The 57,671-nt window shown below is 71.3% G+C and carries 52 protein-coding genes and 1 riboswitch (1 of these 53 running past the window's edge); of the genes, 36 read left to right on the forward strand and 16 right to left on the reverse strand.

The window, feature by feature from the left end; translation table 11 throughout:
• The coding region (locus tag ADL15_RS11895; protein ID WP_232344040.1) for a DUF5305 family protein at positions 1-1,302 on the reverse strand (1,302 nt) is incomplete at its 3' end.
• Positions 1,303-1,488: 186 nt separating this feature from the next.
• On the opposite strand from ADL15_RS11895, the gene ADL15_RS55285 reads away from it, so the two are divergent.
• Positions 1,489-1,809 (forward strand): hypothetical protein, encoded by a 321-nt coding sequence (locus tag ADL15_RS55285; protein WP_067688418.1) that lies wholly within the window; start codon positions 1,489-1,491, stop codon positions 1,807-1,809.
• Positions 1,810-1,908: 99 nt separating this feature from the next.
• Here the strand turns inward: ADL15_RS55285 and ADL15_RS11905 are convergent, their stop codons facing one another.
• The 3 genes from ADL15_RS11905 to ADL15_RS11915 form a co-directional block, all read right to left on the reverse strand.
• Positions 1,909-2,349 (reverse strand): hypothetical protein, encoded by a 441-nt coding sequence (locus ADL15_RS11905; RefSeq protein ID WP_157441329.1) that lies wholly within the window; start codon positions 2,347-2,349, stop codon positions 1,909-1,911.
• Positions 2,350-2,374: 25 nt separating this feature from the next.
• Positions 2,375-2,449: riboswitch (cyclic di-GMP riboswitch) on the reverse strand.
• 230 nt (positions 2,450-2,679) lie between these two features.
• On the reverse strand, positions 2,680-3,060 hold the full coding sequence (locus ADL15_RS11910; RefSeq protein ID WP_067689055.1) for a ribonuclease domain-containing protein: 381 nt from the start codon (positions 3,058-3,060) through the stop codon (positions 2,680-2,682).
• Between the two features lie 180 nt (positions 3,061-3,240).
• The gene (locus tag ADL15_RS11915; protein ID WP_157441330.1) at positions 3,241-4,815 is read right to left on the reverse strand and encodes a hypothetical protein; all 1,575 of its coding nucleotides are present in this window, start codon (positions 4,813-4,815) and stop codon (positions 3,241-3,243) included.
• Between the two features lie 660 nt (positions 4,816-5,475).
• Between ADL15_RS11915 and ADL15_RS11920 the strand changes: the two genes are divergently transcribed.
• The 4 genes from ADL15_RS11920 to ADL15_RS11935 are packed head-to-tail and all read left to right on the forward strand — an operon-like array spanning position 5,476 to position 9,896.
• Positions 5,476-8,490, forward strand: a complete 3,015-nt coding sequence (locus ADL15_RS11920) for a sensor histidine kinase (protein ID WP_232344041.1) — start codon at positions 5,476-5,478, stop codon at positions 8,488-8,490.
• Positions 8,487-8,894 (forward strand): roadblock/LC7 domain-containing protein, encoded by a 408-nt coding sequence (locus tag ADL15_RS11925; RefSeq protein ID WP_083971164.1) that lies wholly within the window; start codon positions 8,487-8,489, stop codon positions 8,892-8,894. Before ADL15_RS11920 ends, ADL15_RS11925 begins: the two co-directional genes overlap by 4 nt.
• A 44-nt stretch (positions 8,895-8,938) precedes the next feature.
• A complete protein-coding gene (locus ADL15_RS11930; protein ID WP_067688431.1) occupies positions 8,939-9,301 on the forward strand; it encodes a DUF742 domain-containing protein in 363 nt (120 codons plus the stop codon).
• A complete protein-coding gene (locus ADL15_RS11935) occupies positions 9,282-9,896 on the forward strand; it encodes a GTP-binding protein (protein ID WP_067688433.1) in 615 nt (204 codons plus the stop codon). The genes ADL15_RS11930 and ADL15_RS11935 overlap by 20 nt, the downstream gene beginning before the upstream one ends.
• 369 nt (positions 9,897-10,265) lie before the next feature.
• Here ADL15_RS11935 and ADL15_RS11940 read toward each other — a convergent pair whose 3' ends face one another.
• Both ADL15_RS11940 and ADL15_RS11945 read right to left on the reverse strand, forming a co-directional pair.
• Positions 10,266-10,721 carry a nitroreductase family deazaflavin-dependent oxidoreductase gene (locus ADL15_RS11940; RefSeq protein WP_067688436.1) on the reverse strand — a complete coding sequence of 152 codons (456 nt, stop codon included), beginning with the start codon at positions 10,719-10,721 and terminating at the stop codon, positions 10,266-10,268.
• A gap of 702 nt (positions 10,722-11,423) precedes the next feature.
• A complete protein-coding gene (locus ADL15_RS11945) occupies positions 11,424-12,569 on the reverse strand; it encodes a uroporphyrinogen-III synthase (RefSeq protein ID WP_083971167.1) in 1,146 nt (381 codons plus the stop codon).
• 689 nt (positions 12,570-13,258) lie between these two features.
• Between ADL15_RS11945 and rplM the strand changes: the two genes are divergently transcribed.
• The 3 genes from rplM to glmM all read left to right on the forward strand — a co-directional run bounded on the left by rplM (position 13,259) and on the right by glmM (position 15,764).
• Positions 13,259-13,702 carry a 50S ribosomal protein L13 gene (gene rplM, locus ADL15_RS11950; protein WP_067688439.1) on the forward strand — a complete coding sequence of 148 codons (444 nt, stop codon included), beginning with the start codon at positions 13,259-13,261 and terminating at the stop codon, positions 13,700-13,702.
• A gap of 20 nt (positions 13,703-13,722) precedes the next feature.
• The gene (gene rpsI / locus ADL15_RS11955) at positions 13,723-14,247 is read left to right on the forward strand and encodes a 30S ribosomal protein S9 (protein WP_067688442.1); all 525 of its coding nucleotides are present in this window, start codon (positions 13,723-13,725) and stop codon (positions 14,245-14,247) included.
• Positions 14,248-14,411: 164 nt separating this feature from the next.
• Positions 14,412-15,764, forward strand: a complete 1,353-nt coding sequence (gene glmM / locus ADL15_RS11960) for a phosphoglucosamine mutase (RefSeq protein ID WP_067688445.1) — start codon at positions 14,412-14,414, stop codon at positions 15,762-15,764.
• Between the two features lie 46 nt (positions 15,765-15,810).
• Here the strand turns inward: glmM and ADL15_RS11965 are convergent, their stop codons facing one another.
• Together ADL15_RS11965 and ADL15_RS11970 are read right to left on the reverse strand one after the other, a co-directional pair.
• Positions 15,811-16,977 (reverse strand): pyridoxal phosphate-dependent aminotransferase, encoded by a 1,167-nt coding sequence (locus tag ADL15_RS11965; protein WP_083971168.1) that lies wholly within the window; start codon positions 16,975-16,977, stop codon positions 15,811-15,813.
• Between the two features lie 29 nt (positions 16,978-17,006).
• Entirely contained in the window at positions 17,007-17,762 is a 756-nt protein-coding gene (locus ADL15_RS11970; RefSeq protein WP_157441331.1) for an MmpS family transport accessory protein, read from the reverse strand.
• 166 nt (positions 17,763-17,928) lie between these two features.
• Between ADL15_RS11970 and glmS the strand changes: the two genes are divergently transcribed.
• On the forward strand, positions 17,929-19,812 hold the full coding sequence (glmS, locus tag ADL15_RS11975) for a glutamine--fructose-6-phosphate transaminase (isomerizing) (RefSeq protein WP_067688451.1): 1,884 nt from the start codon (positions 17,929-17,931) through the stop codon (positions 19,810-19,812).
• Positions 19,813-19,843: 31 nt separating this feature from the next.
• Here glmS and ADL15_RS11980 read toward each other — a convergent pair whose 3' ends face one another.
• The gene (locus ADL15_RS11980) at positions 19,844-21,343 is read right to left on the reverse strand and encodes an alpha/beta hydrolase (RefSeq protein WP_067688454.1); all 1,500 of its coding nucleotides are present in this window, start codon (positions 21,341-21,343) and stop codon (positions 19,844-19,846) included.
• Positions 21,340-21,627, reverse strand: coding sequence for a hypothetical protein (locus tag ADL15_RS11985; RefSeq protein WP_067688456.1), 288 nt, complete (start codon positions 21,625-21,627; stop codon positions 21,340-21,342). Before ADL15_RS11985 ends, ADL15_RS11980 begins: the two co-directional genes overlap by 4 nt.
• A gap of 131 nt (positions 21,628-21,758) precedes the next feature.
• Here ADL15_RS11985 and ADL15_RS11990 point away from each other — a divergent pair, with 131 nt between their 5' ends.
• The 12 genes from ADL15_RS11990 (at position 21,759) to ADL15_RS12045 (ending at position 33,051) form a co-directional block, all read left to right on the forward strand.
• A complete protein-coding gene (locus ADL15_RS11990; RefSeq protein WP_067688458.1) occupies positions 21,759-22,127 on the forward strand; it encodes a holo-ACP synthase in 369 nt (122 codons plus the stop codon).
• Positions 22,128-22,139: 12 nt separating this feature from the next.
• Positions 22,140-23,591 carry a bifunctional ADP-dependent NAD(P)H-hydrate dehydratase/NAD(P)H-hydrate epimerase gene (locus ADL15_RS11995; RefSeq protein ID WP_067688462.1) on the forward strand — a complete coding sequence of 484 codons (1,452 nt, stop codon included), beginning with the start codon at positions 22,140-22,142 and terminating at the stop codon, positions 23,589-23,591.
• Positions 23,592-23,746: 155 nt separating this feature from the next.
• Positions 23,747-24,868: an alanine racemase gene (gene alr, locus ADL15_RS12000; RefSeq protein ID WP_067688465.1), complete on the forward strand. Its 1,122-nt coding sequence runs from the start codon at positions 23,747-23,749 to the stop codon at positions 24,866-24,868.
• 46 nt (positions 24,869-24,914) lie between these two features.
• On the forward strand, positions 24,915-25,985 hold the full coding sequence (locus ADL15_RS12005) for an alpha/beta fold hydrolase (RefSeq protein WP_067688468.1): 1,071 nt from the start codon (positions 24,915-24,917) through the stop codon (positions 25,983-25,985).
• Positions 25,982-26,431 carry a tRNA (adenosine(37)-N6)-threonylcarbamoyltransferase complex ATPase subunit type 1 TsaE gene (tsaE, locus tag ADL15_RS12010; protein ID WP_067688470.1) on the forward strand — a complete coding sequence of 150 codons (450 nt, stop codon included), beginning with the start codon at positions 25,982-25,984 and terminating at the stop codon, positions 26,429-26,431. Before ADL15_RS12005 ends, tsaE begins: the two co-directional genes overlap by 4 nt.
• Complete coding sequence (locus ADL15_RS12015) at positions 26,428-27,111, forward strand: uracil-DNA glycosylase (RefSeq protein WP_067688472.1); 684 nt, start codon at positions 26,428-26,430, stop codon at positions 27,109-27,111. Before tsaE ends, ADL15_RS12015 begins: the two co-directional genes overlap by 4 nt.
• A gap of 10 nt (positions 27,112-27,121) precedes the next feature.
• Positions 27,122-27,778, forward strand: coding sequence for a tRNA (adenosine(37)-N6)-threonylcarbamoyltransferase complex dimerization subunit type 1 TsaB (gene tsaB / locus ADL15_RS12020; protein WP_067688474.1), 657 nt, complete (start codon positions 27,122-27,124; stop codon positions 27,776-27,778).
• The gene (gene rimI, locus ADL15_RS12025) at positions 27,778-28,215 is read left to right on the forward strand and encodes a ribosomal protein S18-alanine N-acetyltransferase (protein WP_067688477.1); all 438 of its coding nucleotides are present in this window, start codon (positions 27,778-27,780) and stop codon (positions 28,213-28,215) included. The genes tsaB and rimI overlap by 1 nt, the downstream gene beginning before the upstream one ends.
• Positions 28,208-29,260 carry a tRNA (adenosine(37)-N6)-threonylcarbamoyltransferase complex transferase subunit TsaD gene (gene tsaD, locus ADL15_RS12030; protein WP_067688480.1) on the forward strand — a complete coding sequence of 351 codons (1,053 nt, stop codon included), beginning with the start codon at positions 28,208-28,210 and terminating at the stop codon, positions 29,258-29,260. Before rimI ends, tsaD begins: the two co-directional genes overlap by 8 nt.
• Positions 29,261-29,269: 9 nt before the next feature.
• A complete protein-coding gene (locus ADL15_RS12035; RefSeq protein ID WP_067688483.1) occupies positions 29,270-29,524 on the forward strand; it encodes a hypothetical protein in 255 nt (84 codons plus the stop codon).
• 42 nt (positions 29,525-29,566) lie between these two features.
• The gene (locus tag ADL15_RS12040) at positions 29,567-31,252 is read left to right on the forward strand and encodes an ABC transporter ATP-binding protein (protein ID WP_067688486.1); all 1,686 of its coding nucleotides are present in this window, start codon (positions 29,567-29,569) and stop codon (positions 31,250-31,252) included.
• A complete protein-coding gene (locus tag ADL15_RS12045; protein ID WP_067688489.1) occupies positions 31,249-33,051 on the forward strand; it encodes an ABC transporter ATP-binding protein in 1,803 nt (600 codons plus the stop codon). Before ADL15_RS12040 ends, ADL15_RS12045 begins: the two co-directional genes overlap by 4 nt.
• A 53-nt stretch (positions 33,052-33,104) precedes the next feature.
• Here ADL15_RS12045 and groL read toward each other — a convergent pair whose 3' ends face one another.
• Together groL and groES are read right to left on the reverse strand one after the other, a co-directional pair.
• Positions 33,105-34,751, reverse strand: a complete 1,647-nt coding sequence (groL, locus tag ADL15_RS12050; protein ID WP_067688490.1) for a chaperonin GroEL — start codon at positions 34,749-34,751, stop codon at positions 33,105-33,107.
• Positions 34,752-34,824: 73 nt separating this feature from the next.
• Positions 34,825-35,139, reverse strand: a complete 315-nt coding sequence (gene groES, locus ADL15_RS12055) for a co-chaperone GroES (protein WP_083971171.1) — start codon at positions 35,137-35,139, stop codon at positions 34,825-34,827.
• Positions 35,140-35,353: 214 nt separating this feature from the next.
• Between groES and ADL15_RS12060 the strand changes: the two genes are divergently transcribed.
• The 8 genes from ADL15_RS12060 to ADL15_RS12095 all read left to right on the forward strand — a co-directional run bounded on the left by ADL15_RS12060 (position 35,354) and on the right by ADL15_RS12095 (position 45,071).
• Positions 35,354-36,544 carry a class I SAM-dependent methyltransferase gene (locus tag ADL15_RS12060; RefSeq protein ID WP_067688491.1) on the forward strand — a complete coding sequence of 397 codons (1,191 nt, stop codon included), beginning with the start codon at positions 35,354-35,356 and terminating at the stop codon, positions 36,542-36,544.
• A 21-nt stretch (positions 36,545-36,565) separates the two neighbouring features.
• Positions 36,566-37,048: a Cys-tRNA(Pro) deacylase gene (gene ybaK, locus ADL15_RS12065; RefSeq protein ID WP_067688494.1), complete on the forward strand. Its 483-nt coding sequence runs from the start codon at positions 36,566-36,568 to the stop codon at positions 37,046-37,048.
• Between the two features lie 296 nt (positions 37,049-37,344).
• Positions 37,345-38,445: a sugar ABC transporter substrate-binding protein gene (locus ADL15_RS12070; RefSeq protein WP_067688497.1), complete on the forward strand. Its 1,101-nt coding sequence runs from the start codon at positions 37,345-37,347 to the stop codon at positions 38,443-38,445.
• Positions 38,446-38,596: 151 nt separating this feature from the next.
• Complete coding sequence (locus ADL15_RS12075; protein WP_067688500.1) at positions 38,597-39,400, forward strand: ATP-binding cassette domain-containing protein; 804 nt, start codon at positions 38,597-38,599, stop codon at positions 39,398-39,400.
• Positions 39,397-40,653, forward strand: coding sequence for a sugar ABC transporter permease (locus ADL15_RS12080; RefSeq protein ID WP_067688503.1), 1,257 nt, complete (start codon positions 39,397-39,399; stop codon positions 40,651-40,653). Before ADL15_RS12075 ends, ADL15_RS12080 begins: the two co-directional genes overlap by 4 nt.
• Positions 40,654-40,684: 31 nt before the next feature.
• Complete coding sequence (locus tag ADL15_RS12085) at positions 40,685-41,863, forward strand: ROK family transcriptional regulator (protein WP_067688506.1); 1,179 nt, start codon at positions 40,685-40,687, stop codon at positions 41,861-41,863.
• A gap of 46 nt (positions 41,864-41,909) precedes the next feature.
• A complete protein-coding gene (locus tag ADL15_RS12090; RefSeq protein WP_067689069.1) occupies positions 41,910-43,382 on the forward strand; it encodes a peptidase M16 family protein in 1,473 nt (490 codons plus the stop codon).
• Between the two features lie 63 nt (positions 43,383-43,445).
• Positions 43,446-45,071: a molybdopterin-dependent oxidoreductase gene (locus tag ADL15_RS12095; RefSeq protein ID WP_067688508.1), complete on the forward strand. Its 1,626-nt coding sequence runs from the start codon at positions 43,446-43,448 to the stop codon at positions 45,069-45,071.
• Positions 45,072-45,230: 159 nt separating this feature from the next.
• Here ADL15_RS12095 and ADL15_RS12100 read toward each other — a convergent pair whose 3' ends face one another.
• Positions 45,231-45,617 (reverse strand): WhiB family transcriptional regulator, encoded by a 387-nt coding sequence (locus tag ADL15_RS12100; protein WP_067688511.1) that lies wholly within the window; start codon positions 45,615-45,617, stop codon positions 45,231-45,233.
• 232 nt (positions 45,618-45,849) lie between these two features.
• Here ADL15_RS12100 and ADL15_RS12105 point away from each other — a divergent pair, with 232 nt between their 5' ends.
• Positions 45,850-46,698, forward strand: coding sequence for a response regulator transcription factor (locus ADL15_RS12105; protein ID WP_067688514.1), 849 nt, complete (start codon positions 45,850-45,852; stop codon positions 46,696-46,698).
• A gap of 73 nt (positions 46,699-46,771) precedes the next feature.
• On the opposite strand, the gene ADL15_RS12110 is transcribed toward ADL15_RS12105, so the two are convergent.
• The gene (locus ADL15_RS12110) at positions 46,772-47,173 is read right to left on the reverse strand and encodes a DUF5319 domain-containing protein (RefSeq protein ID WP_067689071.1); all 402 of its coding nucleotides are present in this window, start codon (positions 47,171-47,173) and stop codon (positions 46,772-46,774) included.
• Positions 47,174-47,293: 120 nt separating this feature from the next.
• Here ADL15_RS12110 and guaB point away from each other — a divergent pair, with 120 nt between their 5' ends.
• Positions 47,294-48,781 (forward strand): IMP dehydrogenase, encoded by a 1,488-nt coding sequence (guaB, locus tag ADL15_RS12115; protein WP_067688517.1) that lies wholly within the window; start codon positions 47,294-47,296, stop codon positions 48,779-48,781.
• 18 nt (positions 48,782-48,799) lie between these two features.
• Positions 48,800-49,921, forward strand: a complete 1,122-nt coding sequence (locus ADL15_RS12120) for a GuaB3 family IMP dehydrogenase-related protein (protein ID WP_067688528.1) — start codon at positions 48,800-48,802, stop codon at positions 49,919-49,921.
• Between the two features lie 113 nt (positions 49,922-50,034).
• Here the strand turns inward: ADL15_RS12120 and ADL15_RS12125 are convergent, their stop codons facing one another.
• Complete coding sequence (locus ADL15_RS12125; RefSeq protein ID WP_067688531.1) at positions 50,035-51,462, reverse strand: M1 family metallopeptidase; 1,428 nt, start codon at positions 51,460-51,462, stop codon at positions 50,035-50,037.
• A gap of 27 nt (positions 51,463-51,489) precedes the next feature.
• On the reverse strand, positions 51,490-52,596 hold the full coding sequence (locus ADL15_RS12130) for an LCP family protein (RefSeq protein WP_083971172.1): 1,107 nt from the start codon (positions 52,594-52,596) through the stop codon (positions 51,490-51,492).
• Positions 52,597-52,741: 145 nt separating this feature from the next.
• On the opposite strand from ADL15_RS12130, the gene ADL15_RS12135 reads away from it, so the two are divergent.
• The 4 genes from ADL15_RS12135 to ADL15_RS12150 all read left to right on the forward strand — a co-directional run.
• Positions 52,742-54,577 (forward strand): S8 family serine peptidase, encoded by a 1,836-nt coding sequence (locus ADL15_RS12135; RefSeq protein WP_067688534.1) that lies wholly within the window; start codon positions 52,742-52,744, stop codon positions 54,575-54,577.
• An 83-nt stretch (positions 54,578-54,660) separates the two neighbouring features.
• On the forward strand, positions 54,661-56,208 hold the full coding sequence (gene guaA, locus ADL15_RS12140; RefSeq protein ID WP_067688537.1) for a glutamine-hydrolyzing GMP synthase: 1,548 nt from the start codon (positions 54,661-54,663) through the stop codon (positions 56,206-56,208).
• A gap of 131 nt (positions 56,209-56,339) precedes the next feature.
• Entirely contained in the window at positions 56,340-57,287 is a 948-nt protein-coding gene (locus tag ADL15_RS12145; protein ID WP_067688540.1) for an NUDIX hydrolase, read from the forward strand.
• 54 nt (positions 57,288-57,341) lie between these two features.
• Positions 57,342-57,671: the start of an NUDIX domain-containing protein gene (locus ADL15_RS12150; protein ID WP_067688543.1), read on the forward strand. It continues 558 nt past the right edge of the window; only the first 330 of its 888 coding nucleotides appear in the window; its start codon is at positions 57,342-57,344; the stop codon falls past the right edge of the window.

A 57,671-nucleotide genomic window follows, 5' to 3' on the forward strand; every position in this document is an offset into this window, starting at 1 on the left:
GGCGGGGGGTTCGGGGGTGGGGGCTTTGTTGAGGAGGGCGACGTTTAGTTCTTGGGTTTGTTCTGGGGTGGGCTTCTCGGCGGGGGGGGTGGGGGTGGCCTCGGCCTCGGGGAGCTGAGCGGTTGAGGGCTTCGCGGTGACCGGCTCGGGGAGCTTGGGTGGAACGGTGTCCGCGGCGGGGGCGGGTGCGGCCTGAACAGGCGCGGTCTGGGCCGCGGTTCCGATCACCGAGGCGATGCCCAGGGCGGCCGACTTCTGGGCGCGGCGGGCCGGGTGGGGGAGGCCGGAGAGCGGGGGCTTCGCGGCTGTCGGTCGGAGCGCGGTGATCCGGTAGCGGTAGAGGACACCGTCGTCGCGGACCACGAAGTCGTCGGCGCCGTCCGGGCGGGTCCAGGTGAGGATCATCTGGCCGTATTTCTCGGCGAGCTTGACCAGCGCCGGGAACGTGGCGACCGTGACGACCGGCTCGTCCTGCTTGTTGTTGATCGGTTCGACCGGGACGAGCAGGTGACCGTAGCGGCGCTGGATCTGCGCCCGGGTCTGCAGCGGAACGCCGCGCAGCGCGGCCATCCCGACCCCGATCGCGGCCGCGATCGCGACCAGCAGCAGCCAGACCGCGTATTTGCGGGCCACCGCGGCGGTCAGCAGATCCCGGCCCAGCACGCTGATCTGCCGGGGGTAGATCCCGCCGCCCGAGGTCGACCCAGACTGGTTGACGACCAGGCTGTCAGCGCCACCGGCCAGGGCGAGCTGCATCGGGTTGAGCGCGAGGGAGAGCTGCGGATCGAACGAGGACCCGTCGCCGTGCTCGACATGCGCGGTCACCGCGATGGTGATCTGGCCGAGGTCGGTACCGATCGCCTTGCCCGCGGCCTGGACCCGCTCGTTGATGCCGTCGAGGTCGAGCAGGACCGTGCCGGTGTAGCGCTCGGCAGTGAACTTCCGGTCCTGCGACAACTGCATCGTCGAGTGCCACCCGGCGGGAGAGGAGAGGCGGGCGGTGACGGTGATGCTGCCGGGTTCGCCCTGGTACTGCAGTCGCAGGTCGACGAAGTCGGCAAGCTTGCGATAGATCGGATCGGGGGAGTAGGCGACGGTGCCGTCATAGGCCGCCGACGAGTCGACCTTGGCCGAGTAGGAGAACGTCATCGACTCCCCGGCCAGCGCACTGCTGGGGGCGGATTGGGTGGCCGGCTTCATCCACCCGAGCACGCCGAGCACGAGACCCGCGGCCGCGCAAAGAGCGGTCACCACGGCGAGAAGCCGGAGGATCGGGTTCAGGCGGCTGACAGCCTTGATCACGGCCGCGCCTGCAGCCCAGGATCCGCCTTTCCCAGACATGCCCTTGACTCTCTTTTTGCGGCGGCCACGGGGGATTTCTCGGCGCGTCTTGGCCGCCGCAGCTCCGCCGCTGACGAACATGAAGCCGAGCATCCCAAGTCCGGTCGGGCTGAGGAGAGGCTGTATCCAGGTGCCTATTTTAGGGACGTGGACAACGGCTCGTCCGATTACATCGGCGCCTTTCGGGGTATCGACATCCACGGATTCATTGTTGTCGCCCTTGAAAATAAATCCGTTCTTGGCATCACCGTCGATGATCCGATGCAGGACCTCCACTCGGCCGTCAGCACCATGGTAGGCGGCGATCTGCCCGACTTCGTAGGAATCGGACTTGGCGATGATTACGAAATCGCCAGCGAAGTAAACCGGGTTCATGCTTACGCCATGAGTGACCACGTAAGAGACCTGATGGGTGCCGATGCCCCACAAGCCGATGGCCGCCATCCCAAGGATGGCGGCCGCGGCTAGACGTTTGACCTGCACAGGTAGGCAATCCCAGGGGGAGTGCGAGCATGGCTCGCCTGCGATCCGACGCGGGAAACGGTATCCCGCGCGGACGCCCTCAGGTCAGGAAACCTCGATGCTGAAGGCACCCAAGGTCGAGTACCAGCCGTTGACGTTCGCAACGCCGGCAACCGATGCCGAGCATGTGGAACGGTATGTCGGTGCGGCTCCGACGACGGTGCAGGTGAAGCCGTCCGGGTCGTTTGTGTTGCTTGAGCCGGGGGTGCCGGTGATGCCGCTGATCGCCACGGCCTTTCCGAGCGCATCGGCGTTGAAGTCCAGCGTGAACGCGGTGACCTTGGTCGTAGCGCCGGTGATGTCAGAGTTGGTGAAGGCCATCGCCGTCAGGTTGGCTCCGACGACGGTGTGCGAGACGGTGCCGCCGAGGAAGGTCTTCTGGTTGGTGATGCCGTTCGTCAGACCTGCGCCGGTGAAGGCGGTGCTGCCGGCCGCGACGACACCGGCAACGGCCACGCCACCAAGAAGCTGAAGCATGCTGCGCATATAGATCGTGTCCCTTTGTTCGTTCGGTGGTAGCCCGGCCGACCTCGTGGGTCCCGTGGCTTTGCGTCCCCGGTTCGCACCGGGTTTGCCCTTCTCGCCGAGCGGACTTCGTCATCCCCTGGCAGCAAGTGTTTCGGTCATTCCCTCGCTGCGATTGAGCGTTAGTCGGGACTTTCTTGTTCAGACTTTTCGATTTGCAGTGCCTTAGTGCGTTCCGGGTGCTAATGGTTGCGCGCCGGTTGCGGATGACCCGGCAGCGGGACCGAAGCGGGGCCGAACGCGACGCGGCGGCCGTCACCAGACGGCCGCCGCGAACGTACAAAATCGGGTTCAGAGTTTGTAGAAGGTCACGTAGTGGTCCGGGGTGAAGTAGGCGACCTTGGTGCTGCGGTTGACCACGATCCGGTAGGCGTCACGCGAGGCGCCCCGGGCGCGGGAGTAGACGTCGTATTCGTTGTAGGTCGCCGTCGGCAGGTAGCCCTCGCGGTTCTGGAACGTGCCGCCGGTGTAGTTGTAGTTGCCGTACGGCCACGAGTACCAGCCCGAGCTGGTCGGCCAGCCGAGCGAGGACCAGCCGGTGACCGCGGTACGCGCGGCCGAACAGCGGCTGATCGTGCACGTCGAGTAGACGGCGGCCTGCGCGGCCGAGGTGTGCGTGGGCGCGACCACGGCGGGTGCGACCAGCGCGGTGCCGGCCAGCCCGAAGACCATGGCGAGGCTGAGCAGCAGCTTGCGACCGCGCGGCAGGGAGCGGGGGAGCGTGCGGGGATGAGTCACGTCGAACTCCGATGCGATGAGAGGGGATGGGCCTCGGACATCGACCATCGTCTAGGTCTGTGCCGCGCCGCGGTAGCTCTCAATCGAGTCATTCCATCGGAGTTAACGAATGTTTTACTGCCCTCCGAGCCCGCTTACCCAATCGACATAATCTGTTTCCTGGCGAGGCTTGCGCCCGGGGCCGGAGCCGTGCGGGCCGCTGATCGAGGTGGGTTCCACGACCGGCCCGTGAGATGCCGGCCCGTGAGACGCCGAACCGTGGGACGCCGGCCCGTGAGACGCCGAACCGCGTGGCGCCGGGACCCGGGGCTGCTCGGCCGTGACCGAGCCGGACCGGCCGCTCGGCGGGCCCGCGGTGAAACCGTTGAACGAGTCGGAGCCCGGCGCGGGCGGGGGCGGCGGCGGGGTGGCCTTCCCCCGGGAGCGCCAGCCACGGCCACCGGAGGCCGGGGTCGGCTGCTGGCCGGAGAAGCGCGGCGGGTTCTCCGGGGCCGGCGCCTGCGGCGGCGCCTGGTTCGGGGTGGGCGCCGGGTGGGACGGGTACGGCGTGGGAGCCGGCTGAGCCGGGTACGGCGCGGCGACCGGTGCGGGCGGGAACGGCGCGCCGGAGCGGAACGGGCTGCCGGTGCCGCCGGAGAACGGGTTGTTCGGCGTGCCCGCCGCGGTCGCGATCACCCCGGTGTCGGCCGGGTGCACCGCCGCCGCGGCTGAGGCCTGGGCGATGGCCGACTGCGCGGGCGCGTCCCGGTGCGGGAGAGCGGGCGGCGGATCCTCTTCCTCCCGTACCGAAGGGGGTTGAGAAACCGGAGCGGCCGCGGGCGCGGAAGAAGCAGTGGTGGCCGGAGTGCCGCGGACGATCGCGACGAGCACCGAACCGAGCACCCCGGCGCCGCACGCGGTCATCGCCGACCAGTACGGGTCGGCTCGGAAGCCGGTCGCGGCGCCTTCCGGCCCGGCGATCAGGTACGCCACGGTCAGCAGCGCCGGGCCGGCCAGCCCGGCCAGGCCCACGGCCAGCGTCGGCAGCTGGTTCCCGCGGGCCGCCCAGCCGACCGCCAGCCCGGCCAGCAGGGCGAGCGTCGGCATGGTGAGGAACGCGGTGTGCCCGGCCACGGCCGCCGGGATCAGGCTGCCGCTCAGCACGCCGAGCCGGATCGCGATCGGGGTGTGGCCGGGCAGCAGCGACGGGACGACCGAGACCAGCGCGACGATCCACATCAGCGAGCTCAGTGCGGCCACGTTCCAGCGCGCGGCGGGCTTCGCGGCGGCGGCCCAGCCGGCGAAGATGCCGGCCGCCGCGCCGAGCCCGGCGGCCAGCCCGATCACGAAGACCGGCTGCACCCCGGCGACCTGAGCGGCCCGAGCCGGCTGCATGGTCAGCGGGAGGACGGCGAGCGAGCCGAGGCCGGCCGCGATGCCCACGCCGAGCGCGCCGCCACCGCCGACCGGGCGGGGCAGCCACCGTGGTCGCAAACCGGTGGCGATCGTCGCGCCGATGGCCGCGGCGGTCATCGTGATCCAGGCGACCCAGGCGAGCTGCGCGGTCCATTGGTCACGCGCAGTGACATCCAGGATGCGGTCGAGTCGCACGACGCCGAGTCCGTAGGCGATGCCGAGTTGGCCGGCTCCGATCACCGCGGCCGCGAGGGCGGTGGCGGCCAGCAGCTTCACCCAGCTCCGAAATGCCATGCCGCGCACGTTACGTAATCCGGTGGCCGGTACGCCAGTGGGAGACCGGCTTCTTAAGGCAGCCTAAAGTCTGGATCTTCATCAATCGAAATACATCGATCAATTAAGGTAACCCTCGGTAACTCTGAGGCGACGTACGGAATGGTTGCCAGACCAACCCTCCAGAGTGGACACTGTCTGCCACGGACAACGTGTCCGTCGTGTCGTGCCAATCCTTGCGAACGTGAGAACCCTGCTCAGAAGCCGCGGGTACGTGAAACGCGGGACGGGACTCTCACATAGTGGTTGGAATCGTGAAAGTGTGCGGCAGCTCTGGCCGCGTGGGTGGCCACGAATGAGGTATTTGCGCACGTCAACGCCACGACGGCGGCTGTGGGCGGAGTTCGCGCGCGGTTACCACCCGGACAGCCCGGCGGTTTCCGGGAGGATCCAGGCTTCCCAAACCGCACAGGGTTCTGATGAAATCGCCGCCGTGCCGATAACGGCACGGACCTTGCTGCGCGCGCCGGACGGGGCCGGACCGCAGCCCTCGGACGGCTTCGCGCCGGCGTCACCGAAGACAATATTCCGGGGTGCCCAGTGAGGCTGGACGATCGCGAAGGAGATGTCGTGAGCGCGGGATCCTCGGGCCTGGCTGTGCGACGTGCTTCTTTCCCGCGGTTGCGGGACGCAAGCGTCCGCGCCAAGCTCGCCGGACTTTTGATCATTCCGCTGGTGGCCGTGCTGGTGCTCGCCTCGGTGCGGCTGGCCGACGTACGCGGACGTGCCACCGACGCGGCCCGAGTGGCCGATTTGACCCAGCTGGGCACCGACCTCTCCGGCCTGACCCTGCTGCTGCACCGCGAGCGGATGGCCGCCGCCGTGTTCCTGACCTCGTCGAAGGCGTCGGCCGAACCGCTCAAGTCGGCGAGCGCGGCGGTGGACGGGCAGGTCCGGCTGTTCCGCGAGCACCGCGGCGAGATCACCGATGTGCCGGTCCGGGTGCGCGACCGGCTCCAGCTGATCCAGGACGAGCTCGGCGAGCTGGCCGCGATCCGGACCTCGGTGTCCGCGCGGGACGACATGACGGTCGCCTCGGCGATCCAGCAGTACGGCAAGATCCTTGACGGACTGTCCGATTACGACGACGCGGTGAGCCAGGTTGCCGACCCGGGGCCGGTGGCTGACGGGCTGCGCGCTCTCGCCGCCTTCAGCCGGATCGAGTCGGCCGCCGGTGACCAGGAGGCCGCCGCGTACGTGGTTCGCGCCACCGGCTCGCTCACCGCCGCCTGGCAGCAGGAGCTGATCGGCACGCAGACCTCCCGGCAGGACGCGCTCGACGACTTCCGGCAGATCGCCACCGTCGACCAGGTCGGTCTGATCGAGGCGACCCTGGCGAACGCCGCGGTGGCCCGGGCGGACGGCCTGGTCACCCGGCTCACCGGGCCCTCGCCGGTGACGACCACCGACCTGATCAAGACGTACGCCGAGGTCCTGTCGCTCTTCCGGAGCGCCGAGACCCAGCTCGAGACCGAGGTCGTCCAGGTCGCCGAGGACGAGAGCAAAGCCAGCACCCAGCGCGCCACCCTCGAGTTCGTGGTGGTGCTGCTGGTCCTGCTCGGCGCGATCGGGCTGGCCTTCTACATCGGACGCAACCTGCACCTGTCGCTGCGCCGGCTGCGCGAGGGCGCGCTCCTGGTGGCCCACCGGGACCTGCCCGAGGCGGTCAGCCAGCTGCAGGACGTGGAGAGCCTGGGCGAGGGCGGTGTCGACCGGATCATCGCGCAGACCCGGGACCCGATCCGGCTCGCCGAGCGCGACGAGTTCGGCCAGGTGGCCGAGGCGTTCAACATGGTGCACCGGGAGGCCATCCGGGTCGCGGCCGAGCAGGCCGCGCTGCGGACCAGCGTCTCCGCGATGTTCCTCAGCCTGGCCCGGCGCAGTCAGGCGCTGGTCGACCGGATGATCGGCGAGCTGGACCAGATCGAGCGCACCGAGGAGGACCCGAAGCGGCTGGCCAAGCTCTTCGACCTGGACCACCTCGCCACCCGGATGCGCCGCAACGACGAGAACCTGCTGGTGCTGGCGGGCGCGGACGTGGGCGCGCCGCGCCGCGAGGACGCGCTGCTGATCGACGCGCTGCGGGCTGCCCAGTCCGAGGTGGAGATGTACCACCGGATCGAGTTCGGTGCGATCGACACCGACGTCTCGGTCACCGCCGCCGCGGTCAACGACGTGGTCCGGCTGATCGCCGAACTGCTGGACAACGCGACCCGGTTCTCCCCGCCGACGACCGTGGTGATGGCGCACGGGCGACGGTCCGGCGACCACGCCGTGGTCCAGGTCGAGGACCACGGTCTCGGAGTCTCGTCCGAGCAGCTGGAGCTGATCAACCGGCGACTGGCCGAGCCGACCGAGGTCGACGTCAGTGCGTTCCGGCTGATGGGTTTCGCGGTCATCGCCCGGCTCGCGGCCCGGCACGGCATCGAGGTGCGCCTGCTGCCCAGCCGCGAGGGCGGGACGATCGCCGAGATCACCCTGCCGCCCGACATCGTGGCGCTGCCCGGCGCGCCGGCCGCGCCCGGCCGGGCGGCCAGCTGGACCCGGCCCGGTCCGGCACCGCAGACCACTGCCGGTCCGGACCGTCCGGCCGAGGTACGTCCGCCGATCCGGTCCGCGCCGGCGCCGTCGCAGGCCATGCCGCGGTGGGCGCAGATGGTGGTCGGGCCGCAGGACGACCTGGATCTGAAGCCGACACCGGACCGGCCGCCGCTGCCCACCCGGGTGCCGAAGCCGACCACGCCCGAGCTGCCGTCGGCGCCGCTGTTCGTGCCCGCTTCCTCGGCCGCGCCGGTTTCCGCGGCGCCGGTTTCCGCGGCGCCGGTTTCGGCGCAGCCGCTGACCGCCCGGCCGATCTCCGCACAGCCTCTGGTCGCCCGGCCGATCTCCGCGCAGCCGGTTTCGGCCCGGCCGTTCTCGGCGCCACCGGTCTCCGCGCCGGGTTCTGCGCCGGGTTCTGCGCCGGTTTCCGCACAGCCGGCCTACCGGAGGGACGCGCCGGTTTCCGCGCAGCCGGCCTTCCCGAGGGACGCGCCGCTGACCGCGCCGAGGACCGCGCCGCTGGCCGCACCGAGGACCGCGCCGCAGGTGGGCATGCCCACGGCGGGCGGCCCGGTCAACGGCCACGCGATGGCGGCGCCGTCGGCACCGATCGAGGCGCCGATCCAGGTCGAGATGCAGCACGGCTGGTTCGAGCCGGAAGTCGAAGCCCCGACTCTGCGTGGCATGCCGACCGCCGGTTACGCTCCGGCCCCGGTCTCCGCGGCGCCGGGCAGCGCACCGCCGCAGCGGCCGGCCGCCGCTCCGACCACCGAGGGACACGCCGTGCCCCGACCCCGTACCGCCCCCGAGGACCGGTGGCGCACCGCCGCGGACGAGGGCTGGCACCGCGCCATGGCGGCCGCCGCACCGGTGGACGCCGGCATCACCCGTACCGGCCTGCCGAAACGCATCCCGCAGGCGCAACTCATTCCGGGCGGGGTGCAGGAGGCGCCCCGGGCACAGAACCGTCGCAGCCCCGACGACGTGCGTGGACTGCTCTCCGCGTATACCCGTGGGGTGCAGCGAGGACGGACGGACGGCGTCGCCGATTCCGCCGCCGTGGCACCACAGGCTCCTAAGGAGAACGAACAGTGACCAGGTCTCCCACCATGCAGGACATGGGCTGGCTGCTCAACAACTTCGCTGACAGCATCGCGGGTATCGCGCACGTCGTCGCGGTCTCCGCGGACGGTCTGTTGCTGGCGTGCTCGCGCGATCTGCCGAGTGACCGGGCCGATCAGCTGGCCGCGATCACGTCCGGTGTGGTCAGTCTGACCGACGGTGCGTCCCGGATGTTCACCGCCGGAAAGGTCATGCAGACCATCATCGAAATGGATAGCGGCTATCTTTTCCTGATGTCCATCAGCGACGGGTCATCGATGGCCGTGCTGGCGGCGCGCAGTTGCGACGTCGGTCAGGTCGGTTACGAGATGGCTCTGCTGGTGGAGCGCGTCGGTGCAGCGTTGTCACCGGCGACGCGCGAAGCCGTCAGCCACTAGGCGCCGGGGCCGCTGGGCCCCGGTGGAGATGAGGTGACCGCGACATGACAGAGCCGCACGATCCCCGGGGCAACCTGGTGCGGCCGTACGCGGTGACCCGCGGCCGGACCGAGCCGATCCGGGACATCCCGATCGAAGCGGTCCTGGTCGCCAGCCCGCCGGCCGTACAGGAAGCGCGTTTCGCCGGGCATGACAAGTACCGCATCGCCGTGTTGTGTGAGCCGAAAGCCCAATCGCTCGCCGAACTCGCGGCGCTGACCCGCCTGCCTCTCGGGGTGGCCCGGGTCCTCGTCGCCGACATGGTCGCCGACGGTTTGCTCACGCTGCACAGTGCCGCTCCTCGTAAGGGCTACACACAGCGAATGGATCTGCTGGGAAGGGTTTTGAGTGGACTTCGCAAGCTCTGAGCGGGCGGGTACGCCTTCTTCGGAGATCACCTCCGCGAAAATCGTCGTCGCCGGTGGCTTCGGCGTCGGGAAGACGACCCTGGTCGGCGCGGTCTCCGAGATCGAGCCGCTGACGACCGAGGCCGTGATGACCGCGGCCGGCGCCGGGATCGACGACGCCTCCAAGGTGCCCGAGAAGGGCACCACCACGGTGGCGATGGACTTCGGCCGGATCACCATGGCCGACGACCTGATCCTCTACCTGTTCGGCACGCCCGGACAGACCCGCTTCTGGTTCATGTGGGACGAGTTGATCCGGGGCGCGGTCGGCGCCGCGGTCCTGGTCGACACGCGCCGGCTGACCGACGCGTTCGCGCCGCTCGACTACTTCGAGAACCGGCACCTGCCCTACCTCGTGGCGGTGAACTGCTTCGACGAGTCGCCGCGCTACGAGGCGGAGGAGGTGCGGGAGGCGCTCGCCATCCCGGCCCGGGTTCCGCTGATCATGTGCGACGCCCGGCACCGTGAGTCGGTCAAGGCCGTCCTCATCGGCGTCGTCGAGCACGCCATGGCCACCCTGGTGACCGAACATGAACAGGGGGCCGTCGTCGGCTGACTGACCGTTTCAGGCCAGCCGGGGAAACCCAAAATCAAGATCTTTTTGTCGTGCGTCCGCTGGGGTGCGGATCGTCGCTCCCGCCGGGACCCCTGCGGTCTTCGCTGGCCGCTACGCGTCCAGAACGCGAAGACCTCCGGGGCGACGTCCGCGGGTGGTCACGGTCCCAACCCCACGTCCCGTGGTCCACGAGCCGCCGCGGCCCGCGCTCGTTCGCCCGGGCCCGGCTGCTCAGGCGCGGCCCGGCTCCAGCCCGGCCCGGCTGCTCAGGCGCGGCCCGGCTTGAGCTCGGCCCGGCTTCAGCGCGGCCCGGCTGTTCGAGCGCGGCCCGGCTTCAGCTCGGCCCGGCTGCTCAAGCGCGGCCCGGCTTCAGTTCGGCGTGAGGCGGATCACCGGGTACTGGCGGGCGGACTTGCCCTGATATTTCGCGATACGGGGCTGCGCGGCGGTGATGCGCTGCCAGGCCTGCTCGCGGTCGGCGCCGTCGAGCCGGTGCGGCGTCACCGGCACGACACCCCGGCCGGGCAGTTCGATCGACGCCCGGTCCGGGTGGGCCACCAGGTTGGCGTGCCAGTCAGGGTGCTGCCCGCCCCCACCCGAGGCGACGACCAGCCACCCGTCCCCGCCGTCCGGGAACCAGGCCAGCGGCGTCTCCCGCGGCTGCCCGCTCCGGCGCCCGACGGTGTTCAGCACCAGCACGTCCATCCCCATCATCGAGCCCTTCCCGCCGCGAATCCGGCGACTGGCCCGGCCGTTCATGGTCCGCTGCACCCACCGCGAGAACGCCCCCGGCCCACGCCCACCCACCTGCTGCTCCGAACCCACAACTGCCTCCCCCTCGCTGGTAGCGGTCACCCGCGAAATCCACGCTAGGCCCGCCCCTTCTCACCCCGCTTCTCGTTTCCTGACCGATCCACAGCCCCGTCCCACCCGCAGCCCGGAGCGTCCGCCCGCGACCCCCACCGCAACTCCCCACGCAACGCAGGTTGAGCTGTTGCGTGGGGACTTTGGGTGCGGAGCGCGCCGCAACTCCCCACACAAAGCGGGTTGAGGTGTTGTGTGGGGACTTTGGGTGCGGAGGGCGCCGTAACTCCCCACGCAAGGTGGGTTGAGGTGCTGTGTGGGGACTTTGGGTGCGGAGCGCGCCGTAACTCCCCACGCAAGGTGGGTTGAGGTGCTGTGTGGGGACTTTGGGTGCGGAGCGCGCCGTAACTTCACACGCAACGTGGGTTGAGGTGCTGCGTGGGGAGTTTGGGTGCGGAGCGCGCCGTAACTTCACACGCAGGGTGGGGTGAGGTGTTGCGTGGGGACTTTTGGTGCGGAGGGTGCTGTTACTTCACGCGCGGGGTGGGGCTTGGGGTGGGTGGCCTTGGGGAGCGCGGGTGTCGCCCTGGAAGGGTTTGTGGTTTGGACGCGTAGCGGCCAGCAAAGCCTGGAAGGGTCCCGGCGGGAGCGGCGGTCTGTACCCCGGCGGACGCACGACATCTTGAATTTGATCTTGATTTTGGCGCGGAGCGTTTCGCGGCTTCAGATGGGGATGCGGTAGCCGCGTTTGACGACGGTCTGGACGATGCCGGGGACCGCGAGGCCGGCGCGGAGGCGGGCGACGGCCATCTCGACCGCGTGCTCGTCGGCGTTGCGCGGGAGGGCCTGCAGCAGTGCGGCGCGGGAGAGGACCCGGCCCGGTGACGTGGCCAGCGCGCGGAGGACCGCCATCGGGCCGGGCGCGAGTGGTCGCAGGTCGCCGTCGACCACCGCGGCGTGTCCGCGCAGAGTGATGGCGTGGCCGTTGACCTGCAGGGACACCGCGCGTTTGGGGAGTTCCTCGACCAGGGTGCGGACCAGGGCGGTGAGGCGGGCGCGGTTCGGCGTGGAGACCGGTACGTCGTGACGGCGCAGCGGCGACGCGGTGACCGGCCCCACACAAGCGGCCAGTACGTCGGAGCGCAGCGCGTCCAGCACCGGGTCGACAGCCGGCCCGGCAGCGCGGAGCAGAGCCTGGACCGCGGCGGCGGAGGTGAACGTCACGGCGTCGACCAGGCGGCCGGCGATCAGGTCGACCAGCCGGTGCAGCGGGGCCGGGTCGGTCGGTGGCGCCCAGCGGTAGACCGGCACCTCGATCACCCGGGCGCCGGCGCCCTCCAGCGCGTCGGTGTATTCCGGCTGGCTCTCGCCGTGCAGCTGCATGGCGACGGTGAGGCCGGCGATGCCGCGGGCGGTCAGGTGCTCGACGACCTCCTCATAGCCCTCGCCGTCCGGGGTCCACTGGTCCTGCAGCCCGGCGGCGCGGACCGCGGCGCGTGCCTTCGGGCCGCGGGCCACCAGGTAGGAGCGGCTGAGCACGGCGCGCAACGGTTCGGCGAGGCCCCAGCCCTCGGCGGCCTCCAGCCAGCCGCGCATCCCGATGCCGGTGTTGACCAGCACGATGTCGGGCGGGGTGTCGAGGCAGGCGCGGGTGGCGGCGCGCAGCTCGGCGTCGTCGGCGATCGGGACGATCCGCAGCGCGGGCGCCAGCACGATCCGGGCGCCGCGGCTCTCCAGCAGACCGGCCAGCTCGTCGCGGCGGCGGTCGGAGGTGACGCCGATGGTGTACCCGGAGAGGGCAGCGGTCGGTTCGGCCAGCGCGGCCGCGGTCAGCACCGGCCGGCGGGCCCCCGGGGTCCGGTCCGTCATCCGGCAGCGATCCCGTGGCGGCCGGAAAACAGAAGGCCGGCACCGATCCCGTGGCGGCCGGCGACGCCGTTCAAGAAAAGCGGATTGGGGTCGAGAAGTCGCGACGTGGCCGGGCGGTCCACCGAAGGGCACGCTCGAAGACCGTCGTCCTCAGCGTTGACCCGCTCCCATGTCACGCTTACGGTCCTCGCCATGCCTCCGTCCGGGGCACGCCGCGACTTCTCCCCACCACTCCGGCGAACCGGTGTGGTGAACACCGTCAGGTCCGTCCTCAACCCTGACGATGGTCTCTCCATGGTGCGCCTCGAGACGCCGCGTCGGCCAATGCCGGGCCGCGTCGTCCGTGGTTCCGCACCGATGGCCATGCCGGGAAGCCTGCCGGTGGGGAATTTCGGCTAAGCGTCCCATTTGTTTCGAGCCTGCTAAGAGGCATCCAGCGGGACTTGTCGAACCCCCGCCGGGCTGACCCGCCGGGCCGAGTATGCTGGATACCGTTTGAGGTCCCGCCTCGGGCTATTCACCCGCGGGCAGCCTGTTTTGACCACGCGCCGCGCGGCCGGGTATTGTTGCCTGCTGTTATGCGATAGCTGCGGGCGCGCCCTCTGGGGTGTGCTTGACAGTCGCGTCGACGCCGATGCTCGACACGACCAGCGCGCGCCCCCAGACCGACGACGAGACAAGGTAATTCTGTGCGTACGTACAGCCCGAAGCCGGGTGAGATCGAGCGTCAGTGGCACATTATCGACGCTTCTGACGTCGTTCTGGGCCGCCTGGCTACCCACACTGCGACCCTTCTGCGGGGGAAGCACAAGCCGACGTTCGCCCCGCACGTCGACACCGGCGACTTCGTGGTGATCATCAACGCTGGCAAGGTCGCGCTGACCGGCAACAAGCGGCAGACCAAGGTCGCTTACCGGCACTCCGGTTACCCGGGCGGTCTGAAGCAGATCGGCTACGAGGAGCTGCTGTCCAAGCGCCCCGAGAAGGCGGTCGAGCTGGCCGTCAAGGGCATGCTGCCGCACAACAAGCTCGCCGCGCAGATCCTCAAGAAGCTGAAGATCTACCCGGGTGCTGAGCACCCGCACGCCGCGCAGCAGCCGCAGCCGTTCGAAATCAAGCAGATCGCGCAGTGAGCGCGGGAGAAGGCAGCAGCATGACCGACAACATCGTTGAGCCCGAGGCCGTCGAGGCCGTCGAGACTGTCGAAGAGACCGTCGAGACTGTCGAAGAGCCCGCCGAGACGGTCGTCGTCGAGGCCGCTCCGGCTCCGGTTCGCGCCCCGCGTCCCGGCGACCGGCCGATCCAGACGGTGGGCCGGCGCAAGCAGGCCATCGTCCGGGTCCGTCTCGTCCCCGGCACCGGCAAGATCACCTGCAACGGCCGGGAGCTCGAGAACTACTTCCCGAGCAAGGTCCACCAGCAGCTGATCCGCGAGCCGCTGGGCACCGTTGAGCGCGCCGAGCAGTTCGACGTCTACGCGAACCTGCACGGCGGTGGCATCACCGGCCAGGCCGGCGCGCTGCGTCTCGGCATCGCCCGGGCCCTGATCACCAACGAGCCCGACGACCGTCCGGCCCTGAAGAAGGCCGGCTTCCTGACCCGTGACGCCCGGGTCAAGGAGAGCAAGAAGTACGGTCTCAAGAAGGCCCGTAAGGCTCCGCAGTACTCGAAGCGCTGATTTCCCTACGACGGCCGAGTCCGCCCCCGATTATCGGGGTGCGTGCTCGGCCGTCGTTGGTTTGTGGCACCTCCCTCCCCCCAACTAGCTGTTTCGGTACTCCTGCCCTTGCCGCATGGTGATGCACGCTGGGGGGCACGTGTCACCGGCGAAAGGAAGCCGCCATGGGGCGACTCTTCGGCACCGACGGCGTTCGCGGTCTCGCGAACGGCGATCTGCTCACCCCGGAACTCGCCCTGAAGGTCGCTGTCGCGGCGGCTCGGGTCCTGGTCGAGAGCGACAGCAGTCATCAGCCGCTCGCCATCGTGGGCCGTGATCCACGGGCCAGCGGGGAGATGCTGGAGGCTGCCGTCGTCGCCGGCCTGACCAGTGCGGGAGCCAACGTGGTCCGGGTCGGCGTGCTGCCGACGCCCGCGGTCGCGTACCTGGTGGGGCAGACCGGCGCCGACCTGGGTGTGATGCTCTCGGCGTCGCACAACCCCATGCCGGACAACGGCATCAAGCTCTTCGCCTCCGGTGGCCAGAAGCTGCCGGACGAGCTCGAGGAGCGCATCGAGAAGGCGGTCGAGGACGGGCACGGCCTGGTCGGCCGGCCCATCGGCGCGGCGATCGGGCGGGTGCACGACCTGCTGGACGGCGCCGAGCACTACATCAAGCACCTGATCGAATCGCTTCCGCACCGCCTGGAAGGCGTCAAGGTCGTGGTGGACTGCGCGAACGGCGCGGCCAGCGAGGTCGGCCCGGTGGCGTACCGGGAGGCCGGTGCCGAGGTGATCGCGATCCACGCCGAGCCGGACGGCCTGAACATCAACGAGGAGTGCGGCTCGACACACCTCGACAAGGTCCGCGACGCGGTGCTGGAGCACGGCGCCGACCTGGGCCTGGCCCACGACGGCGACGCCGACCGCTGCCTGGCCGTCACCGCGGCCGGTGACATCGTGGACGGCGACCAGATCATGGCGATCCTGGCGCTGGCCATGCGCGACGCCGGCACGCTGACCGAGAACACCCTGGTCGCGACCGTGATGAGCAACCTGGGTCTGCGGATCGCGATGAAGCAGTCCGGGATCACGCTGCTCGAGACCAAGGTCGGCGACCGGTACGTGCTCGAGGAGCTGCAGAGCGGCGGGCTGGCCCTGGGCGGCGAGCAGAGCGGGCACATCGTGATGCCGGCGTTCGCCACCACCGGCGACGGCGTGCTGACCGGCCTGCACCTGATGGCGCAGCTGGCCGCGAGCGGCAAGTCCCTGGCCGACCTGGCCGCCGTGGTGCACCCGCTGCCGCAGGTGCTGATCAACGTCAAGGTGGGCGACCGGGAAGCCGGCGCCGCGGCGCCGACCGTGCAGGCCGCGGTGGCGCTGGCCGAGAACGAGCTGGGCGAGACCGGCCGGGTGCTGCTGCGCCCCTCCGGCACCGAGCTGCTCGTGCGGGTGATGGTCGAGGCCGCCACCGAGGAGAAGGCGCGCACCGTCGCCGAGCGGATCGCCGACGAGGTCCGGGCCGCCAGCCCGATCTGATCTTCAGCTTAAGAGGGCCCCGGTGTCCCGGGGCCCTTTTTGCTGTTTACGCCAGCTTGCGAAGCCGGTCGACGGCGTCGTCGATCACCTCGGCGCGTTTGCAGAATGCGAACCGGATCAGGTGCCGCCCGGCGTCCTGGTGGTCGTAGAAGACCTGGGTCGGCACCGCCACCACCCCGGCCCGGCCGGGCAGCTCCCGGCAGAACTCGACACCGTCGGTCCCGCCCAGCGGCCGGATGTCGGCGGTCACGAAATACGTCCCCTCGGACGGCAGCACGCCGAACCCGGCCGCGGTGAGCCCGGCCACCAGCCGGTCCCGGTTCGCCCGCAGCGTGGCCGTGAAGCCGGTGAAATACGCGTCCGGCAGGCGCAGGGCGACCGCCACGGCGGGTTGCAGGGGCGCCGCGTTCACGAACGTCAGGAACTGTTTGACCCGCAGCACCGCGGAGACCAGCCGGGCCGGTCCGGTGGCCCAGCCGACCTTCCAGCCGGTGCAGGAGAAGGTCTTGCCGGCCGACGAGATGCGCAGGGTGCGCTCGCGCATCCCGGGCAGCCCGGCCAGCGGGGTGTGCGGTGCGTCGAAGACCAGGTGCTCGTAGACCTCGTCGGTCACCGCGTACGTGTCGTGCCGCTGGCAGAGGTCGGCGATCAGGGCCAGCTCGGCCGGGGTGAACACCTTGCCGGTCGGGTTGTGCGGCGTGTTGAGCAGCACCAGCCGGGTCCGCGGGCCGAACGCCGCGCGCAGCTCCGCCTCGTCGAACGCGTACCGCCCGTCCGGGCCGGGCCGCAGCGTGACCGGGCGGCGGACCGCTCCGGCCAGGGTGATCGAGGCCGCGTACGAGTCGTAGTACGGCTCGAAGCAGACCACCTCGTCACCCGGCTCGCAGAGCGCCAGGATCGCCGCCGCGACCGCCTCGGTGGCGCCCGCGGTGACCACGACCTCGGTGTCCGGGTCCCGGGCGAGACCCCAGAACCGCTGCTCGTGCTCGACGATCGCGTGCCGCAGCGCCGGGATGCCGGCCAGCGGCGGGTATTGGTTGGCGCCACCGGCCAGGGCCTGCGCGGCGGCCGCCAGCATCTCCGGTGGGCCGTCGGTGTCCGGGAAGCCCTGTCCGAGATTGACCGCCCCGGTGCGCACCGCGAGGGCGGACATCTCGGCGAAGATCGTGGTCCCGAACGGGCGCATCCGTTCGACGAGGGGGTCGGTGGTCACCTGGGCTCCCGGTTCTCCAACGGCTCAGTTCAGTTCAGGGTCAGCTTGTTGCAGGTGGCGGTCGCGATCCGGCCGGACGCGGTGTGCTCGGACACCGTCTCGCCGTCGATGGTGGCCCGGCAGCTGATGCTGCCGTCGTGGATCGAGCGGCGGATCGCCCACACCGAGACCACCGACGGACCCTCCATGGTGAGCGTCAGCTTCCACGGCAGTTCCGCGTCGCTGATCGTCTGGGGCAGGCCGTTGAGCTTCTCGGTGTAGAAGACGGTGGCCGGGCCGTCGCCGGTCACCTCGTACTTCACGGTGATCTTCTGCCCGTCGGGCAGGCCCGGCAGGTTGGGCAGGCCGGTCGGCAGCTCGGTCGGCGCGGTGGTGGGCAGCACTGTCGGCAGGGCGGTGGGGATCTTGTCGGTGGCCTCCGCCACCTTGTCCCGGCCGCGCTGGTAGAGCTGCACGCCGGCGGTCGCCAACCCACCGCAGAGCAGCAGGCTGATCGCCAGGACCAGGGCGATGAGCGGGGTGTTGCTGCGCCGGTGCGGTGGCGGCGGCCCGTAGCCGGCGGGCGGTGGCCCATAACCGTCAGGCGGCGGCCCGTAGCCGGCGGGTGGCGGCGGCCCATAACCATCTGGCGCCGGCGGGCCGTAGCCGGAAGGCGGCGTGTGTCCGTAACCGACCGGTGGGAAGGCCGATGTCGGCGGATATTCCGGCTCCGGACCGCGGTACGGCAGCGGAGCGTGCCCCGGCTGGAACTCCGGCGGCCGAGACGGCTCGCGCTGATCGCTCATTTTCCCCTCCTGGTAGCCGAAACCGACGGTACGCGAGATGCGCATCCGAAAGGCATTCACCCGATGGGGGTCTGCCCTGCTGGTCTATGCTTCCGATCACGTACCATGCTCGTAAGTGTGCTTCTCGAGCATGACGTTTGCGTGAAAGTCGGCTACGCTGCCCCGCATGTGTGGGATCGTGGGTTACGTAGGCAATCGTCCGGCCCTGAGCATCGTCCTCGATGGCCTCCGGCGGCTGGAGTACCGCGGATACGACTCCGCGGGTATCGCCGTCATCGACAAAAACGAGGTCCGGACCGAGAAGCGGGCCGGCAAGCTGGCCAATCTGGAGAAGGCGCTCGCCGAGCGGGCCGACGACGGCATCGCCGCGGGCCGGACGGCCATCGGGCACACCCGCTGGGCCACGCACGGCGGGCCGACCGACCGTAACGCCCACCCGCACCTGTCCGCCGACGGCCGGGTCGCCGTGATCCACAACGGCATCATCGAGAACTTCTCCCGGCTGCGCGCCGAGCTCGAGGCCGGTGGCGTCGAGTTCCGCAGCGACACCGACACCGAGTGCGCGGCGCACCTGCTCGCCGCGGAGATGCGCGCGCTGCGCGAGGCCGGCGGGGAGCCCGGCCCGGCCCTGCTCGCCGAGGGCATGCGGCGGGTCGTGCGCCGGCTGGAGGGCGCGTTCACGCTGCTCGCGATCGACGTCGAGGTGCCCGGCGCGGTGGTCGCCGCCCGGCGCAACTCGCCGCTCGTGGTGGGCCGCGGCAACGGGGAGAACTTCCTGGCCAGTGACGTCTCGGCGTTCATCGAGCACACCCGGGAAGCGGTCGAGCTGGGCCAGGACCAGGTCGTCCTGATCACCCCGGACCAGATCGAGATCACCGACTTCGACGGCGCCCCGGCGACCGGCAAGGAGTTCCACGTCGACTGGGACCTGTCCGCCGCCGAGAAGGGTGGCTACGAGTACTTCATGCTCAAGGAGATCGCCGAGCAGCCGCAGGCCATCGCGGACACCCTGCTGGGCCGGCTGAGCGAGCGCGGCGAGATCATCCTGGACGAGGTGCGGCTCACCGACCAGGACCTGCGGGACGTGGACAAGGTCTTCATCGTGGCCTGCGGCACCTCGTTCCACGCCGGCATGGTCGCCAAGTACGCCATCGAGCACTGGGTGCGGATCCCCTGCGAGGTCGAGCTGGCCAGCGAGTTCCGCTACCGCGACCCGATCCTGGACCGCTCCACCCTGGTGATCGTGATCAGCCAGTCCGGCGAGACCATGGACACCCTGATGGCGCTGCGGCACGCCAAGGAGCAGAAGGCCCGGGTGCTGGCCATCTGCAACTCCAACGGCTCCACCATCCCGCGCGAGTCGGACGCCGTGCTCTACACCCACGGCGGCCCGGAGATCGCGGTCGCCTCGACCAAGGCGTTCCTCACCCAGCTGGTCGCGTGTTACCTGATCGGCCTGCACCTGGCCCAGATCCGCGGCGTGATGTACGCCGACGAGGTCGCCGCCGTGGTCGAGAAGCTCCAGGCCACCCCGGACAGCCTGCGCACCCTGCTGGGCCGGATGGAGGACGTCCGGGCACTGGGCCGCGACCTGCGGACCGCGTCGACGGTGCTGTTCATCGGCCGGCACGTCGGCTTCCCGGTGGCCCTGGAGGGCGCGCTCAAGCTCAAGGAGCTCGCCTACATGCACGCCGAGGGCTTCGCCGCCGGTGAGCTCAAGCACGGCCCGATCTCGCTGATCGACGAGGGCACCCCGGTGGTCTGCGTGGTGCCGTCCCCGGCCGGCCGCGGTGTGATCCGCGACAAGGTGGTCTCCAACATCCAGGAGGTCCGCGCCCGTGGCGCCCGGACCATCGTGATCGCCGAGGAGGGCGACGAGGACGTCCGGGCGTTCGCCGACCACCTGATCACGGTGCCGCCGACCCCGACGCTGCTCGCCCCGCTGATGACCACCGTGCCGCTGCAGATCCTGGCCTGCGAGATCGCCGCCGCTCGCGGCAACGACGTGGACCAGCCCCGCAACCTGGCCAAGTCGGTCACCGTCGAATGATCCGCGGACGGGTCGCCGGTCCGGCGGCCCGTCACGGCGTCCCGCCCAGGGTGATCGTGGCGAGGGCGTCCAGGGCCGGCCGGCCCGGTTCCCAGTACCCCAGGTGGCCGGCGTCCCACTGACTGCCGAAGACCCGCGCGCCGAAGCCGGGATCGTTCGGGTTGTGCCCGAACCACAGGTCGTCGGCCGGCCCGGCGAGCGCCGCACCGGGCAGGCCGATCGCCAGATTCCGGACCATCGTGCCGGGGGAGACCGCGAGCCACTGGATCGGGTCGGACGCCGAGGTCGAGGCGAAGACCTGACCGGCCGGTAGCCGCAGCTGCTCGGCCGCGTCGACACCGACACCGGGCGAGCCGACGAACACCACCCGATCGGCGTCCAGCCCGGCGGCCGCGGCCTTGCCCACCACCAGCGACCCGTAGCTGTGCCCGAGCACGGTCTGCCGCGCCTCCGGGCCGTCATGGGTGGCGCGCAGACCCTCCTGGAACCGCTGCAGCCCGCTCGCGCCGGCGGTGGCCTGCCGCGCCGACCAGGCCTCGTCCAGGAAGTCCGGCGCGTCGTAGTCCAGCCACAGCACCGAGCTGGTCGCGGCGTCCGGCCCCAGCTCGCCGGCGCGGGCCGCGACCCGCTCGGCCCGGGTCAGCTCACCGCCTAGCGAGGCCAGGTCCGCGGTCATCCCGGGCACGTGGGTCAGCACGTTGGCGGCGCGGTCCGGGTCACCGAGGGCGATCACCGCACGGCCGTCGCCGGAGACGTCCAACCCCATGAGGTACGCCCTGGGCACCCGGTCGTCCTCCAGCCGGGCGGCCAGCCGGTCCAGCCCGCGCAGCGTGTCCCGGTCACCGCCGGTGCGGGTCAGGTAGGCGCGGCGCTCGGCGAGCAGCAACCGGTTCGCCAGGTCCCGGTCGGCCACCGGGATCCCGTTCAGCCCGGCGACCGCGGCCGGCTCGTCGCCCAGCATCCACAGCCGCTCGGCCGGCGACAGGCCGGCCCACCACTGGCGGACCTGCGCCGGGCTCGCCGTGCAGCCCGGCCGGTCGGTGGCGGCCGGTGCGGTCGCGGTGACCGCGAGCTCGGCCAGGCGGGTCGCGGCGCCGTGATCCGCGGTGTCGGCGAGGCGAAGGGCGGCGGCCAGCTCGGGCGCGGCCGGCCCTGGCTCGACCGTGCCGGCTTCGGTGATCACTTGGTGGGTGGCCAGCGCGGTGGCGCGGGCCCGATCGAGCAGCGCCCGGGCCCGCACCAGCGCCGCCGCGAACTCGCTCAGCACCTGATCGGCCCGCCAGCAGAGCAACCGGAACAGCGCCAGCCGCCGCCGCAGCACACCGAGCCGGGCGACCGCGGCGTCGGCGGCCGCTCCGGACCAGGCCGCGCGCAGCCGGTCGGCGAGGGGACCGAACTCGTCGCCGAGGACTCCGGCCAGCGCGGCCCAGCGCCGCCAGGCGAGCGCCGCGGCCGACCAGCGGGCCGGGTCGGTGGCCCGCAGCCGGGCGTAGGTGACCCGGGGCGGCACCGGGAGGGCGGCGACGGTCATCGGGTGGACCGGAGGCGGGCGGCCGCTCGGGCGTCGGCTTCGGCGTACGCGGAAAGGGTTTCCTCCACCAGCTGCCCGGCGGCGGACAGGTCGGCGCTGAGCTCTCGAAGCCGGGTTTCGGCCGCGTCGGCGGCCGTGGTCGCGGCGTCGGTCGTCACCCAGCGCGGCCCGGCGATCGGCCCCGGCGCCACGGCCGCCGCCTCCCGCACCCGGGCCGCCGTGCCGGCGATGGACGCGGCCGCCTGACGCAGCTGGTCGGCGTCGACGTCGAGGTCGGGATTCATGACGGTTACCTCCGGTGCGGCGGGGACGGGATGCGCCGAAGGTAGGCGGTTCCGGCCGGGCGCCGGGACGCCCTGTGGACAACGCTCCGCACCTTGTCCACAGGCGCTCGGTGACCGTTAGGGTGTCCGTTGTGATCGTGTCTGTCGGCATCGACGTCGTCCTGGTGAGCCGCTTCGCCCGGGCGCTGGACCGCACTCCGCTGCTCGCGAACCGGCTGTTCACCGAGGACGAGCGGCTGACCGGGTCGGGCAGTCCCCGCTCGGCGGAGTCCCTGGCCGCGCGGTTCGCCGCGAAGGAGGCGGTGGCCAAGGCGCTCGGCGCGCCGGCCGGGCTGCGCTGGCACGACTGCGAGATCGTCACCGACCCGGACGGGCGGCCCTGGTTGACCGTCTCCGGTACGGTCGCCGCCGCCGCGTCGCAGCGCGGGATCAATCGATGGCATCTGTCCTTGTCGCACGACGGCGGGATCGCGTCGGCGATGGTGGTCGCCGAGGCCTAGGAAGGGGTCGGTATGCGGCAGGCATTTCGGGTCGCTGACGTACGCGCGGCGGAGAAGACGCTGATGGCGACGCTGCCGGACGGGACGCTGATGCAGCGCGCCGCGGCCGGCCTGGCCCGGCGCTGCGCGCTGCTGCTGACCGATTCCGGCGGTGTGTACGGCGCCCGGGTGCTGCTGCTGGTCGGCAGCGGCGACAACGGCGGCGACACGCTCTATGCGGGCGCGCTGCTGGCCAAGCGGGGCGCACAGGTCCGGGCGCTGCTGCTCCAGCCGGAACGGGTGCACCTGGCCGGTCTCGCCGCGCTGCGCCAGGCCGGCGGGTTCACCGTCGTCGACCTGCCGACCCGGGCCGACCTGGTGCTCGACGGGATCGTCGGCATCGGTGCGTCCGGCGGTCTGCGGCCACCGGCGGCCGCGCTGGTCCGCGCGCTCGGCGGGCTGCGCGCCCGCGACGGTGAGCGGGCGCCGGTGGTGGCCGTCGACGTGCCCAGCGGGGTGAGCGTGGACACCGGCGACGTGCCGGGCGACGCGGTCACCGCGGACGTCACGGTGACCTTCGGCTGCCGGAAACCGGCGCACGTGGTCGGCCCGGCGGCGGCCCGCTGCGGCCAGGTCGAGCTCGTCGACATCGGGCTCGGCCCGGTGCTGGTCGCCGACCCGGCGGTCCGGGTGGCCGAGGCCGCCGACATCGCGGCCTGGTGGCCGGTGCCCGGCACGACCTCGGACAAGTACACCCGCGGCGTGGTCGGCCTGGCCACCGGCTCGGCCCGGTACCCGGGCGCCGCGCTGCTCTCCACCTCGGGCGCGCTGGCCGGCCCGACCGGCATGGTCCGCTACGCGGGCAGCGCCCACCGCGAGGTGGTCCGCGCGCATCCGTCCGTGGTGGCCGCGCCGAAGGTCGCCGCCGCCGGCCGGGTGCAGGCCTGGGTCTGCGGCTCCGGGCTGGGCACCGACGACGGGGCCCGGACCGAGCTGCGCAGCGTGCTGGCCACCGCGTTGCCGGTGTTGCTGGACGCGGACGCGATCACCCTGCTGGTCGGCGGCGAGCACGCCGAGCACCTGCGCCGGGACGCGCCGCTCGTGCTGACCCCGCACGACGGGGAGTTCACGAGGCTGGCCGGGGAGGCGCCGGGCGCCGACCGGATGGCCGCGGCGGCCCGGCTGGCGGCCTGGACCAACGCGGTGGTGCTGCTCAAGGGCGACCGGACGATCGTGGCCACCCCGGGCGGCGAGACCTGGGCGAACCCCACCGGCTCGGCGGCGCTGGCCACCGCGGGCAGCGGCGACGTGCTGGCCGGGCTGCTCGGGTCGCTGCTGGCGGCCGGGCTGCCGCCGGTCCGGGCGGCGGTGGCCGCGGCGTACGTGCACGGCCTGGCCGGGCGGCGTGCGGCACTGGACGGCCCGGTGACCGCGCCGGACGTGGCCGCCGCGGTCCGCCCGGTGCTGGCCGAGCTGTTGGGATAGCCGGTCCCCTGGGGCCGGCGCGACCTCCTGGGGCCGGTGCGGCCTCCTGGACCGGGCTCCTGGGCCGGCGCGACCTCCTGGCCGGTGCGGGCTCCTGGACCGGGCTCCGGGGCTAGCCGACCGAAACTGTCATACCTCTCAGTAGGGTGGATGGCATGTGGCAGGCCGAAGTTCGCGTCGATCTGGACGCCATCCGGGACAACGTCGCGACGCTGCGCGCCGGCACCTCCGCCGAGGTGCTGGTCGCGGTCAAAGCCGATGGGTATGGCCACGGCATGGTCCCGGCCGCCCGCGCCGCGGTGGCCGGCGGCGCCACCTGGCTCGGCGTGGCCACCCTCGACGAGGCGCTGGAGCTGCGCCGGGCCGGTCTCGGCGCCCGGGTGCTGGCCTGGCTGCTCGCCCCCGGCCTGCCGCTGCACGAGGGCATCACGGCCGGCATCGACCTGAGCGCCGCCACCCCGGCCCTGCTCGACGAGCTGATCGCCGCCGCCGGTCAGGCCGGGCAGCCCGCCCGGGTGCACCTCAAGCTGGACACCGGGCTGGCCCGGGGCGGCGCGGCGGAGTCCGAGTGGCCGGCGCTGTTCGAGGCGGCGGCCAAGGCCCAGTCCGACGGCGACGTGCAGATCGTCGGCATCTGGAGCCACTTCGCCTGCGCCGACGAGCCGGGCCACGAGTCGATCGACCGGCAGCTCGCCGCGTTCACCGCCGGGCTGGCCCTGGCCGAGAGCTATGACCTGCGGCCGGCCCACCGGCACATCGCCAACTCGGCGGCCACCCTGACCCGGCCGGACGCGCACTTCGACCTGGTCCGGGTCGGCATCGCGGCCTACGGGCTGTCCCCGATCGCCGGCCGGGCCGACGGGCTGCGGCCCGCGATGACCGCACAGGCCCGGGTCACCCTGACCAAGCGGGTGCCGGCCGGCCAGGGCGTTTCGTACGGGCTGACCTACCGGACCACCGAGGAGACCACGCTGGCCGTGGTCCCGCTGGGTTATGGCGACGGCGTGCCCCGGCACGCGTCGAGCACCGGCCCGGTGCGGATCGGCGGCACCACCGCCCGGATCGCCGGCCGGGTCTGCATGGACCAGTTGGTGGTCGACGTCGGCGACACCCCGGTGGTGGCCGGTGACGTGGCGACCCTGTTCGGCCCGGGTGACGACGGCGGGCCGACCGCCGACGACTGGGCCGAGGCCACCGGCACCATCAACTACGAGATCGTCACCCGGTTCGGCAGCAGCCGGGTCCCGAGGGTCTATGTGGGGGAGGTGGAACCGTGAGTCTTTTCTACGGGTCCCCAAGGTCTGTACCGGGGGAGGTCGAGCCGTGAGTCCGTCCAGGGTGGCCAAGCGGGCCGGGATAGCCGGTGCGGTGTTCGGGGTCGCGGCGGCCGGGCTGGCCACCGCGTTCGCCGTGGAGCGGGTGCTGGTGCGCCGCTCGGTCAACAAACCCGGCGACCCCTATGTCGAGGAGCCCTTCGGCGACCAGCCGTTCGACGAGCAGCTGACGGTCACCGCGCCGGACGGCACCGACCTGCACGTCGAGATCATCGAGCCCGCCGCGGGCAAGGCCACGAAGCCGACGATCGTCTTCGTGCACGGCTTCGCCCTGGACATGGGCACGTTCTACTTCCAGCGCCAGGCGCTCGCCGACCGCGGCGACCACCGGCTGGTCTTCTACGACCAGCCCGGTCACGGCCGGTCCGGCAAGCTGCAGGCCGGGACGTATGACATCGCCGCGCTCGGCCGCTCGCTGGCCGCCGTGCTCGACGCGGTGGTGCCGGAGGGGCACATCATCCTGGTCGGCCACTCGATGGGCGGGATGACCATCATGGCCTTCGCCGAGCAATATCCGGAGTGGTTCGGCAACCGGGTCACCGGCGTGGTGCTGATGTCCACCTCGGCCGGTCTGTTCGACAAGGCCACGCTCGGGGTGAGCAGCGTGGTGGCCCGGGCCAGCGCGCCGTTCTTCCCGCTCTGGGACAAGGCGGCCAAGCTCGGCGGCGGCACCATCGAGCGGGCCCGGGTGGCCTCCTCCGACCTGGCCTGGCTGCTCACCCGGCGGTACGGCTTCGGCGAGGCCCGGCCCAGCCCGACGCTCGTCACGTTCGTGGAGAGCATGAACTCCAAGACCTCGGCCGAGACGCTCACCAAATATCTGAACACGCTCTATCGGCACAGCCGGCTGCCGGCGCTGTCCGCGCTGCGCGGCGTGCCGGTGCTGGTGATCGTCGGCACCCGGGACTACCTGACCCCGGTGACGCACTCCGAGGAGATCATCCATGAGCTGCCCGAGGCCGAGCTTCTGAAGATCGAGAACAGCGGTCACGTGGTGATGCTGGAGAAGTCCGACGAGGTGAACGCGGCCCTGATCCCGTTCCTGGAGAAGATTTCGTGAAACTGACGTCCGTCGAGCAGACCCAGGCGTTCGGCCGGCGGCTCGCCACCGTGCTGCGCCCCGGTGACCTGCTGCTGCTGACCGGGCCGCTGGGCGCCGGCAAGACCGCGCTGGCACAGGGCATCGGCGCCGGGCTGGGCGTGCAGGGGCCGATCACCTCGCCCACCTTCGTGATCGCCCGGGTGCACCGCGGCCCGGTCGCGATGGTGCACGCCGACGCGTACCGGCTGGGTGACCGGCCCGACCCGCGCGCCGAGATCGACGACCTGGACCTGGACGCCTCGGCCGACGAGGCGGTCACCGTCGTGGAGTGGGGCGCCGGGCTGGTCGAGCAGCTCAACGACGAATATCTGCTGGTCCGCATCGACCGGCTGGACGACGACACCCGAGTGATCGAACTGGTGCCGCACGGCGGCGACTGGGCACACCGACTGGAGAAAATGTGAACCTGACCGAGCACCTGCCCGCCGACTGGCGCGCCGAGCTGGCACCCTTCCTGGACGAGGCGGCCACGGCGGCGCTCAGCGAGTTCGTGACCGCTGAGTACGCCGAGCAGACCGTCTACCCGCCGCTGGAGGACCTGTTCACGGCGTACCGGCTGTGCTCGCCGGAGCAGACCCGGGTGCTGATCCTGGGCCAGGACCCGTACCACGGCGCCGGGCAGGCGCACGGGCTGAGCTTCAGCGTGCGCGACGGCGTCCGGGTGCCGCCGTCGCTGCGCAACGTCTTCAAGGAGCTCGCCGAGGACGTCAACATCGCCCCGCCGAAGAGCGGCAACCTCACCGGCTGGGCGGAGCAGGGTGTGCTGCTGCTCAACGCGGTGCTGACGGTGCGGGCCACCAAGGCCGCCTCGCACGCGAACAAGGGCTGGGAGACGTTCACCGACGCCACCATCCGTGCGCTGAACGAGCGGAACGAGCGGGTCGTCTTCCTGCTCTGGGGCAACTACGCGAAGAAGAAGGCGGTGCTGGTCACCAACCCGGTGCACGCGGTGATCGAAGCCGGTCACCCGAGCCCGATGAACCCGGCCGGTTTCCTCGGCAGCCGCCCGTTCAGCGCGGCCAACAAGGCGCTCGCCGACGGTGGCCGCCCGGTGGTGAACTGGGATCCCCGGGGCACCGTCTAGGGTTTCAGGCGTGCTCGTACTCGCTCTGGACACCGCGACGCCCGCTTCGACGGCGGCGCTTGTCGAGGTCACCGCGGACGGTCTGTTCGGGGTGGCCGAGAACCGTACCGTCGATCCCCGTGCGCACGGCGAGAAGCTGGCGCCGGAGATCGCGGCGGTGCTCGCCGGCGCCGGGTTCCGGCCACGTGACCTGACCGCGATCGTGGCCGGGCTGGGCCCCGGGCCCTACACCGGCCTGCGGGTGGGGCTGGCCACCGCGGCCGCCATGGGTCAGGCGCTCGGCATCCCGACCTACGGTGTCTGCTCACTGGACGCGCTGGGCCGGGCGGCCGGCCCGGGGCGGGTCCTGGTCGCCACGGACGCGCGCCGTCGTGAGGTGTATTACGCGACTTATATCGATGGAGTGCGCGATGCCGGACCCGATGTCGCCAAGCCGTCTGATGTCGAAATAAATTCGGACAAAATGGCGGGTGAGGGCGCGCTGAAGTACGGCGACGTCTTCGGCCTCCCGGTCGAGGAGCACCTGCTCTACCCGCCCGGCGCGGCCCTGGTCGCGCTCGCCGCCGACCGGGTCCGGGCGAAGGCGCCGAGCGAGATCCTCACCCCGCTCTACCTGCGCCGCCCCGACGCGGTCGAGCCGGCCGGCCGCAAGCCGGTGCTCACCTGATGCGGATCGAACGGTTCCGGTGGTGGCACATCGACGAGGTCATCCCGATGGAGGAGGACCTCTTCGGCCCGGAGAAGTGGTCTGCGGCGATGTTCTGGAACGAGCTCGCGCAGGGCCACCACTACGTCGTCGCGACGCGTGACGACCAGGTCGTCGGGTATGCCGGGCTGTCCGTTGTGGATCGCGAGGAGTCCTGGGTGCAGAACATCGCGGTCCGGCGGGACGCCCAGCGGCTCGGCATCGGCCGGGCCCTGCTGGAGGACCTGCTCGCCGAGGCGGCCCGGCAGAACGTGCGCAAGACCCTGCTCGAGGTGGCGATCGACAACCACCCGGCGCAGAAGCTGTACGCCACCTACGGCTTCGAGCCGGTCGGGATCCGGCGCGGCTACTACCAACCCAGCAACACCGACGCCCTGGTGATGATGCGAGATGCCTGACGAACCCCTGGTCCTCGGGATCGAGACCTCCTGCGACGAGACCGGCATCGGCATCGTGCGCGGTCACACCCTGCTCGCCGACGCGCTGGCGTCCAGTGTGGAGCAGCACGCCCGGTTCGGCGGGGTGGTGCCCGAGGTGGCCAGCCGCGCGCACCTGGAAGCGCTGGTGCCGACCATGCAGCGGGCCCTCGACGAGGCCGGTGTCACGCTCGCCGACATCGACGCGATCGCGGTGACCAGCGGCCCCGGCCTGGCCGGCGCGCTGCTGGTCGGGGTGGCCGCGGCCAAGGGGTACGCGATCGCCGCCGAGAAGCCGATCTACGGCGTGAACCACCTGGCCGCGCACGTCGCGGTGGACACCCTGGAGCACGGCCCGCTGCCCGAGCCGGCGATCGCCATGCTGGTCTCCGGTGGCCACTCGTCGCTGCTGCTCGTCGACGACCTGACCGCCGGGGTGACCCCGCTCGGCGCGACCATCGACGACGCGGCCGGCGAGGCGTTCGACAAGGTGGCCCGGCTGCTCGGACTGGGTTTCCCGGGCGGCCCGATCATCGACCGGTCGGCCCGCGACGGCGACCCGGGCTCGATCGCCTTCCCGCGCGGGCTGACCGCGGCCAAGGACCAGGCGGCGCACCGCTTCGACTTCTCCTTCTCCGGGCTGAAGACCGCGGTGGCCCGCTGGGTCGAGGCACGCGAGCGGGCCGGCGAGCCGGTGCCGATCGCCGACGTCTCGGCCAGCTTCCAGGAGGCGGTCTGCGACGTGCTCACCCGCAAGGCGATCGACGCCTGCCTGACCAACGGGGTCGGGACGCTGGTGATCGGCGGCGGGGTGGCGGCCAACTCGCGGTTGCGGGTGCTGGCCGAGCAGCGGGCCGCCAAGCACGGGATCCTGGTGCGCGTGCCGCGTCCGCAGCTGTGCACCGACAACGGCGCGATGGTCGCCGCGCTCGGCTCACATCTGGTCGCGGCCGGTGTCGCGCCGAGCCGTCTCGATCTGCCCGCCGATTCCGCGATGAGTTTGACCTCGGTCAGCGTGCCGGGGTAGGAAGCCTTCATGATCGCGCGGATGTGGGAGGTGCGGGCCTCGCGCAGCGGCTTCGACGAGCTGCTGAGCTGGGTCTGCGATACGGCGGTGCCGGGACTCGAGGTACTGCCACAACATGTGTCGAGTGACGTCTATTCGTCCACGGATCATCGCATCGTCGTCATCACCAAATGGCGAAACACCCCGGAGAGCCTGCCTGCGCCGCCGGACAAGCTGGTAGCACGCGCTCCGCACGTCTGGGATTTCACTCCGGTCGATCGCTGAGTAGTCGCAGCAACGGCATTCGGGCCTTACCGTCGGGGCCTGATGCGCAGACTGCCCGTGGCCGATCCCGGCCTGCCCGACGCCCGATCCGCCACCCATTACCTCAGCTGGCTGGTCCGCCGCTCCCGTATGACGATCGTCACGGCGATCGCGCTGGCGGTGGCCTGGATGGGGTGCCAGTCACTGGTGCCCGCGATGGTCGGCCGGGCCATCGACGCGGCCGCGCAGGAGCGTGGCCGGGCCCTGCTCGGCTGGGGGCTGGCCCTGTTCGTGGTCGGCGTCCTGCAGGCGTTGACCGGGATCACCCGGCACCGGTTCGCGGTGGTCAACTGGCTGGGCGCGGGGTTCCGCACCGTGCAGGTCACCGTGCGCCAGGCGAACCGGCTCGGCTCGTCGCTGCCGGGCCGGCTGGAGGCCGGCGAGGTGGTGGCGATCGGCACCTCGGACATCAACCACATCGGCGGGGCGGTCGACGTCGCGGCCCGGGGGACCGGCGCGCTGATCGCGGTCACCACGGTCACCGTGCTGTTGCTGCACACCTCGGTCCCGCTCGGCCTGGTGGTGCTGGTCGGCGTACCGGCCTTGATGATCGTCGCGGGTGGACTGATCCGGCCGCTGCACCGGCGCCAGCAGGCGTACCGGGAGCAGCAGGGCCGGCTGACGGGTCAGGCCGCGGACCTGGTGACCGGGCTTCGGGTGCTGCGCGGCGTGGGCGGCGAGGCGGTGATGGTGGCGCGCTATCGCGCGCAGTCCCAGGCGCTGCGCGCGGCAGGGGTACGCACCGCAGCCGTCGAGTCGCTGCTGGAGGCCGCCCAGGTGCTCCTGCCCGGCACGTTCCTGGTCCTGGTCACCTGGCTGGGCTCGCGGCTCGCCGCCGACGGCCGGATCACCGTCGGCCAGCTGGTCTCGTTCTACGCCTACGCCGCGTTCCTGGTCGCCCCGCTGCGTCAGCTCACCGACTCGATCGACAAGCTGACCCGGGGCCACGTGTCGGCTCGCCGGGTGGTGGCCATGCTGGGCATGGCGGGCGAACTGCCGGACCCACCCGGGGCACCCGCCGACCCGGACGGTGAGCTGGCCGACCCGGCCTCCGGCGTGCGGGTGCCACCCGGCCTGCTGACCGCGATCGTGGCCGAGGACCCGGCCGACGCGGCCCGGCTCGCCGACCGGCTGGGCCGCTACGCCGAGGGCGCCACCCTGGGCGGGGTGCCACTGTCCGAGCTGCCCCTGGCGATGGTGCGCAAGCGGATCCTGGTCGCCGAGAACGAGGCACGGCTCTTCTCCGGGCGGCTGCGCACCGACCTGGACCCGGAACGGAGCGGCCGGCTGACCGAGGCCCTGGACGCGGCCGCCGCACAGGACATCGTGGACGGTCTGCCGCGCGGCCTGGACAGCGTGGTCGCCGGGCGGGGCCGATCGTTCTCCGGAGGGCAGCAGCAACGGCTGCGACTGGCCCGGGCGCTGGTCGCCGACCCGGAGATCCTGATCCTGGTGGAGCCGACGAACGCGGTCGACGCGCACACCGAGGTACGGATCGCCGAACGGATCCGGGCCGTCCGGGCCGGCCGCACCACGGTGGTCTGCACGTCCAGCCCGCTCGTCCTCGGGCACGCCGACCGGGTGCTGTACCTGGAGCGGGGCCGGGTGACGGCCGCCGGCACCCATCGTGAGCTGCTCGCCGGGGCACCGGGATACGCCCGCGTGGTGCTGCGCGGGGACGCGTCGTGAGCCACGCGCTGCCGGTCGCCACCCGTGAACAGGCCTGGCGGTACGCCCGCGCCCTGTTCCGCGACCACCCGGGCATGTTCCGGGCCACGATCGGCCTGCACCTGTTCGCCGCGCTGGCCGGGCTGGCCGGTCCCCGGCTGCTCGGCGCGCTGGTCCAGGCGGTCCAGCGCGGGGTGCCGGGCGCCGAGCTGAACCGCCTGGCCGGCACCCTGGCCGGGTTCGTGCTGGTGCAGGCGGTGCTGATCCGGTTCGCGTACCTGGCCTCGGCCCGGCTCGGCGAGCAGGTGCTGGCCCAGCTGCGGGAGGAGTTCATCGCCCGGGTGCTGACCCTGCCGCTCGGCACCGTGGAGTCGGCCGGCACCGGTGACCTGCTGACCCGGACCACCCGGGACGTGGACGCGCTCTCCAAGTGCGTCCGGCTGGCCGTGCCGGAGACGATGATCGCGCTGCTCACCGGCGGGCTGGTGGTGGTGGCGCTGATCGCGGTGTCCCCGGTGCTGGCCGTACCGCTGCTGGTCGGTGTGCCGATCACGGTGGCCGGCACCCGCTGGTACGTCCGCCGCGCCCCGTCCGGCTACCTGCGGCAGAACGCGGCCTACTCGGAGGTGACCGACGGGCTCACCGAGACGGTCGAGGGCGCCCGCACGGTCGAGGCGCTGGGCCGGCAGCAGCAGCGGATCGCCCGTACCGACCGGGACCTGAGCCGCTCCTGGCGTGCCGAGCGCTACACCCTGTTCCTGCGGACCGTCTGGTGGCCGGTGATCGAGGTCAGTTACGTGATCCCGATGGTGCTCACCCTGCTCACCGGCGGCTGGCTCTACCTGCGCGGTGTGGTCACGCTGGGCCAGCTGACCGCCGCCGTGGTCTACGTCCAGCAGCTGATCCACCCGCTCGACCGGCTGCTCTCCTGGCTGGACGAGTTGCAGGTGGGCGCGGCCTCACTGGCCCGGCTGCTGGGGGTGGCCGCCGCGCCGGAGGCGGACCACCGCGACGCGCCGGTACCGGACGGCCCCCGGATCGAGGTGCGCGGCGTGCGGTTCGGCTACGTCGAGGGCCGGGAGGTGCTGCACGGCGTCGACCTGGCCCTGCGCCCGGGGGAGCGGCTCGCCGTGGTCGGCCCGTCCGGCGCCGGCAAGTCCACGCTGGGCCGCCTGCTGGCCGGGATCCACCAGCCCACCGAGGGCAGCGTGACGGTCGGCGGGGTGCCGCTCGGCGCGCTCGGCCCGGACCGGTTGCGCACCGAGGTGGCGCTGGTCAGCCAGGAGCATCACGTGTTCATCGGCACCCTGCGGGACAACGTGGCGATGGCCCGGCCGCAGGCGCCTGAGCCGGACGTCCGGACCGCGCTCGCCGCCGTGCACGCCCTGGAGTGGGCGGACGGGCTGCCGGACGGGCTGGACACCGTGGTCGGCGACGGCGGGCTGCCGCTGACCGCGGCTCAGGCGCAGCAGGTGGCGCTGGCCCGGCTGATCCTCGCCGATCCGCACACGCTGGTGCTGGACGAGGCGACCGCGCTGCTGGACCCCCGGGCGGCCCGGGACCTGGAACGGTCGCTGGCCGCGGTGGTGCACGGGCGGACCGTGGTGGCGATCGCACACCGGTTGTTCTCGGCGCACGACGCCGACCGGGTCGCGGTGGTGGAGAACGGGCGGATCACCGAGCTGGGGTCGCACGACGAGCTGGTCGCGGCGAACGGGCCGTACGCGGCGTTGTGGCGGTCGTGGCAGGGCGGTGACGTACCGGAGAAGCCGCCGGACCAGCGGCGGCCGGAAGACGACCGCCTGCTGGAGAGTCACTGAAAAGCCGACAAGGCGCGTCCCGTAGGGAGACGCGCCTTGTCAGGAACAACCGATCAGAAGCCCGGACCGTGCTGGTGGCCGTGCCCATGACCGTGACCGTGCCCACCGCCGGAGGCGGGAGCGGCCTCGGCCGGCTTCTCCACCACGAGGCTCTCGGTGGTCAGCAGCAGACCGGCGATCGAGACGGCGTTGGCGACCGCGTTGCGGGTCACCTTCACCGGGTCGATGATGCCGGCCGCGGCCAGGTCGACGTACTCGTCGGTGGCCGCGTTGAGGCCGTGGCCCCAACCCAGCTCAGCGACCTTGTTGACCACGACGTAGCCGTCGTGGCCGGCGTTCTGAGCGATCCAGCGCAGCGGCTCGACGAGCGCCTTGCGGACGATCGAGACACCGATCGCCTCCTCGCCGGTCAGGCCGAGGCCGCCGTCGAGCTCCTTGGCGACCTGCGCGAGGGCGGCGCCGCCGCCGGGGACGGTGCCCTCCTCGACAGCCGCCTTGGTCGCCGCGATGGCGTCCTCGATGCGGTGCTTGCGCTCCTTCATCTCGACCTCGGTCGCGGCACCGACCTTGATCACCGCGATGCCACCGGAGAGCTTGGCCAGCCGCTCCGAGAGCTTCTCGCGGTCCCAGTCGGAGTCCGACGCCTCGATCTCCTTGCGGATCTGCGAGACCCGGTCGGCGATGTCGGAGGCGTTGCCGCCGCCGTCGACGATGGTGGTGCTCTCCTTGTCGACGACGATCCGCCGGGCGCTGCCCAGCTGCTCGACGCCGACCTGGTCGAGCTTGTAACCGAGCTCGGGGGCGATCAGCTCGCCACCGGTCGCGATCGCCAGGTCCTGCAGGATCGCCTTGCGGCGGTCACCGAAGCCGGGAGCCTTCACCGCGGCGACCTTGATGGTCTTCCGCAGAGCGTTGACCACCAGGGTGGAGAGCGCCTGGCCCTCCACGTCCTCGGCCACGATGAGCAGCGGCTTGCTGTCCTGCAGCACCTTCTCCAGCAGCGGGAGGAGCTCCTCGATGCTGGAGATCTTCTGGGTGGTGATGAGGATGTGAGCGTCCTCGAGCACCGCCTCCTGCGACTCGGCGTCGGTCACGAAGTTCGGGGAGATGAAGCCCTTGTCGAACTGCAGACCCTCGGTCACCTCGAGCTCGGTCTGCAGCGCCGAGCCCTCCTCGACGGTGAGCACACCGTCGCGGCCGACGCGGTCCATCGCCTCGGCGATCAGCTCGCCGATGGTGGTGTCCTGCGCCGAGATGGCGGCCACGTTGGCGATCGCCTTGTGGTCGGCGACCTCGACGGCCTTCGCCAGCAGCGACTTGGAGACGGCCTCGGAGGCCTTGTCCATGCCGCGCTTGAGGCCGATCGGGTTGGCGCCCGCCGTGACGTTGCGCAGGCCCTCGCGGACCAGCGCCTGCGCGAGCACGGTCGCGGTGGTGGTCCCGTCGCCGGCGACGTCGTTGGTCTTGGTCGCCACCTCCTTGACCAGCTGCGCGCCGAGGTTCTCGTACGGGTCGCTGAGCTCGATCTCCTTGGCGATGGTGACACCGTCGTTGGTGATCGTGGGAGCGCCGAACTTCTTGTCCAGGACGACGTTGCGGCCGCGCGGGCCGAGAGTGACCTTGACCGTGTCGGCGAGCGTGTTGACGCCGTGCTCCAGCAGGTGCCGGGCGTCGTCAGAGAAGCTGAGAATCTTCGCCATGTATTGGTCCCTTCACGCACCGGCGCCCTGCCCCGAAATGCCGGAACAGGGCGCCTGTGCAGTCAGTTAGGTCTTACTTCTCGATGACCGCGAGGACGTCGCGAGCGGAGAGCACGAGGTACTCCTCGCCGGCGTACTTGACCTCGGTGCCGCCGTACTTCGAGTAGAGGACCACGTCGCCGACAGTGACGTCGAGCGGAACTCGGTTGCCCTTGTCGTCGATCCGGCCGGGGCCGACAGCAAGGACGGTGCCCTCCTGCGGCTTCTCCTTGGCGGTGTCGGGGATCACGATGCCGGAAGCGGTCGTGGTCTCAGCCTCGTTCGCCTGGACCACGATGCGGTCCTCGAGCGGCTTGATCGCAACCTTGGTCGCGGTAGTCACGGGCATACCCTCCTGGGTACAGGTTTCGCCGGCCTTGAACCAGGCCGGTCAATGCCTCATGCCACCGGGCGGGGCCGTCGTCGCGGGTGCCGGTCCGCCTGGTGCCTAACCGCACGGACGGGCCGGGCGGCTGGCACCCTCATGTTGAGAGTGCTAACCGGAGATTATGCCGGAACTAGCACTCCGTCAACCAGAGTGCCAACCTGTCACGCCGGGGAGAATGCCTGGTGTGACCCCTGAACTTCTTGCTCTGCTGCAGACCCCGTTAGGGGTGGAAGCCCTGGCCGCGGCGGCCGAGGTCGGCGACGGCGAGCCACTCGCCGCGGCCTCGGCCCTTCGGGCCCGGGGCTTCGGCGCGGAGCTGGCCGCAGCCGCACTCACCCAGGCTAGTTTGCGCCGCCGTGCGGCGGTGAAGTTCGGCCCGGACGCCTCCGGAATGTTCTTCACCCGGCCCGGCCTGGAACAGGCCACCCGCGCGGTGGTCGCCGACCGGCGGGCCGCGAGGCTCGCCGCGGCCGGCGTCGAGACCCTCGCCGATCTCGGCTGCGGGCTGGGGTCCGACGCGATGGCCGCGGCCCGGCACGGGATCACCGTGTACGCCGTCGACGCCGACCCGGCCACCGCCGCGCTGGCCGCCGCGAACGCGCGCACCGCGGGCCTGGCCGACCGGATCACGGTGACCTGCGCCGACGCCACCACCGTCGAGGTGGAGAAGTACGACGCGGTGTTCGCCGACCCGGCCCGCCGGCAGGCCGGCCGGGGGCGGGTGTTCGACCCGAAGTCGTACTCGCCGCCGTGGGACTTCGTCGCCGGGCTGGCCGATCGGGTTCCGCGCACTGTGCTCAAACTGGCGCCGGGCATCGACCACGGCCTGCTGCCGCCGGGCGCCGAGGGCGAGTGGGTGAGCGTCGGCGGCGACCTGGTCGAGGCGGCGTTCTGGTGCGGCCCGCTGGCGTCGGCACAGCGGCGGGCGACCCTGCTCGGCTCGGGCCCGGACGTGGCCGAACTCACCGGTTCGGGTGTCGAGAGGGGCACTGTCGGCCCGGTCGGCGCCTGGTTCTACGACCCGGATCCGGCGGTGGTGCGTTCGCACCTGGTCGCCGAGTTCGCCGCGTCGATCGGCGGCCGGCTGGGCGACCCGGAGATCGCCTACGTCTACACCGACGACCCGGTCGACACGCCGTACGCCCGGCGGCTGGCGGTGACCGACATGCTGCCGTTCTCGCTGAAGCGGCTGCGGGCGCTGCTGCGCGAGCGGGGCGTGGGCACCCTGGAGATCCGCAAGCGGGGCTCGGCCCTGGTCCCCGACCAGCTGCGCAAGGACCTGAAGCTGTCCGGGCCGCACGCGGCCGGGCTGGTGCTGACCAAGGTGGCCGGCGCGCCCACCGTGCTGCTGACGGCGCACTCCTGACGGCTGGGTAACGTGCGGCACATGCCGAAGAAGGCGGCCGGCACCCCGGCCACTGTGCTGCTGACCGCGGAGCGAGTGGCGTTCACCCTGCATCCGTACGAGGTGTCGCCGGACGCGCCGAACTACGGCGCCCTGGTCGCGGCGGCGCTCGGGGTGGCGCCCGCGCTGATGTTCAAGACGCTGGTGGCCGAGGTGGACGCCAGGCTCGTGGTCGGTGTCGTACCGGTCACTGGTGATCTTGATCTGAAGGCACTGGCCCAGGCGGCCGGCGGCAAGCGGGCGGCGCTGGCCGACCGGGCGGCGGCCGAGCGGAGCAGTGGGTACGTGCGCGGCGGCATCAGCCCGCTGGGTCAGCGCAAGCGGCTGCCCACGGTGATCGACGACTCGGTGCAGGCATTGGATCTGATGTATGTCTCGGCGGGCCGGCGCGGTCTCCAGCTCTGCCTGGCGCCGGCCGACCTGATCCGGCTGACGAGCGCGACCGTGGCGGCGATCCGGGCCTGACCCCTCGTTCTGCGGGCTCCGAGGTCACTCTGAGTGACCTCATTTGATGCAATGAGCGACTTTTCCGGCCCGGCCGCGCTCCCATGCCGCCTGATCGTGTTGCCGGATTGTTATCCCTCGTTACGAGATAGATCACCGGGGTGCCTTGTGTTCCAGGCCACATCCGGAATACGTTGCCGGGCACAACAAACCGGCACCTGGTCCATCGGCGCACGGGGACGACGCTCCCAGGCACGTCCCATTCCTGCGAAATCCGATGATGGCTCCGGATTTACCCCCCCGAAAGGACATACGGTATGCGTAAGGGACTGTTCGCCCTTGCCGCGGTCGGGCTGCTGGCGACCGGCAGCATGGCCGCTTGTGGCGATAAGAGTGACGACACCTCCACCGCCGGTGGCGAGAAGAAGGCCGGCAAGGTCGGCGTCATCCTGCCGGACACCAAGAGCTCGGCCCGCTGGGAGACGGCGGACCTCAAGTACCTGACCGAGGCGTTCAAGGCCGCGGGCGTGGACGCCGAGATCAAGAACGCGCAGGGTGACAAGGCCTCGTTCCAGACCATCGCCGACGGCATGATCCAGAGCGGCGTCAAGGTCCTGATGATCGTCAACCTGGACTCGGGCACCGGCAAGAACGTCCTGGAGAACGCGACGAAGGCCGGCATCGCGACGATCGACTACGACCGTCTCACGCTCAGCGGTGGCGCCAACTACTACGTGTCGTTCGACAACAACGAGGTCGGCAAGCTGCAGGGCCAGGGCCTGGTGGACTGCCTGACCGCGGCGAAGGCCGTCAAGCCGGTCGTCTCGTACCTGAACGGCTCGCCGACCGACAACAACGCCACCCTGTTCAAGGAGGGCTACGACTCGGTCCTCAAGCCGAAGTTCGACGCGAACGAGTACGTCAAGGGCCCGGACGACGCCGTGCCGGACTGGGACAACGCCAAGGGCGGCACGATCTTCGAGCAGCAGCTCACCAAGGACCCGAAGATCGCCGGCGTGCTCGCCGCGAACGACGGCCTCGGCAACGCCGCGATCGAGGTGCTGAAGAAGAACAAGCTGAACGGCAAGGTCCCGGTGACCGGCCAGGACGCCACCGTGCAGGGCCTGCAGAACATCCTCGCCGGCGACCAGTGCATGACGGTCTACAAGGCGATCAAGAAGGAGGCCGACGCGGCCGCCGAGCTGGCGATCGCGCTCGCCAAGGGCGACACCCCGACCACGGCCACCAGCACCGTGACCGACCCGGAGTCGAAGGCGGCGGTCAAGTCCGTGCTGCTCAAGCCGGAGGCGATCACCAAGGCGAACGTCAAGACCGTGGTCGACGACGGCTTCGTGACCAAGGCCGAGCTGTGCACCGCCGCGTTCGCGAAGGCGTGCACCGACGCGGGCATCAGCTGACCTTCGCTGAAGCTGAAGCTGAAGCTGAAGCTGACGCGACAGCACCTCCGCTGAACCCGGCACCGGCGCCGCTCACGTCCGCGTGGGTGGCGCCGGTGCCGGTTCCGCGTACCCCCCGAACGGCCGGTCACCGAACGAAGGAGAACCACCCGTGGCCGCGACACCCCTTCTGGAGCTGCGCGGGATCGACAAGAGTTTCGGTCCCGTACAGGTCCTGCACGACGTCGAGCTGAGCGTCTTTCCCGGCGAGGTGACCGCCCTGGTGGGCGACAACGGCGCCGGCAAGTCGACGCTGGTCAAGTGCGTCAGTGGCATCTACCCGATCGACGCGGGCACGGTGACCTTCGACGGCAAGCAGGTCTCCATCCACAGCCCCCGGGAGGCCGCCGACCTCGGCATCGAGGTCGTCTACCAGGACCTCGCACTCTGCGACAACCTGGACATCGTCCAGAACATGTTCCTGGGCCGGGAGAAGACCCGCGGCATCGTCCTGGACGAGCCGACCATGGAGCAGATGGCCGGCGAGACGCTGGCGAGCCTTTCGGTACGCACCGTCAAGTCGCTGCGCCAACTGGTCGCGAGCCTCTCCGGCGGTCAGCGGCAGACCGTCGCGATCGCCAAGGCCGTGCTCTGGAACAGCCGGGTGGTCATCCTGGACGAGCCGACCGCGGCGCTGGGCGTGGCACAGACCGCCCAGGTGCTCGAGCTGGTCCGCCGGCTGGCCGACAACGGCCTCGGCGTGGTGCTCATCTCGCACAACATGAACGACGTCTTCGCGGTCTCGGACCGGATCGCCGCGCTCTACCTGGGCCGGATGGCCGCACAGGTGAAGGCGAGTGACGTCACCCACGCGCAGATCGTCGAGCTGATCACCGGCGGGCGCAGTGGCAACCTGGGCCTCCCGCCGGAGAAGCCCACCGACTTCGTCGACATCACGCCGGGAGCCGACCAGTGACCACCACGCTCGAGACCGCCGGTGGCGTCAAGGTCGTCAAGCCGACCGTCGCCTCACACCTCAAGGACTACTGGGGCCGGGTCCGTGGCGGTGACCTCGGCTCGCTGCCCGCCGCGCTGGGCCTGGTCATCCTCGTGGCGATCTTCGGCTCGGCCCGGCCGGACACGTTCTTCAGTCCGGGCAACTTCGCGAACCTGTTCAACCAGGCCGCCGGGGTCACGATGATCGCGATGGGCCTGATCTTCGTCCTGCTGCTGGGCGAGATCGACCTCTCCGCCGGTTTCGCCTCCGGCGTCTGCGGCGCGGTGATGGCGATCCTGCTCACCGAGAAGGGTTACCCCGAGGTCGTCGCGCTGGTGGCCGCCCTGGTCACCGGCGTGGTGATCGGCCTGCTGCTCGGCGTGCTGGTGGCGAAGGTCAACATTCCGTCGTTCGTGGTCACGCTGGCCTCGTTCCTGGCCTTCCAGGGTGTCCTGCTGAACATCCTCGGCGAGGGCAAGAACATCTCGATCCCGGACGGCTTCATCAAGTCGCTGAACAAGGACAGCCTCCCGGTGTCCTGGAGCTGGATCCTGGCCATCGGGTCGGTGGCGATCTTCGCCCTGGTCCAGTTCCTGCGGTTCCGCGGCCGGGCCTCCCGCGGCCTGGTGACCGAGCCGATCGGCATCATTCTGCTCCGGATCGCCGGCATCGCGGCGCTGCTGCTGACCACCACCGCCGTGCTGACCCAGGAACGGGCGATCAACACGGCGATCGCCTCGCTGAAGGGTGTCCCGATCGCGGCGCCGGTGATCGGCGGCTTCCTGGTGCTCTGGACGTTCGTGCTGGGCCGCACCACCTACGGCCGGCACGTCTACGCGGTCGGTGGCAACGCCGAGGCTGCCCGGCGCGCCGGTATCCCGGTCGACCGGATCCGGATCTCGGTGTTCGTGATCGGTTCGTTCATGGCCGCGGTCGGCGGCGTCATGCTGGTCAGCCGGGCCGGCTCGGTCGACCCGAACACCGGTGGCAGCAGCACGCTGCTCTACTCGGTGGGCGCCGCGGTGATCGGTGGCACCAGCCTCTTCGGCGGCAAGGGCAAGATCATCCACGCGGTGATCGGTGGTGCGGTGATCGCGGTGATCGACAACGGGATGTTCCTGCTGGAGTACTCGTCCGGCACCCGCTACATGTTCACCGGCATCATCCTGCTCATCGCGGCCGGCGTGGACGCGCTGGCCCGGCGCCGGGCTGCGGCGTCCGGCAACCGATGAGCGAGCCGCGGGAGCGGGGAACGGAAGGCTGATGCGCACGGGCCCCAGCCAGGACGAGGTCCGCCGGCACAACCTCGGGACGCTGCTCCGATATGTGCATGTGCACGGCGCCACGTCCCGGGCGGAGCTCACCAGCCGGCTCGGTCTCAACCGCAGCACGATCGGGGCGCTCACCACCGAGCTGATCGGCGCGGGGCTGGTCAGCGAGGCGGTGCCGAAGGAGACCGGCCGGGCCGGGCGACCCTCGCTGGTCGTCCGGCCCGAGTCGGAGCGGATCTTCGCGTACGCGCTGAGCATCGAGGTGGACCGGGTGCGTGCCGCCCGGGTCGGGCTGGGCGGCCGGATCCTGGAACAGCACGAGACCCGGCGCCCGCCCGGGATGAGCGCGGACGAGGCGGTCGAGCCGCTGGCCCGGTTCGTCCGCGCGATGCACGACCGGACCCCGTCCGACGCCCGCTGCGTGGGCAGTGGCCTCGCGGTGGCCGGCATGGTCCGCCGGGAGGACGGGATGGTCCGGCTGGCGCCGACCATCGGCTGGGTCGAGGAACCGGTGGGCGCGGTGCTGCGGGCCGAGCTGGGCGATCCGGGCCGGCTGACGGTCGGCAATCACGCCGACGTCTGCGCGCTCGCCGAACATGCGCGCGGTGCGGCAGTCGCCTGCGACAACGTCATTTATCTGTACGGGGACGTCGGCGTCGGCGCGGGCATCGTGGCCGGTGGCCGCCGCGTCACCGGTCACGGCGGCTACGGCGGCGAGGTCGGCCACATGGTGGTCAACCCGTACGGCCGGCCGTGCGACTGCGGCTCCCGGGGCTGCTGGGAGACCGAGATCGGCGAGCACGCGCTGCTGCGCCTGTCCGGTCGCGCCGACCGCAGCGGGCGGGACGTAGTGCTCGAAGTGGTGGACGCCGCGGTACGCGGTGACATCCAGGCCCAGCACGCGCTGCGGCACGTCGGCGACTGGATCGGTTTCGGCGTCGGCAACCTGGTCAACATCTTCAACCCGGAGGTGGTGATCTTCGGGGGCACCCTGCGCGACGTCTACCTGGTCGCGGCCGCCCAGATCCGCAGCCGGCTCAACTCGGTCGGGTTGCCGGCCTGCCGGGAGCACGTCCGGCTGCGTACCCCGGAGCTCGGCGCGGACGCCGCGCTGATCGGGGCGGCCGAACTCGCGTTCGAACACCTCCTGGACGATCCACTGGTCTCGTGATCACCCGGCAGGCGTGTGTCATCGCGGAAGATCTATGCTGCCGCGCATGCCCCCGCCCCTTGCCGATTCACCGCTCGAAGTGGACGGTGTCCGTACGCTCCTGGCGCCGACCACCGGCCCGATGCACGCGGGCCTGGTCTTCCGGGTCGGCCTGGTGGACGAGCCACTGGCCCGGCGCGGGATCACCCACCTGGTCGAGCACCTGGTGGCGCACGGGCCGGGCCGGGCCGGGGCGCACCGGAACGGCCGGACCGGGGTCGAGCACACCTATTTCCACGTGCAGGGCGACGCGGACGAGGTCGCCGAGTTCCTGACCGGGATCGGCGAGCGGCTGCGGAACCTGCCGCTCGGGCGGATCGCCGAGGAGCGGGACGCGCTGCGGGCCGAGGCGGCCGGCCGGCCCGCCGCCGATCCGCTGCCGATGTGGCGGCACGGCGCCCGCGACTACGGCCTGTCGAGCTACCCCGAGCTGGGTCTCGCCCAGCTCGGCGCGGACCAGCTGAACGCGTGGGTGGCCCGCTACTTCACCAGGGAGAACGCCGTGCTCTGGGTGGCCGGCGAGGCGATCCCGGCCGGGCTGCGGCTCGACCTGCCGGGCGGTGAGCGGCGCCCGGCGCCGGTCGCCTCGGTGGCACTGCCGAACACACCGGCCTGTTTCGCCGGCGGCTCCGGTGACCTGGCCTGGGACACCGTCGTGCGGCGGGAGCCGCGCGCCGCGGTCCTCGCCAACGTGCTGGAACGCCGGATGACCCGGGACCTGCGGGACACCGGCGCGCAACGGATCCGGACCCGGTACGAGCCCCGCGCCGACGGGACCGCCCGGATCGTCGCCACCCTGGAACCCGGTCCGGACCGGACCCTCACCGGACTCGTCGGCCTGCTCTCCGCGGTCGGTGCCGGCCAGATCGACCAGGACGACGTCACCGCGGTGGCCGAGCTGACCTGTGACGGTCTGCGGGCGGCCGACGAGCGTGGCGCCCGGCTGCCCGGCCAGGCGTTCAACCTGCTCGCCGGGCACCCGGTGCAGAGCCTCGACGAGGCGCTGGCCGGGGTGCGGGCGCTGACCCGGGACGACGTGGCCGAGGTGGCCGGGACGGCGTACCGGGCCGGGCTGTTGATGACACCGGCCGGCACCGATGCGGACCTGCCCGGATACACCCCGGCGACGGCCACCTCGGCCGAGATGGTGACCGGCCGGACGCACCGTGGCCGGAACAACCGCGGCCTCCGGCTCGTCGCCGGTCCGGACGGGGTGAGCGTGCTCGACGGCGACACCGTCACGACCGTCCGGTACGACGCCTGCGCCGCGCTGCTGACCTGGCCGGACGGCGGCCGGCAGCTGATCGGCCAGGACGCGCTGGTGGTCCGGGCCGAGCCCACGCTCTACCGCGGGGCCGACGGGCTGCCGGCCGAGATCGATGCCCGGGTGCCGGCCGAGTCGCGGGTCGACCTCGCGGCCCGTGAGCCGGAGACGGTCCCGCAGCCGCCGGCACCCACCCGGTGGTTCCGCCGCGGCTGAAAGATCTTCAGATCGTAAGAACTCCAGCGGCCGGCTTTCAGTTTTGCGAGGCAGGATGGCCCGGTGAGAACAACGATCCGGGCCGGGTTGTCCGGTGTGGCGGCGGCCGCGGTCGCCCTCGGGGTGGCCGAACTGCTCGCGGTGGTCGCCGGTGCCCGCTCGGCCCCGCTGATCGCGGTCGGCGGTGTGGTCGTCGATCACGTGCCACCCGCGGTCAAGGACTTCGGCATCTCGGTGTTCGGGGTGCACGACAAGACCGCGCTGCTCACCGGGACGGCGATCCTTCTCGGGCTCTATGCGTACGGCGTCGGGGTGCTGGCCCGGCGCTGGTGGCCGGTCGCGATCGGCGGGATCGCGGTGTTCGGCGTGCTCGGCGCGGTCGCGGCGCTGACCCGCCCGGGCGCGGGTGCCGGTGCGGCGCTGCCGGCCCTGATCGGCGCGGCGCTGGCCGTCCCGGTGCTCCGGCACCTGCTCCGCCGCGCCGCCGCGGCCCAGCCCGCCGGCACCCCCGCGCCCGCCGACACCCTTTCGCCCGGCGGCACCGTTTCGCCCGCGCAGCCCGGCAGCGCGCCGGGGTCGGCGGCGCCGGCCGTGCGCGAGCGGTCGCTCCCCGACGTGGCGTATGTCGAGGAGAGCCGCCGTCGTTTCGTCCGGGACCTGGGGATCGTGGCGGCCGTCGCGGCCGGCGGCGGGATCGCCGGCCGGTGGCTGAGCGACCGGGGCGCGGTGACCTCGGCCCGCGGGGCGGTCACCCTGCCGGCCCCGATCGCGGCCGCGCCGGTCGTCCCGGCCGGCGCCCAGGTGACCGGCGCGGTGCCCTACGTGACGCCGAACCGGGACTTCTACCGGATCGACACCGCGCTGATCACGCCGCAGGTCGACCCGTCGGACTGGACCCTGCGGATCCACGGGATGGTCCGCAACCCGATCACCATCACCTGGGCGGAGCTGCTGCAGCGGCCGATGGTCGAGCGGTATGTCACGCTCGCCTGCGTCTCCAACGACGTGGGCGGCGACCTGATCGGGAACGCGCTCTGGCTGGGCACCCCGATCAAGGCGTTGCTCGACGAGGCCGACCCGCTGCCCGGCGCGGACCAGGCGGTGCAGCGCTCGGTGGACGGCTGGACCTGTGGCACCCCGACCGCGGTGCTGCGCGACGGACGGGATGCGCTGCTGGCCGTCGGCATGAACGGCGAGCCGCTGCCGGTGCCGCACGGCTTCCCGGTCCGGATGATCGTTCCCGGACTGTACGGCTACGTCTCCGCCTGCAAGTGGATCACCGAGATCGAGCTGACTCGATTCGCGGACTTCGATGCCTACTGGGTGCCGCGCGGCTGGGCGGCACAGGCGCCGATCAAGACGCAGTCCCGGATCGACACGCCCCGCGACGGTGCCACCCGGCATCCCGGCGAGGTCGTGGTGGCCGGCGTGGCCTGGGCGCAGCACCGCGGGGTCGCCAAGGTCGAGGTGCAGGTCGACGATGGTCCGTGGGCGGTGGCGTCGCTGGCGCCGGCGGTGTCCGACGACACCTGGCGGGAGTGGAAACACTCCTGGACGGCCACGCCCGGCAAGCACGTCCTGCGGGTCCGTGCCACCGATCTCGACGGCTACACGCAGACGTCCGAGCAGGCCTATCCGGCGCCTGACGGTGCCACCGGATGGCACGAGGTGACGGTCTCTGTCGGGTAGTTGAAAGCCGCACTTTCGGTCCGACTCGAAAACGCAAGTCGCTCATACGGTGGGTTGCATGTCCACCGATGCGGTTGAAGAACCGCTGAACCACTCGACACGGCCCTCAGGGGAGGACCGTGTCGCCAGTCGTGTGGTGATGCCGCGCGTCGGGCGAATTCAGGCCGCCGGTGCCTGCCGCTGTGCGGGCACTGCCGATTTGTGGGGACGTCCGAGGCGTGCCTCGAGCCGGACCAGGTCGACCCGTCCGTGACGGTCTGCAAGGTCCTCCCAGCCGACCGCGAGCAGCCGCAGCCGCTCCGATTCGCTGAAACCTCCCCAGACCCCGTACGGCTCGCGCACCGCGAGAGCTTGCGCGGCGCACTCGGCCCTGACCGGGCATGCTCCGCACATCGTCTTGGCCTTGGCCTCGCGGCGATTGCGGGACGAACCGCGCTCGCCGTCCGGGTGGAAGAACTGCGCACTGTCCCGGCCACGGCACAGTCCCAGCCGCTGCCAGTCCCACAGATCGGCGATCGGCCCGGGCAGCCTGCGAACGTTCGACATCAACACCCTCCTCACCGCGCGGCACCGCGGATTGGTCGACACGGGGGCCCGTCACAGGCCTCACGCGGGTGTACCCCGGCAAAAGCCGGCTCACACGCAACATGTCGATGTCTCTGGCGAGCCGTGTGGCAAAGAGGTGGCAAGTCATACCTTTCTTTCCTGTTTTTTCCATCTAAAGCGCGTAATGCTGCGGCCCTCGCGTGATCTCCTCTGAGAGAGAAGGAGGATCACTGTGCGTACCGTCCTCGTGTGCGTCCGAACCCCGCTGGCGGCCCAGACCGTCGCGTCCACCGCGGCCCGGCTCGGCATGACCGGCGTCGTCCGGACTGCGGTCAGCGAGACCGAGGCCATGATCCGACTGGCGGAACGGCCGGCCGAAGTGGTTCTGGCCGATACCGCCGTGACCCGCCCTGACAGCGTCGGCTTCACCCGGCGCGTACTCGCTCGTGCCCCACAGGCGCAGCTGGTGCTCTTCGGTGCTGAAGACCCCCGAGTGGCGGCGGCAGCCGTCGCCGCCGGCGCCCGCGGAGTGATCCGTGGCGTCGAACACGACCTGGTCAGCGTCGTCGCCAAGGCGCTGCTCCTACTGCTGTTGCCGGTACGCCCGCAGGGCATGCCGATCAACGGCGCGAACGCTCAGCCGGCCGGCGTCGCCGGTGGGATGCGCAACAGCAATTCTCCGGCGACTCGCGGGCAGTACCGCGACGGGATCGGCATGACGGTCGCGAACGCGGCGTCCGTGCCGGCCATGCTCGGGCCGAACGCGCCGATGGTGCCGGTGCAGCGCGGTGACGCGCCGATCGACCCGGCCACCGGACGGCCGATGGTGGCCTGGCCGGGCAACGAGGGCGCGGTGATGGCCGACGCTCCGCCGACCGGGCGGCGGCTCACGCTCACCGAGCGCGAGCTGCAGGTGCTGCGCGGGATGGCGGACGGGAAGAGCAACGCCGAGATCGGGCGCGAGCTCTTCGTCTCGGAGGACACCGTCAAGACGCACGCCCGCCGCTTGTTCCGCAAGCTGGGCGCCCGCGACCGCGCACACGCGGTGGCCGCGGGATTCCGGGCGGGCCTGGTGGCCTGAACGACAGGTTGGACAGAATCGGTACGGGGCAGGCGGAGAACAACCGCCTGCCCCGTACCGATGTCAGAGCTCTCTAGCTCGCATCCTCGTCGCTGCCCTCGGTGAGGGTGTCGTGGACGCCGTCGGCGTAACCCCGGGCGTACTCCCAGGTGACGTAGTGATCCGGGTCGGGGTCGTAGGCCGGCTCGTGGACCCGGGGCCGGCCGCTGCTCAACAGGTGGCGCAGGTTGCCCCGGAGCAGATCCCAGTCGAAGTAGTGCGGCTCGTGGCAGTCCTCGCACTCGATGACCAGACCACGGATGCCGGTCGGGCTCAGCAACGCCTGGTAGATCTCCAGATCGGAGAGGTCCTCCAGGACGTCCTGCCGCTCCTCCTCGGTCAGCGGTTCGCTCTCGGCGTCCTCGTTGAGGTCGTCGAGTTCCGCAGCCGGGTCGGCGGGGTCGCCGTTGAAGGGGTCGATCGGCTCTTCTTGCACCCCCATACCGTACTCACCTCCCGGCCGGGTGTGCTGGCCCGCACGTTCTGTCCGCCGCCTGGGTGGCCCCTCCGGGCTGGGTAGGATGATGAACTCCGCCTCTTCTCTAGGGAATGATCTGTGGAAACTGACAGCGCTCGCACTGTTCCTCTCGGTCTGACTTTCGACGACGTGCTGCTGCAGCCAGGTGAGTCGGATGTCGTGCCCAGCCGGGTCAACACGGTGACGCGACTGACCCGCAACGTCGAGTTGTCCATCCCGCTGCTCTCGGCCGGCATGGACACCGTCACCGAGGCGCGGATGGCGATCGCCATGGCCCGTCAGGGTGGCATCGGCGTGCTGCACCGCAACCTCTCGGTGGAGGACCAGGCCACCCAGGTCGACCTGGTGAAGCGGTCCGAGTCCGGCATGATCACCAACCCGATCACCTGCAGCCCGGACGACACCCTGGGCCAGGTCGACGCGCTCTGCGGGCAGTACCGGATCTCCGGCGCCCCGGTGGTCGACGCGTCCGGTGTGCTCGTCGGCATCGTCACCAACCGGGACATGCGGTTCGTCAGCGATATGGACGCCAAGGTCCGGGACGTGATGACCAAGGCCCCGCTGATCACCGCGCCGGTCGGGGTGACCAAGGACCAGGCGCTGGCGCTGCTGAGTCGGCACAAGGTGGAGAAGCTGCCGCTGATCGACGAGGGCGGCCACCTGCGCGGCCTGATCACGGTCAAGGACTTCACCAAGAGCGAGCAGTTCCCGAACGCGGCCAAGGACGGTCAGGGCCGCCTGCGGGTGGCCGCCGCGGTCGGCGTCGGCGACGAGTCGTACAAGCGGGCCCGGGCCCTGGTCGACGCGGGCGTGGACGTGGTCATCGTCGACACCGCGCACGGTCACCAGCGGGCCGTGCTGGAGATGGTGGCCCGGCTGAAGAAGGACACCCCGATCGACATCGTGGGCGGCAACATCGCGACGTTCGCGGGTGCCAAGGCCCTGGTCGAGGCGGGCGCCGACGCGGTGAAGGTGGGTGTCGGCCCGGGCGCGATCTGCACCACCCGGATCGTCGCGGGCGTGGGTGTGCCGCAGATTACCGCGATCATGGAGGCCAGCCGGGCGTGCGCTCCGGCCGGTGTGCCGGTGATCGGTGACGGCGGCATCCAGTACAGCGGTGACATCGCCAAGGCGATCGTGGCCGGCGCCAGCACCGTGATGCTGGGCAGCCTGCTGGCGGGCTCGGAGGAGAGCCCCGGCGAGCTGATCTTCATGAACGGCAAGCAGTTCAAGTCGTACCGGGGGATGGGCTCGCTGGGCGCGATGCAGTCGCGTGGTCAGGCGAAGTCGTACTCCAAGGACCGGTATTTCCAGCAGGATGTGAATGAGGACAAGCTGGTCCCCGAGGGCGTCGAGGGCCAGGTGCCCTATCGTGGTCCTCTGTCCAGGGTGGCGCACCAGTTGATCGGCGGGCTGCGCGCGGCCATGGGCTACGTGGGTGCGGAGACCATCCCCGACCTCCAGGCGCGGGGTCAGCTCATCCGGATCACTGCGGCGGGCCTCAAGGAGTCCCACCCGCACGACATCCAGATGACGGTCGAGGCCCCCAACTACCACTCCCGCTAGAGGATCTGGAACCCCACCATGCGTGACGTCGTGGAAATCGGCCTAGGTAAGACCGCTCAGCGCGGCTACCACCTGGATGACATCGCGATCGTGCCGAGCCGGCGGACCCGGGACGTGGACGACGTGTCGACCGAGTGGAAGCTCGACGCGTACCCATTCAAGATCCCCTGCGTCGCGCACCCGTCGGACGCCACCATGAGCCCGGACTCGGCGATCGCCCTGGGCCGCCTCGGCGGCCTGGGCGTGCTCAACGCCGAGGGCCTCTGGACGCGCTACGAGGACCCCAGCAAGATCCTTGAGGAGCTCGCCTCGCTGGACGAGGAGGCGGACGCCACCAAGCGGCTGCAGGAGGTCTACTCCGAGCCGATCAAGCCGGAGCTGATCGCCGAGCGGGTCCGGCAGATCCGTGAGGGCGGCGTCACCGTCGCGGTCCGGGTGTCGCCGCAGCACACCCTGGCGCTCGCACCGGTGATCCTCGACGCCGGCGTGGACCTGCTGGTCATCCAGGGCACCCTGGTCTCGGCCGAGCACGTCTCGACCACCGACGAGCCGTTGAACCTCAAGGAGTTCATCGCCGACCTCGACCTGCCGGTCATCGTCGGCGGCTGCACCGACTACAAGACCGCCCTGCACCTGATGCGCACCGGTGCGGCCGGCGTGATCGTCGGGGTGGGCGCGGACGAGTGGGCGACCACCGACACCGTGCTTGGGATCCGGGTGCCGATGGCGACCGCGATCGCCGACGCCGCGGCCGCCCGCCGCGACTACCTGGACGAGACCGGTGGCCGCTACGTGCACCTGATCGCCGACGGCGGCATCGCCACCTCCGGCGACATCGCCAAGGCGATCGGCTGCGGCGCCGACGCGGTGATGCTGGGCGAGCCGCTCTCGCTGGCCGAGGGCGCGCCGGCCGGTGGCGCCTGGTGGCACTCGTCGGCCAGCCACCCGGCTCTGCCGCGCGGCGGATTCTGCATCGCGGGCGAGCCGGACGGCAGCCTCGAGCAGCTGCTCTACGGCCCGGCGAACAGCCCGAACGGCCAGCTCAACCTGTTCGGCGGCCTGCGCCGCGCGATGGCCAAGTGCGGCTACCGCGACGTCAAGGAGTTCCAGAAGGTAGCCCTGGTCCTCGACCAGAGCTGAGCCAACTGTGTGAAGTTTGGGTGCGCTCCGCGCCCAAACTCCCCACACCTCAGGCCGAGAGCCCGCAGTGTGTGAAGTTTGGGTGCGCTCCGCGCCCAAACTTCACACACTGGTTAGAGCGCGGGGCGGGTGGTGCCGTTCAGCCAGGCGTCGAAGAAGGCTTTCAGGTCCTTTCCGGACACCTGCTCCGCGGTCGTGATGAACTGGGCGGTGTCGGCGTTGCCGTCCTTGTGGTCGGTGGTCCAGGTCTTCAGCAGCCGGAAGAACGCGTCGTCGCCGATCGTCCTGCGCAGCGCGTGCACGGTCATCCCGCCGCGCTGGTAGACCGGAGCGCCGAAGATCCGGGCCGCTCCCGGGTCGCCGGGCGGGGTGGACCAGTCGAACGCCGCGTACGACTTGTCGAAGAGCTTCTGCGCGGAATCCTGCCCGTCGTGCTCCGACCAGAGCCACTCCGCGTACGTCGCGAACCCCTCGTTGAGCCAGATGTCCTGCCAGCGGCGCAGCGCCACACTGTCGCCGAACCACTGGTGCGCCAGCTCGTGCGCGACCACACCGGGGTTCGGCTCGCCGGCGAAGAACGTGTCGCCGTAGACCGGCCGGGTCTGCGTCTCCAGGGCGTACCCGATGCGTTTGTCGCTGACCACCACGCCACCGTTCGCGTCGAACGGGTACGGCCCGAACACGCTCGCCAGGTAGTCGGTGATCTCCCCGGTCCGGGCCAGTGACGTGGCGGCCGGGCTGGTCGCCGCCATCGACTCGGGCACCGCGACGATCATCGGTTTGCCGTCGTGGGTGGACGTGGTGACCCGGTACTGCCCGATCACCACGGTGGAGAGGTAGCTGGCCATCGGCGAGCCCTCGCTCCACCGCCAGGTGGTCCAGCCGGCCTTCGTCGCGCGCGGCCCGGGCACCCCGTTGCTGATCACTTCCAGCCCGTCCGGCACGGTCATCGCGAGCGCGAACGTGGCCTTGTCCGACGGGTGGTCGTTCACCGGGTACCAGGTGCTGGCCGACTCCGGCTGACCGAGCGCGATACCGCCGTCGGCGGTACGGATCCAGCCGCCGTTGCCCAGCGACTTGTTCTCCAGCTGGTCCGGCGTGCCGCCGTAGTCGACGACCACGGTGAACGCCCGGCCGGCCGGGATGCCGGCGGCCGGTGTGACGGTCAGCTCGTTGCCGGCCGCCCGCCCGGTCGCCGCCGCGCCGTCCACAGTGATCGTGGAGGCGGTCAGGTGGGCCAGGTCGAAGTTCAGGCTGGCCAGGTCCTGTGTCGCGGTCGCGGTGATCGTCGCCCGGCCGGTCAGCTTCCCGGTCTTCGGGTCGTAGCGCAGGTCGAGGTCGTACCCGGCCACGTCGTAGCCGCCGTTGCCGTACTTCGGGAAGTACGGGTCGCCGGCGCCGTCCGCGCCGGGCCGGAAGTCCGGTGCGGCGGTCGGCGTGGCCGAGGATCCCGGCTCCGGCGGATCGTCGTCCGATGTGCAGGCCCCGGCCGTCAGCAGGACGGCCAGCGCGGCGGCCGGCAGCAAACCCCGTCGTCTCATAAGGCGAGGTTAAGACCGGCCGCCCGATCAGCCCTTGTTGACCAGCTTCGGGTGCGCCTTCAGATATGCCGGGATCTTGCCCTTGGCCACCGCGTTGAGGAAGCCGCGAGCCTCGGTGTTCAGCTGTTCGCCCAGGTAGCCGCCGCCGCTGCCGACTCCGCTGCCGTCCAGGTGGACCATGGTGACCTTCGCCGGTGCGAGGTCACGCAAGGCGTACGCGTACTCGACCGGGCGACGCCCGCCCACCGTGACGAGGGTCTTGCCGAGCGCGGTGATCACGGCTTCCAGCTTCGTCGCGTCGGTCAGTTGCTCGCTCAGCGCCTTGGTGAGGATCGCCTTGACCAGCTGCCGCTGATGACGGGTCCGGTCGTAGTCGCCGTTCGGCAGGCCGTACCGCTGGCGGGCGTAGTCGATCGCCTGCCAGCCGGTCAGGTGCCGCTTGCCGGGCAGGTAGACCGCCTGCGGGCCGACGTAGTCGTGACCGACCAGCTTGCGGGCCTTGCCGTCCGGGGTGCGGTGCCGGGACTTGACCTTCTGATCCACGGTGAGGTCGATGCCGCCGAGCTTGTCGACGAGCTTGTCCAGGCCGCCGAAGTTGAGGATCGCCCCGGCCTGGATGGTCTTGATGCCGGTGTAGTTGCCGATGGTCTTGGCCAGCAGCTCGTACCCGTTCTGGATGTTCTTGGTCTTCTTGCCGGGCAGCCGGGAGCCGTACGCCATCGCCTCGGTGATCTTGTGGCGCCCGCCGGCGAAGCCGGACTTCTTGAACGCCGGGATGACCACCCGCAGGTCCCGGGGGAGCGAGTAGAGGTACGCGGACTTCAGGCCGGTGTCGACGTGCAACAGCATGATCGTGTCGGAGTGCGACTCCCAGTCCGAAATGGTGATCCGGGTGTCCACGCCGACCAGCAGCAGGTCCAGCGGGCCGGTGATGTCGGCGCCGGGGGAGGGCGCCGGTGACGCCGACGGGCTCGGTGTCGACTCCAGCACCGGCGCGGAGGCCGGCGCCGAACCCACCGGAGCGGCGTCGGTGCTGTCCGAGCCCCGGTTGACGGCGACCGCCACACCGATGCCGGCGAGCAGGGCCACCACTGCCCCGATCACCACGGCCCACGTGATCTTGCTGTTCCGCATAGCGGCACCCTAAGTCACGGCCGTGACGTGCTCAATCCCCATTCATCCCGTTCTCTGGAAGGGGTCTTGCGAAATTTATGATCACCAGTACTCTGGCCGGGCGATTCGCCGGTTCGCGGCGATCGCCACGGGGAGGCACTCGCATATGAACCCTCAAGCCCGGCGGTGGACCGTCGGACTTCTTTCCGCAACTCTGATCACCGGGGCGGGCGCCATCGCCGGTCCGGCCAGCGCTGCGGAAGTCGCGCCGGTACCGCTGGTGATCGGCCTCAAGCCCGGCCACGACGCCTCCGCCAAGCTGGCCACCCTGGCCCGGCTCGGTCTGCAGGGCGCCGAGGCGCAGGGACAGGCCCGCAAGGGACTGCTCGCCGAGATCGGCGCCAAAGCAATCAGTGTTCCGGCCAACCGGGTCGACCTCGCGCTGGCCCTGCTGCGACAGGACCCGGCGGTCGCCTACGCCTCGGTCGACCACGTGGCCAAGGTCGTCGACGTCACGCCGAACGACACGGTGTACGCCAACGGCCAGCCCGAGCTGCCGCAGCTGAACGTGCCGGCCGCCTGGGACACCACCACCGGTACGGATTCGGTCGTCGTCGCGGTCGTCGACAGCGGAGTGACCCCGGTCGGCGACCTGGCCGACCAGCTCGTGCCCGGCATGGACTTCGTCGCCGGCGACAACGACCCGCGCGACGGTGGCGACTTCCCGCACGGGACGGTCGTCGCGTCGCTGATCGCGGCCAAGGGCAACAACGGCACCGGCATGGCCGGTGTCTGCTGGGAGTGCAAGATCATGCCGGTCCGGGTGATGGACCACACGGGCTCCGGTCCGTTCTCGACCATCGCCCAGGGCATCGTCTACGCGGCCCAGAACAACGCCGACATCATCAACCTGTCGCTGGGTTCGCCCTACAACGACCCGGTGGTCGCGAACGCGGTGGCCTACGCCAACGCGCGTGGCGTCCTGGTGGTGGCCGCGGCCGGCAACGACAACAAGACCAGCAAGTTCTATCCGGCGGCGTACCCGGACGTGCTGTCGGTCGGCGGCACGAACACCTACAACACCCCCGACGTCCAGAAGAAGTCCAGCTTCTCCAACTACGGGACGAACTGGGTCGACGTGGCGGCGCCGGGCATCACGGCCGGCATGACCAAGACCGGCAAGTACTGCCACGGCGACGACACCACCCCGGACGACACGTCGTGCGGGGAGATCATCAACGGCACGCGGTACTACTACGTGCAGGGCACGTCGTTCGCGTCGCCGCTGGTGGCCGGCATCGCCGGGCTGGTCAAGTCGGCGCACCCGACCTACACCGGCTGGGCCTTGCAGAGCGCCATCACCCGCTCGACCAAGACCGGAACGGCCCGCAACTGGACCCGGTACGGCCTGGTGGACGCGGCCAAGGCGCTCACCATGGACACCGACGCCCGGGTGCCGACCATCGGGTACATCTCGCCGGGACAGAACGCCAAGGTGCACGGCAACGTCGCGATCAAGCCGGTCGGCGCGACCGACAGCTGGTCCGGTGTGATGAAGGCGGAGCTGTACGTCAACGGCAAGTGGGCCGACTGGGCCTACAAGGCGCCGTTCGCGCCCACGCTGAAGACCGGGACCCGCAACGGCCCGATCAAGGTCAAGCTGAAGGTCACCGACAAGGCCGGCAACGCGGCCTGGACCGGTGAGCGCACGGTGATCGCGGACAACATCAAGCCCAAGGTCGCGCTCACCAGCGCCAAGAAGAACAAGGCGAAGGTGTCCGGCACCGTCACGATCAAGGCGAAGGCCAGTGACGTGTCCGGGATCAGCAAGGTGCAGCTGCTGGTCAACGGCAAGGTGGTGGCGACCGACACCACCGCCGGTTACTCGCTGAGCTTCAAGGTCAAGAACCAGGCCAAGAAGATGAACGTGCGCCTCCGGGCGTACGACAAGGCGGGCAACTACCTCACCACCGCGGTCCTGCGCACGTACTACCGCGCCTGACGCATCGCACCAACGAGGGGCCGGTCGGTGACGACCGGCCCCTCGTCGTCTTCCGGCCGGGCCGCCGTCGGTAAACTCGCCGGGTGAGTACCCCGCGTCCCGTTCTCGTCGTCGACTTCGGCGCCCAGTACGCCCAGTTGATCGCCCGCCGGGTCCGTGAGGCCCGCGTCTATTCGGAGATCGTCCCGCACTCGATGCCGGTGGCCGAGATGCTGGCGAAGAACCCCGCTGCGATCATCCTCTCCGGCGGCCCCTCCAGCGTCTACGAGCCGGGCGCGCCCTCGCTCGACCCGGGCCTGTTCGATCATGACGTCCCGGTCTTCGGCATCTGTTACGGCTTCCAGGCGATGGCACAGGCCCTCGGCGGCACGGTCGCGCAGACCGGCTCCCGGGAGTACGGCCGGACCCTGCTCGCCGCACAGGGCGGCACCCTGCTCCGCGACCTGCCGGCCGACCTGCCGGTCTGGATGAGCCACGGCGACAGCGTCGCGGTCGCCCCCTCCGGCTTCGCGGTCACCGCGTCCACCCCGGGCGCGCCGGTCGCGGCGTTCGAGGACCTCACCGCCAAGCGCGCCGGTGTGCAGTTCCACCCCGAGGTGGCGCACACCGAGCAGGGCCAGGAAATGCTCAAGCGCTTCCTGTACGACATCGCCGGCATCGAGCCCACCTGGACGCCGAGCAACATCATCGACGAGCAGGTCGCGCTGATCCGCGAGCAGGTCGGCGACAAGCAGGTCATCTGCGGCCTCTCCGGCGGTGTCGACTCGGCGGTCGCCGCGGCGCTCGTCCAGAAGGCCATCGGTGACCAGCTCACCTGTGTCTTCGTCGACCACGGCCTGCTGCGCGCCGGCGAGGCCGAGCAGGTCGAGAAGGACTACGTGGCGTCCACCGGGGTCCGGCTGGTCGTCGTCAACGCGGAGGAGCAGTTCCTCGGCCACCTGGCGGGTGTCATCGACCCCGAGCAGAAGCGCAAGATCATCGGCCGGGAGTTCATCCGGTCGTTCGAGGCCGCGGCCCGTGACCTGGACGCCGAGCGGCACATCGAGTTCCTCGTGCAGGGCACGCTCTACCCCGACGTGGTGGAGTCCGGCGGCGGCACCGGCACCGCGAACATCAAGTCGCACCACAACGTCGGTGGCCTCCCCGACGACCTGCAGTTCGCGCTGATCGAGCCGCTGCGCACGCTCTTCAAGGACGAGGTGCGCGCGATCGGCTCGGAGCTCGGCCTGCCCGACGAGATCGTGCAGCGGCACCCGTTCCCGGGTCCCGGCCTGGCCATCCGGATCATCGGCGCGGTCGACCGGGAGCGGCTGGACCTGCTGCGCCAGGCCGACCTGATCGCCCGCGAGGAGCTCACCGCGGCCGGTCTGGACCGGGACGTCTGGCAGTTCCCGGTGGTGCTGCTGGCCGACGTGCGCAGTGTCGGCGTGCAGGGCGACGGCCGGACCTACGGGCACCCGGTGGTGCTGCGTCCGGTCTCCTCGGAGGACGCGATGACCGCCGATTGGTCCCGCCTGCCGTACGACGTGATCGCCAAGATCTCGAACCGGATCACCAACGAGGTCCGGGAGGTCAACCGGGTCGTGCTGGACGTCACGAGCAAGCCCCCGGGCACCATCGAGTGGGAGTGACGGTCAGTAGTGGATCTATAGCTCAGGGCGGGTAAAAACGCCCTGAGCTGCGGTTACACAGCGCTATCCAACTGTCAGGAACCCGACAGACGCCCTGGATAGGTAACATAATCCGGGCAGAATGCCGCTTCGTGACCCCCGCACTGGAACCGCTCCGCAGGATCGCCGCCTACGCCGTCGCGACTGACGACGAAGGCCGCGTCCTCCTGGTCCGGGCCTCGGCCAAATCCGGTACGCCCGGAATCTGGTCGTTGCCCGGCGGCGCCGTCGACCACGGCGAAGACCCCAACCACACCGTCGTCCGCGAGACCGCGGCGGAGACCGGGCTCTCCGTCGCCGTCACCGGGTTGCGTGACGTCCTGGCCGACATGCGCTCGCTGCCGCACCGCGGCGTCACCATCCACACCGACCGGCTGATCTACACCGTGTCGGTCCGCGGCGGCAACCTGATCGACCGGGTCGGCCACCCCACCGACCTGGCGCGCTGGACCACCCTGGAAGAGGCCGAGGGGCTGAAGCTGCGGCCGTTCGCCGCCGCCGCGCTCGGGCTCAGCGCCGCCTCCGCCGACCTGCGCCCCGACGTGCCGCCGACCTTCCCGTCGTTCTACGCGTACGAGGGGCCGGACGGGCTGCACCGGGCGCAGCGCTTCGCGGCGTACGCGATCGCCACCGACCCGTACGAAAACCTTCTTTTGACGCGAATCGCCCCGGGCTATCCCGGCGCCGGTTGCTGGCACCTGCCCGGCGGCGGCACCGACTACGGCGAGCAGCCCGGCACCGCGCTGCTCCGCGAACTCGTCGAGGAGACCGGGCAGGCCGGCCGGCTGATCGAGCTGCTCGGGGTGGCCAGCCACCGCGACGCGGCCTCGCTCGGCCCGGAGGGCTACCCGATCGACTGGCACGGCGTCCGGGCGTTCTACCGGGTGGTGGTGGACCAGCCGACCGAGGTGACCATCCACGACGTCGGCGGCTCCACCTCGGATGCCCGCTGGATGCCGCTCAAGGAGGTCGCCGAACTGGCCTCCGACCAGCTCACCGACGTCACCGCGGACGCCTTGCGCGCGGCGCGGCTAATCTAGGTCAGGTCTCGCGGGTCGCGCGAGACGCGACCCGCGAGGACAGGACGTCGGCCCGTGAAGATCAGAAGGGCCGCGGCGTACGGCGTGTGCCGCTCCGCCGACGGCAGCGTCCTGCTCGCCCGCGGATCGGAGCTCAGCGCGTTCCCCGGCGTCTGGTCGCTGCCCGGCGGCGGCGTCGAGCACGGCGAGCACCCGGCCGACGCGGTCGTCCGGGAGTTCGGTGAGGAGACCGGCCTGCTGGTCGCGGTCACCGGGGTCCGTGCCGTGGTGGCCGACGTGATCGCCCTGCCGGACGGGCCGGTCGAGCACACCGACCGGATCATCTACGACGTCACGGTCCAGGACGGCGTGCTGCGCGCCGAGGCCGACGGCACCACCGACCTG

Source organism: Actinoplanes awajinensis subsp. mycoplanecinus, assembly GCF_001509495.1.
Lineage (GTDB): Bacteria > Actinomycetota > Actinomycetes > Mycobacteriales > Micromonosporaceae > Actinoplanes > Actinoplanes palleronii.

Coding starts and splice junctions, on each gene's coding strand:
- ADL15_RS12125 (WP_067688531.1), bottom strand. CDS start 51,462: ATGAGACGACGGGGTTTGCTGCCGGCCGCCGCGCTGGCCGTCCTGCTG.
- glmS (WP_067688451.1), top strand. CDS start 17,929: ATGTGTGGGATCGTGGGTTACGTAGGCAATCGTCCGGCCCTGAGCATC.
- ADL15_RS12130 (WP_083971172.1), bottom strand. CDS start 52,596: ATGCGGAACAGCAAGATCACGTGGGCCGTGGTGATCGGGGCAGTGGTG.
- groL (WP_067688490.1), bottom strand. CDS start 34,751: ATGGCGAAGATTCTCAGCTTCTCTGACGACGCCCGGCACCTGCTGGAG.
- ADL15_RS12120 (WP_067688528.1), top strand. CDS start 48,800: ATGCGTGACGTCGTGGAAATCGGCCTAGGTAAGACCGCTCAGCGCGGC.
- ADL15_RS11980 (WP_067688454.1), bottom strand. CDS start 21,343: ATGACCGTCGCCGCCCTCCCGGTGCCGCCCCGGGTCACCTACGCCCGG.
- ADL15_RS11915 (WP_157441330.1), bottom strand. CDS start 4,815: ATGGCATTTCGGAGCTGGGTGAAGCTGCTGGCCGCCACCGCCCTCGCG.
- ADL15_RS12085 (WP_067688506.1), top strand. CDS start 40,685: ATGCGCACGGGCCCCAGCCAGGACGAGGTCCGCCGGCACAACCTCGGG.
- ADL15_RS11905 (WP_157441329.1), bottom strand. CDS start 2,349: ATGCGCAGCATGCTTCAGCTTCTTGGTGGCGTGGCCGTTGCCGGTGTC.
- ADL15_RS11910 (WP_067689055.1), bottom strand. CDS start 3,060: ATGGTCTTCGGGCTGGCCGGCACCGCGCTGGTCGCACCCGCCGTGGTC.
- tsaD (WP_067688480.1), top strand. CDS start 28,208: ATGCCTGACGAACCCCTGGTCCTCGGGATCGAGACCTCCTGCGACGAG.
- rpsI (WP_067688442.1), top strand. CDS start 13,723: ATGACCGACAACATCGTTGAGCCCGAGGCCGTCGAGGCCGTCGAGACT.
- ADL15_RS12135 (WP_067688534.1), top strand. CDS start 52,742: ATGAACCCTCAAGCCCGGCGGTGGACCGTCGGACTTCTTTCCGCAACT.
- ADL15_RS12070 (WP_067688497.1), top strand. CDS start 37,345: ATGCGTAAGGGACTGTTCGCCCTTGCCGCGGTCGGGCTGCTGGCGACC.
- alr (WP_067688465.1), top strand. CDS start 23,747: ATGTGGCAGGCCGAAGTTCGCGTCGATCTGGACGCCATCCGGGACAAC.
- ADL15_RS11930 (WP_067688431.1), top strand. CDS start 8,939: ATGACAGAGCCGCACGATCCCCGGGGCAACCTGGTGCGGCCGTACGCG.
- ADL15_RS11985 (WP_067688456.1), bottom strand. CDS start 21,627: ATGAATCCCGACCTCGACGTCGACGCCGACCAGCTGCGTCAGGCGGCC.
- rimI (WP_067688477.1), top strand. CDS start 27,778: ATGCGGATCGAACGGTTCCGGTGGTGGCACATCGACGAGGTCATCCCG.
- ADL15_RS12035 (WP_067688483.1), top strand. CDS start 29,270: ATGATCGCGCGGATGTGGGAGGTGCGGGCCTCGCGCAGCGGCTTCGAC.
- ADL15_RS11970 (WP_157441331.1), bottom strand. CDS start 17,762: ATGAGCGATCAGCGCGAGCCGTCTCGGCCGCCGGAGTTCCAGCCGGGG.
- ADL15_RS12100 (WP_067688511.1), bottom strand. CDS start 45,617: ATGTCGAACGTTCGCAGGCTGCCCGGGCCGATCGCCGATCTGTGGGAC.
- ADL15_RS12040 (WP_067688486.1), top strand. CDS start 29,567: ATGCGCAGACTGCCCGTGGCCGATCCCGGCCTGCCCGACGCCCGATCC.
- ADL15_RS12090 (WP_067689069.1), top strand. CDS start 41,910: ATGCCCCCGCCCCTTGCCGATTCACCGCTCGAAGTGGACGGTGTCCGT.
- ADL15_RS12060 (WP_067688491.1), top strand. CDS start 35,354: ATGCCTGGTGTGACCCCTGAACTTCTTGCTCTGCTGCAGACCCCGTTA.
- groES (WP_083971171.1), bottom strand. CDS start 35,139: ATGCCCGTGACTACCGCGACCAAGGTTGCGATCAAGCCGCTCGAGGAC.
- ADL15_RS11945 (WP_083971167.1), bottom strand. CDS start 12,569: ATGACGGACCGGACCCCGGGGGCCCGCCGGCCGGTGCTGACCGCGGCC.
- ADL15_RS11995 (WP_067688462.1), top strand. CDS start 22,140: ATGCGGCAGGCATTTCGGGTCGCTGACGTACGCGCGGCGGAGAAGACG.
- ybaK (WP_067688494.1), top strand. CDS start 36,566: ATGCCGAAGAAGGCGGCCGGCACCCCGGCCACTGTGCTGCTGACCGCG.
- glmM (WP_067688445.1), top strand. CDS start 14,412: ATGGGGCGACTCTTCGGCACCGACGGCGTTCGCGGTCTCGCGAACGGC.